The 56,431-nt window shown below is 63.9% G+C and carries 56 protein-coding genes and 2 tRNA genes (2 of these 58 running past the window's edge); 29 read left to right on the top strand and 29 right to left on the bottom strand.

Features of this window, described 5'->3' with window-relative positions; all coding sequences use genetic code 11:
- A protein-coding gene (locus AC50X5_RS04020) for an AMP-binding protein (protein WP_494974802.1) crosses the window boundary here: on the top strand, positions 1-929 show its 3' portion. Its footprint begins 760 nt before the window's first position; only the last 929 of its 1,689 coding nucleotides appear in the window; the start codon falls outside the window, past its left edge; it ends in the stop codon at positions 927-929.
- Positions 930-939: 10 nt separating this feature from the next.
- Here AC50X5_RS04020 and AC50X5_RS04015 read toward each other — a convergent pair whose 3' ends face one another.
- The gene (locus AC50X5_RS04015; protein ID WP_494974801.1) at positions 940-1,935 is read right to left on the bottom strand and encodes a DNA-3-methyladenine glycosylase family protein; all 996 of its coding nucleotides are present in this window, start codon (positions 1,933-1,935) and stop codon (positions 940-942) included.
- Between the two features lie 132 nt (positions 1,936-2,067).
- Here AC50X5_RS04015 and AC50X5_RS04010 point away from each other — a divergent pair, with 132 nt between their 5' ends.
- From AC50X5_RS04010 to AC50X5_RS04000, 3 genes are read left to right on the top strand one after another with little or no spacing between them, the layout of a single operon-like run.
- Positions 2,068-2,475, top strand: a complete 408-nt coding sequence (locus tag AC50X5_RS04010) for a VOC family protein (protein ID WP_494974800.1) — start codon at positions 2,068-2,070, stop codon at positions 2,473-2,475.
- A gap of 38 nt (positions 2,476-2,513) precedes the next feature.
- Complete coding sequence (locus tag AC50X5_RS04005; protein ID WP_494974799.1) at positions 2,514-3,899, top strand: cystathionine beta-synthase; 1,386 nt, start codon at positions 2,514-2,516, stop codon at positions 3,897-3,899.
- Between the two features lie 15 nt (positions 3,900-3,914).
- Positions 3,915-5,078, top strand: coding sequence for a cystathionine gamma-synthase (locus AC50X5_RS04000; protein WP_494974798.1), 1,164 nt, complete (start codon positions 3,915-3,917; stop codon positions 5,076-5,078).
- A 61-nt stretch (positions 5,079-5,139) separates the two neighbouring features.
- On the opposite strand, the gene AC50X5_RS03995 is transcribed toward AC50X5_RS04000, so the two are convergent.
- The 3 genes from AC50X5_RS03995 to AC50X5_RS03985 are packed head-to-tail and all read right to left on the bottom strand — an operon-like array spanning position 5,140 to position 8,503.
- Positions 5,140-6,684, bottom strand: a complete 1,545-nt coding sequence (locus tag AC50X5_RS03995) for an APC family permease (protein ID WP_494974797.1) — start codon at positions 6,682-6,684, stop codon at positions 5,140-5,142.
- Positions 6,681-7,892, bottom strand: a complete 1,212-nt coding sequence (locus AC50X5_RS03990; RefSeq protein WP_494974796.1) for a glutathionylspermidine synthase family protein — start codon at positions 7,890-7,892, stop codon at positions 6,681-6,683. Before AC50X5_RS03990 ends, AC50X5_RS03995 begins: the two co-directional genes overlap by 4 nt.
- 2 nt (positions 7,893-7,894) lie before the next feature.
- On the bottom strand, positions 7,895-8,503 hold the full coding sequence (locus AC50X5_RS03985) for a Tat pathway signal protein (protein WP_494974795.1): 609 nt from the start codon (positions 8,501-8,503) through the stop codon (positions 7,895-7,897).
- A 192-nt stretch (positions 8,504-8,695) separates the two neighbouring features.
- Between AC50X5_RS03985 and AC50X5_RS03980 the strand changes: the two genes are divergently transcribed.
- The 4 genes from AC50X5_RS03980 (at position 8,696) to AC50X5_RS03965 (ending at position 12,344) form a co-directional block, all read left to right on the top strand.
- Positions 8,696-9,349 (top strand): MOSC domain-containing protein, encoded by a 654-nt coding sequence (locus tag AC50X5_RS03980; RefSeq protein WP_494974794.1) that lies wholly within the window; start codon positions 8,696-8,698, stop codon positions 9,347-9,349.
- A gap of 397 nt (positions 9,350-9,746) precedes the next feature.
- Positions 9,747-11,951, top strand: coding sequence for a DEAD/DEAH box helicase (locus AC50X5_RS03975; RefSeq protein WP_494974793.1), 2,205 nt, complete (start codon positions 9,747-9,749; stop codon positions 11,949-11,951).
- Positions 11,952-12,136: 185 nt separating this feature from the next.
- Positions 12,137-12,208 (top strand) — tRNA-Thr (locus tag AC50X5_RS03970).
- A gap of 62 nt (positions 12,209-12,270) precedes the next feature.
- Positions 12,271-12,344 (top strand) — tRNA-Met (locus tag AC50X5_RS03965).
- A gap of 123 nt (positions 12,345-12,467) precedes the next feature.
- Here the strand turns inward: AC50X5_RS03965 and AC50X5_RS03960 are convergent.
- A complete protein-coding gene (locus AC50X5_RS03960; protein ID WP_494974792.1) occupies positions 12,468-13,127 on the bottom strand; it encodes a cyclodeaminase/cyclohydrolase family protein in 660 nt (219 codons plus the stop codon).
- A 100-nt stretch (positions 13,128-13,227) separates the two neighbouring features.
- On the opposite strand from AC50X5_RS03960, the gene yidC reads away from it, so the two are divergent.
- The gene (gene yidC / locus AC50X5_RS03955; RefSeq protein ID WP_494974791.1) at positions 13,228-14,064 is read left to right on the top strand and encodes a membrane protein insertase YidC; all 837 of its coding nucleotides are present in this window, start codon (positions 13,228-13,230) and stop codon (positions 14,062-14,064) included.
- Here yidC and AC50X5_RS03950 read toward each other — a convergent pair.
- Positions 14,055-14,849: an IclR family transcriptional regulator gene (locus AC50X5_RS03950; protein WP_494974790.1), complete on the bottom strand. Its 795-nt coding sequence runs from the start codon at positions 14,847-14,849 to the stop codon at positions 14,055-14,057. The two genes, yidC and AC50X5_RS03950, sit on opposite strands and share 10 nt — an antisense overlap.
- A 151-nt stretch (positions 14,850-15,000) precedes the next feature.
- On the opposite strand from AC50X5_RS03950, the gene AC50X5_RS03945 reads away from it, so the two are divergent.
- Positions 15,001-16,323, top strand: a complete 1,323-nt coding sequence (locus AC50X5_RS03945) for a YjiH family protein (protein WP_494974789.1) — start codon at positions 15,001-15,003, stop codon at positions 16,321-16,323.
- A 16-nt stretch (positions 16,324-16,339) separates the two neighbouring features.
- On the top strand, positions 16,340-17,005 hold the full coding sequence (locus AC50X5_RS03940) for an NAD(P)H-binding protein (RefSeq protein ID WP_494974788.1): 666 nt from the start codon (positions 16,340-16,342) through the stop codon (positions 17,003-17,005).
- Between the two features lie 49 nt (positions 17,006-17,054).
- Here AC50X5_RS03940 and AC50X5_RS03935 read toward each other — a convergent pair whose 3' ends face one another.
- Complete coding sequence (locus AC50X5_RS03935) at positions 17,055-18,305, bottom strand: ROK family protein (protein WP_494974787.1); 1,251 nt, start codon at positions 18,303-18,305, stop codon at positions 17,055-17,057.
- A gap of 233 nt (positions 18,306-18,538) precedes the next feature.
- On the opposite strand from AC50X5_RS03935, the gene AC50X5_RS03930 reads away from it, so the two are divergent.
- From AC50X5_RS03930 to AC50X5_RS03870, 13 genes are all read left to right on the top strand, one after another.
- Positions 18,539-19,837 carry an ABC transporter substrate-binding protein gene (locus tag AC50X5_RS03930; RefSeq protein WP_494974786.1) on the top strand — a complete coding sequence of 433 codons (1,299 nt, stop codon included), beginning with the start codon at positions 18,539-18,541 and terminating at the stop codon, positions 19,835-19,837.
- Complete coding sequence (locus tag AC50X5_RS03925) at positions 19,834-20,745, top strand: carbohydrate ABC transporter permease (protein WP_494974785.1); 912 nt, start codon at positions 19,834-19,836, stop codon at positions 20,743-20,745. The genes AC50X5_RS03930 and AC50X5_RS03925 overlap by 4 nt, the downstream gene beginning before the upstream one ends.
- Positions 20,745-21,632 carry a carbohydrate ABC transporter permease gene (locus AC50X5_RS03920; protein WP_494974784.1) on the top strand — a complete coding sequence of 296 codons (888 nt, stop codon included), beginning with the start codon at positions 20,745-20,747 and terminating at the stop codon, positions 21,630-21,632. Before AC50X5_RS03925 ends, AC50X5_RS03920 begins: the two co-directional genes overlap by 1 nt.
- Before the next feature lie 72 nt (positions 21,633-21,704).
- A complete protein-coding gene (locus AC50X5_RS03915) occupies positions 21,705-23,408 on the top strand; it encodes a glycoside hydrolase family 13 protein (RefSeq protein ID WP_494974783.1) in 1,704 nt (567 codons plus the stop codon).
- A 102-nt stretch (positions 23,409-23,510) separates the two neighbouring features.
- On the top strand, positions 23,511-25,229 hold the full coding sequence (locus AC50X5_RS03910; protein WP_494974782.1) for a glycoside hydrolase family 13 protein: 1,719 nt from the start codon (positions 23,511-23,513) through the stop codon (positions 25,227-25,229).
- Positions 25,230-25,386: 157 nt separating this feature from the next.
- Positions 25,387-26,250: an HpcH/HpaI aldolase/citrate lyase family protein gene (locus AC50X5_RS03905; protein WP_494974781.1), complete on the top strand. Its 864-nt coding sequence runs from the start codon at positions 25,387-25,389 to the stop codon at positions 26,248-26,250.
- A gap of 32 nt (positions 26,251-26,282) precedes the next feature.
- Positions 26,283-27,224, top strand: a complete 942-nt coding sequence (locus AC50X5_RS03900; protein WP_494974780.1) for a DUF2797 domain-containing protein — start codon at positions 26,283-26,285, stop codon at positions 27,222-27,224.
- A gap of 33 nt (positions 27,225-27,257) precedes the next feature.
- On the top strand, positions 27,258-27,482 hold the full coding sequence (locus AC50X5_RS03895) for a DUF3188 domain-containing protein (protein WP_494974779.1): 225 nt from the start codon (positions 27,258-27,260) through the stop codon (positions 27,480-27,482).
- A 40-nt stretch (positions 27,483-27,522) separates the two neighbouring features.
- The gene (locus AC50X5_RS03890) at positions 27,523-27,984 is read left to right on the top strand and encodes an FAS1-like dehydratase domain-containing protein (protein WP_494974778.1); all 462 of its coding nucleotides are present in this window, start codon (positions 27,523-27,525) and stop codon (positions 27,982-27,984) included.
- Positions 27,985-27,986: 2 nt separating this feature from the next.
- The gene (locus tag AC50X5_RS03885) at positions 27,987-28,424 is read left to right on the top strand and encodes a MaoC family dehydratase (RefSeq protein WP_494974777.1); all 438 of its coding nucleotides are present in this window, start codon (positions 27,987-27,989) and stop codon (positions 28,422-28,424) included.
- A gap of 95 nt (positions 28,425-28,519) precedes the next feature.
- Positions 28,520-29,737, top strand: a complete 1,218-nt coding sequence (locus AC50X5_RS03880; protein ID WP_494974776.1) for an MFS transporter — start codon at positions 28,520-28,522, stop codon at positions 29,735-29,737.
- A gap of 31 nt (positions 29,738-29,768) precedes the next feature.
- The gene (locus AC50X5_RS03875) at positions 29,769-30,836 is read left to right on the top strand and encodes a UDP-N-acetylmuramate dehydrogenase (protein ID WP_494974775.1); all 1,068 of its coding nucleotides are present in this window, start codon (positions 29,769-29,771) and stop codon (positions 30,834-30,836) included.
- A 73-nt stretch (positions 30,837-30,909) separates the two neighbouring features.
- Positions 30,910-31,998, top strand: coding sequence for a winged helix DNA-binding domain-containing protein (locus tag AC50X5_RS03870; RefSeq protein ID WP_494974774.1), 1,089 nt, complete (start codon positions 30,910-30,912; stop codon positions 31,996-31,998).
- Positions 31,999-32,116: 118 nt separating this feature from the next.
- Here the strand turns inward: AC50X5_RS03870 and asd are convergent, their stop codons facing one another.
- The 13 genes from asd to AC50X5_RS03805 form a co-directional block, all read right to left on the bottom strand.
- Complete coding sequence (asd, locus tag AC50X5_RS03865; RefSeq protein ID WP_494974773.1) at positions 32,117-33,247, bottom strand: aspartate-semialdehyde dehydrogenase; 1,131 nt, start codon at positions 33,245-33,247, stop codon at positions 32,117-32,119.
- Positions 33,248-33,382: 135 nt separating this feature from the next.
- On the bottom strand, positions 33,383-33,814 hold the full coding sequence (locus AC50X5_RS03860) for a hypothetical protein (RefSeq protein ID WP_494974772.1): 432 nt from the start codon (positions 33,812-33,814) through the stop codon (positions 33,383-33,385).
- A gap of 4 nt (positions 33,815-33,818) precedes the next feature.
- Complete coding sequence (locus AC50X5_RS03855; protein WP_494974771.1) at positions 33,819-34,481, bottom strand: hypothetical protein; 663 nt, start codon at positions 34,479-34,481, stop codon at positions 33,819-33,821.
- Between the two features lie 19 nt (positions 34,482-34,500).
- Entirely contained in the window at positions 34,501-35,436 is a 936-nt protein-coding gene (locus tag AC50X5_RS03850; protein ID WP_494974770.1) for a WXG100 family type VII secretion target, read from the bottom strand.
- A gap of 123 nt (positions 35,437-35,559) precedes the next feature.
- Positions 35,560-35,778 (bottom strand): NF038396 family protein, encoded by a 219-nt coding sequence (locus AC50X5_RS03845; protein WP_463934695.1) that lies wholly within the window; start codon positions 35,776-35,778, stop codon positions 35,560-35,562.
- 1 nt (position 35,779) lies between these two features.
- Positions 35,780-36,349: a dihydrofolate reductase gene (locus tag AC50X5_RS03840; RefSeq protein WP_494974769.1), complete on the bottom strand. Its 570-nt coding sequence runs from the start codon at positions 36,347-36,349 to the stop codon at positions 35,780-35,782.
- Positions 36,346-37,149 carry a thymidylate synthase gene (locus AC50X5_RS03835; protein WP_494974768.1) on the bottom strand — a complete coding sequence of 268 codons (804 nt, stop codon included), beginning with the start codon at positions 37,147-37,149 and terminating at the stop codon, positions 36,346-36,348. The genes AC50X5_RS03840 and AC50X5_RS03835 overlap by 4 nt, the downstream gene beginning before the upstream one ends.
- Before the next feature lie 9 nt (positions 37,150-37,158).
- Complete coding sequence (locus AC50X5_RS03830) at positions 37,159-37,566, bottom strand: GntR family transcriptional regulator (protein ID WP_494974767.1); 408 nt, start codon at positions 37,564-37,566, stop codon at positions 37,159-37,161.
- Positions 37,566-39,260, bottom strand: coding sequence for a hypothetical protein (locus AC50X5_RS03825; RefSeq protein WP_494974766.1), 1,695 nt, complete (start codon positions 39,258-39,260; stop codon positions 37,566-37,568). Before AC50X5_RS03825 ends, AC50X5_RS03830 begins: the two co-directional genes overlap by 1 nt.
- A gap of 99 nt (positions 39,261-39,359) precedes the next feature.
- Positions 39,360-40,328, bottom strand: coding sequence for an NUDIX hydrolase (locus tag AC50X5_RS03820; protein WP_494974765.1), 969 nt, complete (start codon positions 40,326-40,328; stop codon positions 39,360-39,362).
- 10 nt (positions 40,329-40,338) lie between these two features.
- Positions 40,339-42,588 carry an RNA degradosome polyphosphate kinase gene (locus AC50X5_RS03815; RefSeq protein ID WP_494974764.1) on the bottom strand — a complete coding sequence of 750 codons (2,250 nt, stop codon included), beginning with the start codon at positions 42,586-42,588 and terminating at the stop codon, positions 40,339-40,341.
- A 149-nt stretch (positions 42,589-42,737) separates the two neighbouring features.
- The gene (gene mshD / locus AC50X5_RS03810; RefSeq protein WP_494974763.1) at positions 42,738-43,742 is read right to left on the bottom strand and encodes a mycothiol synthase; all 1,005 of its coding nucleotides are present in this window, start codon (positions 43,740-43,742) and stop codon (positions 42,738-42,740) included.
- Between the two features lie 28 nt (positions 43,743-43,770).
- Complete coding sequence (locus AC50X5_RS03805) at positions 43,771-44,469, bottom strand: winged helix-turn-helix transcriptional regulator (protein WP_494974762.1); 699 nt, start codon at positions 44,467-44,469, stop codon at positions 43,771-43,773.
- A gap of 464 nt (positions 44,470-44,933) precedes the next feature.
- On the opposite strand from AC50X5_RS03805, the gene AC50X5_RS03800 reads away from it, so the two are divergent.
- The 5 genes from AC50X5_RS03800 to AC50X5_RS03780 all read left to right on the top strand — a co-directional run bounded on the left by AC50X5_RS03800 (position 44,934) and on the right by AC50X5_RS03780 (position 49,496).
- The gene (locus tag AC50X5_RS03800) at positions 44,934-45,668 is read left to right on the top strand and encodes a permease (protein ID WP_494975222.1); all 735 of its coding nucleotides are present in this window, start codon (positions 44,934-44,936) and stop codon (positions 45,666-45,668) included.
- A 170-nt stretch (positions 45,669-45,838) separates the two neighbouring features.
- Positions 45,839-46,444, top strand: a complete 606-nt coding sequence (locus tag AC50X5_RS03795; RefSeq protein WP_494974761.1) for a nitrobindin family protein — start codon at positions 45,839-45,841, stop codon at positions 46,442-46,444.
- 41 nt (positions 46,445-46,485) lie between these two features.
- Positions 46,486-47,568, top strand: coding sequence for a CAF17-like 4Fe-4S cluster assembly/insertion protein YgfZ (gene ygfZ, locus AC50X5_RS03790; RefSeq protein WP_494974760.1), 1,083 nt, complete (start codon positions 46,486-46,488; stop codon positions 47,566-47,568).
- Positions 47,565-47,960, top strand: a complete 396-nt coding sequence (locus AC50X5_RS03785; RefSeq protein ID WP_494974759.1) for an ankyrin repeat domain-containing protein — start codon at positions 47,565-47,567, stop codon at positions 47,958-47,960. Before ygfZ ends, AC50X5_RS03785 begins: the two co-directional genes overlap by 4 nt.
- A 45-nt stretch (positions 47,961-48,005) precedes the next feature.
- Positions 48,006-49,496 (top strand): DHA2 family efflux MFS transporter permease subunit, encoded by a 1,491-nt coding sequence (locus AC50X5_RS03780; RefSeq protein WP_494974758.1) that lies wholly within the window; start codon positions 48,006-48,008, stop codon positions 49,494-49,496.
- An 18-nt stretch (positions 49,497-49,514) separates the two neighbouring features.
- On the opposite strand, the gene AC50X5_RS03775 is transcribed toward AC50X5_RS03780, so the two are convergent.
- From AC50X5_RS03775 to AC50X5_RS03735, 9 genes are all read right to left on the bottom strand, one after another.
- Positions 49,515-50,249 (bottom strand): GNAT family N-acetyltransferase, encoded by a 735-nt coding sequence (locus AC50X5_RS03775; protein WP_494974757.1) that lies wholly within the window; start codon positions 50,247-50,249, stop codon positions 49,515-49,517.
- Positions 50,250-50,352: 103 nt separating this feature from the next.
- The gene (locus AC50X5_RS03770) at positions 50,353-51,375 is read right to left on the bottom strand and encodes an ATP-dependent 6-phosphofructokinase (protein WP_493984302.1); all 1,023 of its coding nucleotides are present in this window, start codon (positions 51,373-51,375) and stop codon (positions 50,353-50,355) included.
- Between the two features lie 98 nt (positions 51,376-51,473).
- On the bottom strand, positions 51,474-52,103 hold the full coding sequence (locus tag AC50X5_RS03765) for a response regulator (protein WP_494974756.1): 630 nt from the start codon (positions 52,101-52,103) through the stop codon (positions 51,474-51,476).
- A complete protein-coding gene (locus AC50X5_RS03760; protein ID WP_494974755.1) occupies positions 52,100-53,371 on the bottom strand; it encodes a sensor histidine kinase in 1,272 nt (423 codons plus the stop codon). Before AC50X5_RS03760 ends, AC50X5_RS03765 begins: the two co-directional genes overlap by 4 nt.
- A 14-nt stretch (positions 53,372-53,385) precedes the next feature.
- A complete protein-coding gene (locus tag AC50X5_RS03755; RefSeq protein WP_494974754.1) occupies positions 53,386-54,243 on the bottom strand; it encodes an ABC transporter permease in 858 nt (285 codons plus the stop codon).
- Positions 54,240-55,202: an ABC transporter ATP-binding protein gene (locus AC50X5_RS03750; RefSeq protein ID WP_494974753.1), complete on the bottom strand. Its 963-nt coding sequence runs from the start codon at positions 55,200-55,202 to the stop codon at positions 54,240-54,242. The genes AC50X5_RS03755 and AC50X5_RS03750 overlap by 4 nt, the downstream gene beginning before the upstream one ends.
- A gap of 167 nt (positions 55,203-55,369) precedes the next feature.
- Positions 55,370-55,630 carry a PspC domain-containing protein gene (locus AC50X5_RS03745; RefSeq protein WP_494974752.1) on the bottom strand — a complete coding sequence of 87 codons (261 nt, stop codon included), beginning with the start codon at positions 55,628-55,630 and terminating at the stop codon, positions 55,370-55,372.
- 3 nt (positions 55,631-55,633) lie between these two features.
- A complete protein-coding gene (locus AC50X5_RS03740; RefSeq protein WP_494974751.1) occupies positions 55,634-55,900 on the bottom strand; it encodes a hypothetical protein in 267 nt (88 codons plus the stop codon).
- Between the two features lies 1 nt (position 55,901).
- Positions 55,902-56,431, bottom strand: partial view of a PspC domain-containing protein gene (locus AC50X5_RS03735; protein WP_494974750.1) — the end only. Its footprint extends 985 nt past the window's final position; the window shows 530 of its 1,515 coding nt (coding positions 986-1,515); the start codon falls outside the window, past its right edge; its stop codon occupies positions 55,902-55,904.

Here is a 56,431-nt window from a genome sequence, read left to right as displayed (position 1 = left end):
GCTTCGGCATGGTGATCGGCAACCTTGCGGCCCTCAGCCACGGTGCGGCCACGATCATTCCCGGCCGCGGATTCTCGCCGGCGCTAGCTTTGGAAGCCGTCCAGGACTTCGGCGGGACCTCGCTGTACGGTGTGCCCACCATGTTCATTGCCGAGCTCGCGCTGCCGGACTTCGCCTCCTACGATCTATCCACGCTGCGGACCGGCGTGATGGCAGGCTCCCTGTGTCCCATTGAGGTGATGAACCGGGTGATTTCGGAGATGAACATGAAAGACGTGGCCATCTGTTACGGGATGACCGAGACCTCGCCGGTGTCCACCATGACCCGTGCCGACGACTCCATGGCGCAGCGCACCCAATCCGTGGGACGGACCATGCCGCACCTGGAGTCCATGATTGTGGACCCCGGCACCGGCGAGCTGCTGGAGCGCGGCCGGATAGGCGAGCTGTGCACGCGTGGCTACGCCGTGATGCAGGGGTACTGGGGCCAGGCGGAGAAAACGGCGGAAGCCATCGACGCTGATCGCTGGATGCACACCGGTGACCTCGCGCGAATGGATGAGGACGGCTACGTGGTGATTGAAGGCCGGATTAAGGACATGGTGATCCGCGGCGGCGAAAACATCTACCCGCGCGAGATCGAAGAGTTCCTCTATACCCACCCGGACATCCAGGACGTCCAGGTAATCGGCGTCCCGGATGCCAGGTACGGCGAGGAACTTATGGCCTGCGTCATCCTCAAACCCGGCGCGGAACCGCTGGAGGCCGGCAAGCTGGCGGAGTTCTGCCGCGGCCGCCTGGCCCACTACAAGATCCCGCGCTACGTGGAAATCCGCGGCAGCTTTCCCATGACGGTCTCAGGGAAGATCCGGAAGGTGCAGATGCGCGAGGAAGCAATCGCCCGGCTGGGCCTTCAAGGCGTGGGGTAGGCGTCCACGATTAGTGCCGGCGGTGATCCTGGATGGTCATCCGGGGACCAAACACGGGCTTCCGGAAGCCGCTGCTCTGAATCATCCGGACCACCCGCTGCCGCTGGCCCGCCCACGGTTCCAGGAGCTTGAGCATGCCGGCGTCATCTGTCCGGCGTCCGGTCAGGGCCGCACCCACATAGGCTGCCAGATGGTAATCGCCCACCGCGATTGAGTCCGGGCAACCGTGGGTGCGCTGCACTACCTCGGCCGCCGTCCAGATTCCGATCCCGGAAAGTGTCTGCATTTTGGCGGCAGCTTCTGCTGCGGGCAACCCGGCCAGGCGTTCAAGCGCGACGGCGGCACGTAACGCCCTCATGACGGTTGCCGACCGCTGGGGACCCACTCCTGCCTTATGCCATTCCCAGGACGGGATGCGCAGCCACTGTTCGGGAGTGGGCTGCACCAGCAGGCCGGCGGGCACAATGCCCGACCCCATACCGGCGGACGGCGCCGGCGAACCGAACCGGTACATCAGGTAGCGGTAGCCGCGCCGCGCTTCAATAACGGTGACTTTCTGCTCAAGAATGGTGGGCACGAGGGAATCAGTTATCCGACCGGTGGAGGGCAGCCGGATGGCTTTGTTCCGGCGTCGTGCTTCCCGGACCAGGTGCGGGAGGGTGGCGTGGAAGGCGGGCTCGTCGAAGGCGCGCCAGTCATCCTCAGCCCCCAGCAGCCGGGGCACCGTGACAATTGCGCACTCAGCGCCCGGACCCCATGCCTGCGCATCAACGAAAGCTTCAGTAGCCGAGCCGCCGCCCGCCCCCGTGAGGCGCAGCGTGACCGGACCTGCCGGCGTCGTAAAGGCGCTCCACACGACGTTCCCCTGCACCGAAAACGAGGGGTCGCCGGCACCACGGAACAGTGGGCCCAGAGTCTGGGCCAGGCTGTAAGGGCCGTCCGGATGCCACCGGAGGGACGCGTCCGCTGCGACGGCAAGCCGGGACGGGGCGTCTGCAATGGTCATAGGAATATGGTCCCACGGCGGACTGACAAGCATGGAAGATCAGCCCTTATCCCATAGCGCGCGGAGGGCTACACTGCCACTTGTGGCGTGGGAGCCGCGCGCCTTTCAAATTCCAGGTGGCAGGAGAATGCAATGGGTGGAGTAGTGCATTTCGAAATCCCGGCGGACGATCAGGAACGGGCCCGGAAGTTTTACCAGGACGCCCTGGGCTGGCGGATTGAGCCGATCCCAGGCATGGATTACAGCTCGGTCTACACGGTGCCTTCTGACGAGACAACAGGGATGCCCAGCAGCCCCGGGGGCATCAACGGGGGCATGATGGCGCGGACCAGCGATTTGAGCACCCCGGTGATCACCGTGGACGTGGAGGACATCAATGCCACGCTGCAGACGGTGGAACAGAACGGGGGAGCGGTGGTGCAGCCCAGGCAGGAAATTCCCGGTATGGGTTTTTATGCCTACTTCAAGGACAGCGAAGGCAACGTCATGGGGCTGTGGGAGAACCTTCCGGCGGACGACGGCGGGCAGCAGGCACTGTAGACCAGCCAGGCATACGGGGAAGCGGTAACTTTGTAGCTATGAAGTACGCCCAGTCCGTTTTGGACCTCATCGGCAATACCCCCTTGGTCAAGCTCAACCACGTCACCGATGGCATCAAAGCCACGGTCCTGGTCAAGCTTGAGTACCTCAACCCCGGCGGATCCATCAAGGACCGCATCGCGGCCAAAATGGTCGAAGATGCCGAACGGGATGGCAAGCTCCAGCCCGGCGGCACCATTGTGGAGCCCACCTCCGGGAACACCGGCGTCGGCCTGGCATTGGTGGCCCAGCAGAAGGGCTACAAGTGCATCTTTGTGGTGCCGGACAAGGTAGGCGAGGACAAACGAGCCGTCCTGCAGGCCTACGGCGCGGAAGTCGTAGTGACGCCCACGTCCGTGGCGCCGGACAGCCCGCAAAGCTACTACGGCGTGTCCGACCGGCTGGTCACCGAGATCCCAGGTGCCTACAAGCCTGACCAGTTCTCCAACCCGGCCGCCCCGGGCAGCCACTATGAAAGCACGGGTCCGGAGATCTGGCGCGACACGGACGGTACGGTCACGCACTGCGTGATCGGCGCCGGTACCGGCGGCACCATCACGGGCACCGGACGGTTCCTCAAGGAGGTCTCCGCAGGCCGTCCGGAGTCCGACGGCGGACGGGTCAGGATCATCGGGGCAGATCCGGAAGGTTCGGTGTACTCGGGCGGCACCGGCCGGCCGTATTTCGTTGAAGGTGTCGGCGAGGACATGTGGCCGGGCAATTACGACAAGACGGTTCCGGACCAGGTCATTGCGGTTTCCGACGCCGATTCCTTTGAGATGACCCGCCGCCTGGCCCGCGAAGAAGGACTGCTGGTGGGCGGATCCTCGGGAATGGCTGTGGTGGCCGCGCTGAAGGTGGCCCGCGATCTGCCTGAAAGTGCCGTCGTCGTGGTCATTTTGCCCGACTCCGGCCGTGGGTACCTGGCCAAGATCTTCAACGACCAGTGGATGCGTTCCTACGGGTTCCTCTCCGGCGGTGAGGAAAATTCGGTGGGCGAGGTCATCAAGTCCAAGACCGGGGAACTCCCGGACCTGGTCCACATCCACCCCAACGAGTCCGTCCGCGACGTCATCAACATCATGAACGAGTTCGGTGTCAGCCACATCCCGGTACTGTCGCAGGAGCCGCCCGTGGTGATGGGCGAGGTTCTTGGCGCCGTGGACGAGCGGACCCTGACCTCCAAGCTGTTCCGCGGCGAGGCCAAACTCACGGACAAGATTTCCGAACACATGGGGCCCCGGCTTCCTGTCATCGGTTCGTTGGAGACCATCTCCGCGGCCAGGGAACTGCTCTCCGACGTGGATACCGTGATGGTCACCTTCGTGGGCGCCCCGGTGGGCATCCTGACCCGCCACGACCTGCTGGCCTACCTCAGTAACTGACCCCAAAGGAGCACCATGTCCTTCTCTGAAAACCACGGTTTCAACACCCGCGCCGTCCACGCCGGCCAGGCCTTCGAACCCCGCACCGGTGCAGTGGTTCCGCCGCTGCATTTCAGCTCCACGTATGCGCAGGACGGTATTGGCGGACTCCGGGACGGTTACGAATACGGTCGCGGCGGCAACCCCACCCGTGACGCCCTGCAGGAACAGCTGGCAGCACTGGAACGTGGCACTCACGCTTTCTCGTTCAGCTCGGGCCTCGCCGCGGAGGACTCCCTGATCCGCGCGCTGACCCGGCCGGGGGACCACATTGTGCTGGGCAACGATGCCTACGGCGGCACGTACCGGCTGATCAGCCGGGTTCTGGGCGAGTGGGGAATCGGCAATACCCCGGTGGACATGGCGAACCTGGACGCCGTCCGCGACGCCGTTGCCGCGAACAAGACCCGTTTCGTGTGGGTGGAGACGCCCTCCAACCCGCTGATGAAAATCACCGATATCGCAGCACTCGCAGAGGTGGCGCACGACGCCGGGGCCCTCCTGGTGGTGGATAACACCTTTGCATCCCCCTACCTGCAGACCCCGCTCGCCCTGGGTGCCGACGTCGTGGTTCACTCCACTACCAAATACATCGGCGGGCATTCGGACGTGGTGGGTGGCGCTGTTGTGGTCAAGGACGCCGAGCTGGCAGAGAAGATCGGCTTTGTGCAGTTCGCCGTGGGGGCCGTCTCGGGCCCGATGGACGCTTTCCTCACCACGCGTGGTTTGAAGACACTCGGCGTGCGGATGGATCGGCACAGCGAGAACGGGCAGGCTGTAGCGCAATGGCTGCTGGAACGGCCCGAGGTGGAGGCCGTACTGTACCCGGGACTGCCGTCGCACCCGGGCTATGAGCTCGCGAAGAAGCAGATGAAGAGCTTTGGCGGCATGGTGTCCGTGCAGTTCAAGGGCGGCGAGGCGGCCGCCCGCAAGGTGGCCGAATCCACGTCCGTGTTCACCCTGGCCGAATCCCTGGGCGGCATCGAATCACTGATGAACTACCCCTCCGAGATGACCCACGCGTCTGTCAAAGGCACCGAACTGGCGGTTCCCGTGAACCTCCTCCGGCTCTCCTGCGGCATCGAGGACGTGGAGGACCTGATCGCGGACCTGGAGCACGCCTTCACGTTCATCCAGTAGCCCGCCAGCCCAACTGGGTAGCAGTTGTTGCCCTTAACAGGCCTGTAAAGGGCTACAACTGCTACGTAGTTGGGGAAGGGCTGCTCTTCCTGTTCGCGTTAATGAAGTAGTCCCGGGTTGAGGGCAGGAAGCGGCAGACGACGGCGAGGACCACGCCGAGTGCCAGCAGCACCACGCCGCTCATGAACGCCCCGCCGACGCCGAGGATCTGGGTGTCGCCGTAGGCCGGGTCCCACATCTGCACGGCAGAGATGAAGAACGCTGCAGTCAGGAGCAGGGCACCCGCCAGCGGCAGGATGCCGCGGAACCACAGGTTCCTGGCCGACTGGCGGAGCGTGTTCCGGAAGAACCAGAAACAGGCGAATCCTGTCAGCGCGTAGTAGAAGGCGATGAAGAGGCTGATGGCGCTGATCGAGTCCGAGAGCAGGTTCTCGCTGACGAGGCTCATGACCACGTAATAGGCCACGGCGGCGATGCCCATCACCCGCGTGGAGAAGCCGGGGGTCATGTTGCGGGCATGGACCTGGCCAAACCTGGGCGGCAGTGCGCCGTGGACACCCATGGACAAGGTGCCGCGGGCAGTGGGGAGGATGGTGGTCTGGGTGGAGGACAGGACGGACGCCAGCACGGCGACGATGATCAGCCAGCCCCAGGGCCCCAGGACCACATCCTTCATGGCCAGGAACACGTCGTCCTGGTTGGCCTCGTTGCCCAGTCCGAGGCCCTCGGTGCCCACGGACGCGTACATCATCACCAGGACGGCAACCGAGACGTAGATGGCAACCAACACAAAGGCTGAGATGATGGCGCCCCGGCCTGGGGTGGTGGCCGGATTCTCCGTCTCCTCATTGACCGCCAGGCACGTGTCCCAGCCCCAGTAAATGAAGAGTGCCAGCAGCATGCCGTGGACCACCGCGCCTGGATCGGCAAAGGCGCCTACTGGGTTGAACCATTCGAAAGTGAAGGGCTCGTAACTCGCAGCTCCACCCACGGCGTTCCCTGCCGCGCTGCCTGCAATCCCCATGATGATGGCCACCGCAAAGATGCCCAGGGCGATGTACTGCACGTAGGTCAGTACCCTCTGCACCTGTTCGCCCAGCCTGATGCCCCGGTAGTTGACCATGGTCATGAAGGCGATGAAAAGAACACCGGTTGCCGTCACTACCAGCTTGTTCTCCGCCAGGGAGCCGTCACCGATCAAGAGCCACAGGTATTGCCCCGCAACCTGTGCCAGGTTGGCCAGTACCACGATCCCGGCCAGCGCCACTCCCCAGCCGCCCAGCCAACCGGCCCACGGACCGAAGGCGCGGCGGGACCACGTGAAAGTGGTGCCGCAGTCCGGGATGGTGCTGTTCAGTTCACGGAACGCGTAGGCAATGAACAGGACCGGAATAAAGCCGAGCAACAGGATCAGGGGAGTGTAGCTGCCGTTAACCGCAACGATGAACCCCAGCGTGGCGGCCAGGGAATACACCGGCGCAGTAGAGGCCAGGCCCAGCATCACCGAGTCTCCGAGGTCCAGAATGCCCGCGTGCAATCCCTTGGCCGGAACACCGGTTCCCGACGGGCCCGGGGTGCCTCCCGACGTCGTGATCTCTGTGCTCATAGTGCGATACCTTCCTTGCTGGATGCGGCGTCCGGGGGAAGGGGAGCCGGGGCGTCAATGGTGTTGGGCACGAACCTGCAGAAGTAGTCAGTGATGGGACCGTCCGATTCGCGGATACCGCATCCCACGGACTCGCCGTCCACTACCCAGAGGCCCAGTACGGGACGGTTGCCATCGAAATCGGGCAGCGGATGGAACTGCTGATAGCACCAGCCTTCACGGCCGTAATCGCCCGGCTGCTCAAGGCTGATTCCGTCCGCATGAATCTTGATGTTGTCCCCTTCGCGTCCGTGGAGCGGCTTGGCCACCCATTCCTTGAGCGGTCCCGGCTCGTTCAGGTAGGCCGGCAGCAGGTTGGGGTGGTTGGGGTAGAGGTGCCAGAGTGCGGCCAGGAGCGCTTTGTTGGACAGCAGCATCTTCCAGGCCGGCTCCACCCAACGGGGGTTGTGTGCGCGTTCCAGCAGGCGCTGCCCGAACGGCTCCTTCATCATCAGCTCCCACGGGTATAGCTTGAAGATGGTGCTGATCATGAAGTTGTCCAGGTCCACAAAGCGGTTCAGGTTGGGGTCCCAGCCGATGTCGGACATGTTGATGCCGATGGTGGTCCAGCCCGCCTGGCTGGCAACGTCGCGCATGTAGGCGGCTGTCATCCAGTCCTCGCCTGATTCCTCCAGCTCGGAGTGCGCCACATGGAGCGTGCTCATGCCTGTGCGGTACTGCATCTTCTTCCACTGCCGGATCAAGGCCTCATGGATGCCGTTCCATTGATCCTTCTCCGGATAAACGTCCTGCAACCAGAACCATTGGGCCACGGCAGCTTCGATAAGGCCAGTGGGGGTGTCAGCGTTGTATTCGAGCATCTTGGCAGGACCGCCCTGCCCGTCATAGATGAAGTCGAAGCGCCCGTAGATATCCATGTCGCCGGCTTGCAACGATTCGGAGGCGAGCTCAAGCGCCTGCGGGCCGATGCCGATGTCTCCCATAGCACCTGTAGCCAGGAATCTGGCTGCTTCGAGGCACATCCTGTGCATTTCCTCGGCGGTTTCCTCGAGGGCTTCCACTTCATCCATGGTGAATTCGTAGTACGCGGCCTCATGCCAGTACTCGATTTTCCCGCCGCCGGGCATGGTGGTGGTTGAGAAGACCAGGCCCTGCTCCTGGATCTTCTCTTTCCAGTCCGGCCTGGGCGCCGACACTAACCGTTTCACGCCTAGCCCCCCGTGCTTCCGCCCTTGGAGCTGCTGCCGAAGCCACCCCTGCTGACTGTTCCGCCCTTGGTGCTGTACCCGGTGGACGCCTTGGCGCCGGGTGGCACGGTCCTTGTGAAGTCGGGAGCGGTGGAGCGGTTCTGGCCGATGGCGGGAACACCGGAGCCGCGTGAGTAGAAGTACCAGGCGTAGAGGGCGCCGCTGCGTCCGGCGGAGCTGTTGCACTGGGTGTCCTCCACGCGCTCGCCCGTTTCATCATTGAAGCAGACCTGGGCGTACTCCGGCTCCTGGTTGCTTGCCACTACGGCGGCGAGGGTGCCGGCCAGCAGTGCAGTGACACCCAAGGCAACCACCACCGTCCGCCGTTGGGAACGTTTCCTGACGTGCTCTCTTTCACCCAGGTTCCCATCGGATCGCGGTATGTAAGGGCTCGCGCCGGGGAGTGGCTGGTTTAGAAGTTCCGGGCGAAGCTCGGGTTGGGGGACCTGCCACGGTGGCGGCTTCGAGCCGCCGGTGCTGCCGGTGTTACCGCCACCAGTGCCGCCGTCGCCTTCGCCGCCGCCGCTGCTTCCCGGCGTCGGATCTTTCTCCGGATCATTGCTCGGAGCCATGGCGTCCCCCTGAGTAGTCCACGTGTTTGGGCACAAATCCGTACCACGGTGTGCAATTCTCAGCCCAGCGTAGCCGGTGGCCGCAGCGCCAGCGAGCCGGAACGGGTGCAGAACTGCCCATGGCGGAAAGCTTCTTTTCCAGCCTCCCCGCCAGGAGTGCCGGGGCTGGGGCCGGGAACCTACACTGGAGCAATGAAAACCGCATCAGTACTGGCCGTCTGCCGCGTGCGTCAGCTCCTTCCCGATCCGGGCAGCGTGGGCGTCACCGCCATTGACAAGCGGCCCGTCGAGGGCCCGGTGAAGGTACACAAGCTGGGCCTGCACGGCGACGTCCAGGCAAACCGGATCCACCACGGTGGTGAGGACCAGGCGGTTTACGCGTATTCACAGGCCGACGCAGACTACTGGGCCGCGGAGCTCAACCGCGACCTCCCGCCCGGGATCTTTGGTGAAAACCTCCGAGTCTCCGGAATTGAGGCAACCGGGGCCGTTATCGGGGAACGCTGGAAAATTGGTTCCGGCGTCGAACTTGAAGTCACGTCGCCGCGGACACCATGTGCCACTTTCCAGCGCCGGTTGGGCGAACCCCAGTGGGTAAAGCGATTCACGGAGGAAGGCAGGGTTGGCGCCTACCTGAGAGTGGTTCACACAGGGACCATCCAGGCGGGAGACCATATCCACCGGACCTTCGTACCGAAACATGGCATCACCATTGGCCAGTGGTTCAGTGAAGCGGACCTGGAAATCGTCGAGGCCCTCCGTGATGCCGAGGCGGACGGCGAAATCCGGCTTCAGCCAGAGTTCCACGACCGGTTTGCGGCTATGGAACGCCGGCTCGGCCGGTAGCTGCCGCAAGATCTCCGGCCAAGGGGGGGCGTGTGGGCAAGCTCACCGCCGCCGATTTTCCTTGCCCGGGGTGCGTGCATTACACTGGAAATATCCCCCACTCCGGAAATCCCTTATTCCTGCCCAATTTTTGAGGCAGGACTGGCAAGTGTTGGGGCCCGCTATTGCGATGCGGGCATTTTCATAGGGAGAGCCGGCTAAAGAAAACGCTGTACAGACTGCTGGGATAGCAGCCAAGAGATGCAGCGGGAAGTCCTGCCACGGGATTGCGAAAGCGCCGGACTTCTATGTGACCGGCCGGTCAAGGATTGCCCGGCAACCCAAACGGCACATGTACTGCGGCTCCGCTCACCTCGGGTAGTGCCGCCTGGCCCCCTATGGATGAGGAAATTTCCCTATGCCCGAAAATCAAAACGACTCCGCCGAAACCGAAAACATCGTGATCGGCGTCGAGACTCCCACGAATGACACAGCCACCGAAGCAGCGGCTCCTGCCGCTGTAGAGGCTCCGGTTGCTGAAGAGGCCCCGGCCGAAGCAGCCGCTCCGGCTGCCGAAGAGGCTCCCGCCGCTGTAGAGGCTCCGGTGGCTGAAGAAGCCCCCAAGGCTGAGGAAGCGCCCGAAGAGGATGTAATCCGCTTCGCAGACCTCGGCATTGACGGCCGGGTTCTGGCAGCCCTGCAGGACGTCGGCTACGAGAAGCCGTCACCTATCCAGGCAGCAACCATCCCGTTGCTGCTCGAAGGCCGCGACGTCGTGGGCCTCGCCCAGACCGGCACCGGTAAGACTGCAGCATTCGCAGTACCGGCATTGTCCCGCCTGGCCGAGCTCCACGACCTCAACGGTCCGTCACGCAAGACGCAGGCACTGGTCCTGGCTCCTACCCGTGAGCTGGCGCTCCAGGTTGCAGAGGCTTTCACCTCCTACGCCAAGCACATCGATGACTTCACCGTCCTTCCCGTCTACGGCGGGTCCGCCTACGGCCCTCAGCTGGCCGGACTTCGCCGCGGCGCCCAGGTTGTTGTGGGCACCCCCGGCCGCGTGATCGACCACATTTCCAAGGGTTCCCTGGACCTGTCCGAACTCCAGTACCTGGTGCTGGATGAGGCTGACGAAATGCTCCGCATGGGCTTCGCCGAAGATGTGGAACAGATCTTCCAGCAGACGCCGTCTGACCGTCAGGTGGCGCTGTTCTCCGCTACCATGCCGAGCCAGATCCGCCGGATGTCCAAGCAGTACCTGAACAATCCTGCCGAGATCTCCGTTAAGTCCAAGACCACCACCGGCGCCAACACCCGTCAGCGGTACCTGCAGGTCATGGGCCCGCACAAGCTCGACGCCTTGACCCGCATCCTCGAGGTTGAAGAGTTCGACGGCGTCATTGCCTTCGTGCGCACCAAGATGGCCACCGAGGACCTGGCTGACAAGCTGAAGTCCCGCGGCTTCCAGGCCGCCGCGATCAACGGTGACATCCCGCAGCAGCAGCGCGAGCGCACTGTTGAGGCGCTGAAGGAAGGCCGCATCGATATCCTCGTGGCCACCGACGTCGCCGCCCGTGGCCTTGACGTGGAGCGCATCAGCCACGTCATCAACTACGACATCCCCCACGACACCGAGTCCTATGTGCACCGCATTGGCCGCACCGGCCGTGCAGGCCGTTCGGGTGACGCGATTTTGTTCATGACTCCTCGCGAGAAGTACCTGCTGCGTTCGATCGAGAAGGCAACCCGCCAGCCGGTCGAGCAGATGCACCTGCCTACTGCGGAGACGGTAAACACGCTGCGTCTGGGCAAGTTCGCGGAGAAGATCACGGAAACCCTCGCTTCCGAGGATGTCTCCGCGTTCCGTGACCTCATTGCTTCCTACGAGGAAGAGCACAACGTTCCGGCTTCGGAGATCGCTGCAGCCCTTGCCGTGATGGCGCAGGGCGGCCAGCCGCTCCTGGTCAAGGAGCTGCCTGCCGCTCCCGAGTTCCAGAAGCGCGACCGCTCCAAGGATGGCTTCGGTTCACGTGGCCCCACCCGCACGCTCACCGAGGGCAACGCCACCTACCGGATCGCCGTCGGACGTCGTCAGCGCGTTATGCCGGGTTCCATCGTTGGTGCCATTGCCAACGAAGGCGGCATCTCCTCCGCCCAGATCGGCGGTATCGACATCCGCTCGGACCACTCCCTGGTGGAACTGCCGGCGAACCTGAGCCCGGATCAGCTGCGCGCCCTGTCCCGTACCCGGATCGGCGGTGAGCTGATCCACCTCGAGCTGGACAACGGCCGTAAGCCTTCCGGCGGCGGGGAGCGTAGCAGTTACCAGGGCAACCGCGGCGGCGACCGTGGTGGTTACTCCGGTGGCGGCGACCGCGGTGGCAACTTCAAGGGCGGCGGCGGATTCAAGAAGGATTTCCGCAAGACCGACGGCGAGCGTTCCTCTGCTGACCGTGGCGGGCGCTCCTACAGCGATCGTTCCGAGCGCAGTGTCGGCGGCGACAACGCCGGCCGTGGTGCAGCCGGTGACTCCCGCTCGGCCGGTCATGGTGACGGCGCCCGCAAGCCCCGCGGCGGCAGTGAAGGCGGCCACCGCGACTTCAACCGCAAGGGCAAGTGGTAACCGTCAGCTAGCCTGACGACTACGCGCTCCCTTTGGAAGGGCCCTGTACGGAATATTCCGTACAGGGCCCTTCTGCGTACCCGTGGCTTCCATCACCGTTGTGGACCATAAGCACAGCATCAGGCTGACCTGCCCTTATGCCGATTTGTTGGTGCCGGAATCTTCGGGTAGAGTATTTACTCGTTGCCCCCCTAGCTCAGTGGTAGAGCGCGTTCTTGGTAAGAACGAGGTCACCGGATCGATTCCGGTGGGGGGCTCTGAATGGGAGCCTGTGTCAGGGCGGTTTTTGACCGGCTTGGTGCAGGTTTTTCTCATTCGTGGCGGTGTAGCTCAGTTGGTTAGAGCGCACGACTCATAATCGTGAGGTCGGGAGATCGAGCCTCCCCACCGCTACAGATAAGACCCCCGGAATCCGCGAGGATTCCGGGGGTCTTTCGTTTCTCGGGAGAGTCGTGGCCGGCACGGTTTCCTTTCCCTCTTTTGGCGTTTAGCCCCAGGTCACATGTTGTGTGCCGCTTAGAGGGCGTCGGTGGGAGCGGCCCGGTGATCTATCTCGGCTGTGAGCCTGTCGATCCGGTCCAGTGCGTCGTTAAGCCGCTCAACCGTCTCCCACAAGGCAGGGTGCTCGTGACGAACCTGCTCCAACGTTTCGCCCGCCGAGGTCAGGGTGGACAGATCGTAGCTGACGTTGGTGCGGGCACCTGTCAGTGCAGCCCTTAGTGCCCCAAAAGCGACGACTACATCGGCGATCAGCGCAGGGTTGCCGTTGACAGCCAGCCATTGCAGGTCCGGTATGGCGTCAATAGCGTGTTCGCCGAGCACGGCCGAGGCTTTGGCCGCTTCCACGGAAGCTTTGTGTATTGCGTCGTCGCGCTCGGTTCCGGGTTCGAGGCGGAAAGCGGCACCGAACGCCTTGGACGCTGAAGCGTCGTCGTCGGCCAGCCGGAGAGCGGATTCCCGGAGGGACCTGGCCCTGGCGTGGACGTTGTCCAGTTCACCGCGTTGGTGTTCATCAGCTCTGGTGTACCCTGCCACCATTGACGTCAGTGACGCGGCTATGGCAAGCATCAACCCGGCTCCGGCCCCTCCACCGGGTGAACCCACCGATTCCGCTAAAGCCCGGGTCCAGTCCTCAACGGTGGAACTCTGGGTAGTCACTGCCTCCGAATCAGCCATGACACCAGTTTGCCCTAAAGGTGTGCCGTCCCGGGGACGGCGTGACAAGCAGCCGGTTTCACCGTAGCTTTGCGGCATCCGGCGAACAGGGGGATAGCGTATGGATTTCTTGGAGACAATCATGTTTCCGTTCCAGTGGGTGGTCTCAGCCATCATGGTGGGCTTTCACCAGGGCTTCAGTGCGTTGGGCCTGCCTGCGGCGAACGGCTGGACCTGGACACTTTCGATCGTCGGCCTGGTGCTGGTGATCCGGGCCGCCCTGATCCCCGTGTTCGTCAGGCAGGTCAAAGCGCAACGCCAGATGCGGCTCCTCCAGCCTGACCTGATGAAGCTCCAGGACAAGTACAAAGGTAAGACTGATCCGCTGTCCCGCCAGGCCATGGCTCAGGAGCAGATGGCGCAGTACAAGAGGCACGGTACCAACCCGCTCTCCGCGTGCCTGCCCATGCTGATCCAGGTGCCGTTCTTCTTTGCGCTGTTCCAGGTCCTTTCCGGAATCAGCACCAGCGCCAGGGCGGGGGAGGGCATTGGCGCCATGAGCCACGGCCAGGTGGAGCAGTTCAACCAGTCCGGCATCTTTGGCGCACCGCTGACTGCGTCCCTGCTCCAAGGTGGCGGCGGTGACCCGGTCGCGGTCACAGTGCTGACCATCGTGATGATCCTGGTCATGACGGGGGCACAGTTCGTCGCGCAGAAGCAGATCATGGCCAGGAACGTCCAGGAGGAGGCAAGCGAGAGCCCATTCATGCGCCAGCAGAAGGTGATGCTCTACGTCCTGCCCGTGGTGTTTGGCGCCGGCGGCATCATCTTCCCCATTGGTGTCCTGATTTACTGGAGCGTCACCAACATTTGGACCATGGTGCAGCAGTTCTTCATCATTGGCCGGAGCCAGCCAGGCCAAGGCCCTGGTGCAGTTCAGGCGCACCCCTACACTTGAGGATCCCATCCCAGCCTGCGGCTCAATTCGCGCGTTGCAAGGCTGAGGGCCGCCAGGATGCTGTCCTGCAGTACGGACTTCCCCGCGGGCGCGGTGGGCGTTACCTGGACACTGTAGGCGTGCGTGACGGCGATGGCTGCCACGGTCCGTCCGGTCCTGTCCCGGACTGGTTTCGCGATCGAAGCCAGCCCTTCAGTCACCTCACCGAATTCGCGGGCGAAGCCCTGCCGCCGTGTTGCGTTCAGTTGCAGCTTGAGTTCCGCGAACGTAGCGGGTCCCCGGCCGGTTCGTTGTACGAAAGCGAAATTCGGCGGAAACAGTGCGCGCAGTTGATCATTTCCCAGGTTTGCCAGGATCACCCGACCGGATGCTGTCAGATGGGCCGGCAGGCGCACGTCCTTTGCGGTGACGAGTGGAGCCCGCAACGGTGCCGGTTGCTCGTGGATGTACAGCGTCTCATGGCCGTGCAGGACCGCCAGGTGCGCTGTTTCGCCGAGTTTGAGGACCAGCCGTTCGAGGATGGGCCGTCCGTACCTTGCCAGCGGTGCCTGGATGGCGAAGGCCTGGCCGATCTCCAAGGCCGCTACCCCCAGGGCGTAGGCCTGTTCTTCGGGAAGGTGCGTGACGTAGCCCAGCGATTGCATGCCCCGGAGCAGGCGAAACGTTGATGATCGTGGTGCGTCCACGGCCCCGGCGATCCGGGCAGCTGAAACCGGTGTTGCCTGCGTGGCGAGGTAGCTCAGGATGCGCAGTGAACGCAGGGAATTGTCCGTTTCGCCGCCCACCGCGCCTCCTGTGACTTGAATCTCATATCTGAGACTGCATCCGCCGGATTTCCATTGTCCCCTTTATCGGTTCGCGGTGTGATTGATCCAGTCGATGAAACCGCCGCACTCCACCTTTGGAACGCAGCAGAAATGTCAGGAGAAAGAACCCATGGCCATCACCTCCGAGGCGCCGCGCACGGCCTCGCGCCACATGTGGAAGCTGTTTGTCTATAGCGGGATCGGCGCATTTATGTTCTTCGTCCCGATCACCATCGCGGGCAAGAACACCATCATGCTGGACCACATCGTCACGTTCCTCCAGTCGAGCATCGGGCCGGTGTTGCCTTTCTACGCATTGGCCGTGATTGTGGCCGGCGCCGTGTATCCCTTCGTCACGGGCACGTGGAAGAAGTCCCCCGTAGAAATGGTCTTTTCGCTGCTCAAAGTGGTTGGCATGGGCGTCGGCTTCATGATGGTGTTTCGGATAGGCCCGGCGTGGTTGTTCGAGCCGGGTATGGGGCCCTTCCTTTTCGAGAAGCTGGTGATCCCGGTGGGCCTTCTGGTGCCCATCGGGGCCGTTTTCCTGGCCTTGCTGGTCAGCTACGGTCTCCTTGAGTTCATCGGAGTACTGGTGCAGCGGGTCATGCGTCCCATCTGGCGCACTCCCGGGCGCTCGGCCATCGACGCCGTCGCCTCTTTCGTGGGCAGCTATTCCCTAGGCCTGCTCATCACAAACCGGGTCTACAAAGAGGGCAAGTACACCGCCCGGGAATCGGCCATTATCGCCACGGGGTTCTCCACTGTTTCCGCGACCTTCATGGTCATTGTGGCCAAGACGCTGGACCTCATGGACCAGTGGACCGCCTATTTCTGGGTCACCTTCCTGGTGACGTTTGTGGTCACTGCCATAACGGTCCGCATCTGGCCCTTGAGCAGCATTCCGGACGACTACCACCCCGAAGCCACCCCCCAGCCGGAGGAAGAGATCACCGGGCGGCGACTCTCCGTCGCCTGGCGCGAAGCCCGGGAAACGGTCGCGTCAGCGCCTTCCCTGGCCGTCAACGTCTGGATCAATGTCCGTGACGGCGTGCTGATGACCATGGCCATCCTGCCGTCGATCCTGTCCATCGGCCTCCTGGGCCTGGTCCTGGCTACTTATACCCCGGTCTTTGACTGGCTGGGGTACGTCTTCTATCCCTTCACCTGGGCCCTCCAGTTGCCCGAACCCATGCTCGTGGCAAAGGCCAGCGCAGTGGGCGTTGCTGAAATGTTCCTGCCGGCACTCCTTGCCGCGGAAGCTGTTCCGGTAGTGAAGTTCGTAGTGGGCGTCGTCTCCGTCTCCGGCATCATCTTCTTCTCAGCCCTGGTGCCCTGCATCATGGCGACGGATATCCCGATTTCGATCTGGAAGATGGTGGTCATCTGGTTCCAGCGGGTTGTCCTCACCTTGATACTGGTAACTCCCATCGCATTCCTTCTCTTCCCTTCCTAAGGGGCACAATGGGTCCATGACTCGTATAGCCATCATCGGCGGCCACGGCAAGGTGGCCCTCAAATTGTCAGGACTCCTCACGGCGCAGGGCCACAGCGTCACGTCGTTTATCCGCAACCCGGATCACAGCGCCGACGTCGCGGAAACCGGTGCCACGCCGTCGTACCTTGACGTTGAACTTTCAACGACGGCGGAACTGGCTACGGTACTCAACGGCCACGACGCCGTGGTGTGGTCAGCCGGGGCCGGGGGAGGCAGCCCCGAGCGCACCTACGCGGTGGACCGGGACGCCGCTATCCGATCGATGGATGCGGCGGCGGAAGCCGGCGTGCAGCGCTACATCATGGTGTCCTATCTGGGTGCCGGACGGAATCACGGCGTACCGGCGGACCACGGCTTTTTCGCCTACGCAGAGGCAAAGGCCGCTGCCGACGAATACCTCCGCGGCACCAGTCTGGACTGGACCATCCTTGGCCCCGGTTCCCTGACGGACGGCCCCGGTACAGGGAACATTGAGATCGATCCCGGGCCGGAGGGTGGGAGCGAGACCTCCCGCGTGAACGTGGCGCTCGTCGCCGCAGCGGTGCTGGCCTTGCCGGAGACCGCGCAGCGGACCATCGCTTTCCGGGATGGGGACACGCCGGTGCCGGACGCACTCCAGAAAGGCACTGCGCGCGCCTAGCCGGGCCCCGAGGCCGGGTGGCTGTGTCAGTTGGAGCTGCCCACGATGATCATGCCGGAGAAGACGGGACCCCAGGACGTGCTGCCTGACCGGACAGCGAGGCCGGGTAGAAGTCCAGGGCATGATCTTCGACGTAGTCCAAGGCATGCCGGATTGCACCGATTGAGACGATTCCGTCGCCCAGGGCAGAAGTCTCCACCCGCGGGGGAGTGAACGTGAATTCCGGCAATCGTTTCTCGATGGCCGGAATCAGCGCACGGGCGGACTCTGCCACGCCGCCTGCGAGCACCACCAGTTCCGGGTTGACCAGGGTGCTCAATGAACCGATCGCCCGGGCCATGCGGGTCGCGAGGCGGTCCAGGATGCCTTTGGCGATGCGGTCGTCTTCGGCGGCGGCTGCAAAAACCATCTCTGCCGTGAGGTTGGCCGGATGACCGCCGCACAGGTTGTTGAGTTGGCTTTTTGCGCCGTGGCCGGCGGCTAGGGCTTCCTGCGCCCAGAGCACTGCGTAGTGGGCAATGCCATGGGTATCTCCCACACCGTCGACATTGTCGAGGTAGCCCAGCTCGCCGAAGCCGCCCAATTGACCGTGGAGCAGGCGGCCGGATTCCAGTATCCCGGCACCCAGGCGGTCGCCGGCAAGCATAACAACAAGATTGTCGACGCCGACGGCGGTACCACACCAGCGCTCGGCCAAGGCAGCGAGATTGGCGTCGTTCTCCAGGAGCACGTGCCAGCCGTGCCGCTCGGAGACCAGCCGCTTGACGTCGAAGGACTTCCAGAATTCCTGCGCCCGAAGGACTTCGCCGCTACGGCTGACCGGAGCGGCGACTCCCACGGACACCGCAAGCACGGAATCGGCCGGGACGCCGGCTTTCATCAGGGCGTCGGCGGTGATCCGGTCCAGGATGTCCGCCCTTTCGGCGGCAGGAACGTTGTAGCTTCGGAACGGCGTGGTGACTCTGGCCAAGGGCGTTCCCGCAACGTCTGCCACGATTGCTGTGATTTTGTTGGCCCCGATATCGATGCCAAGGACGCTGGCTGCCCGGTCATTGAACGTGAACCTGCGGGCGGGCCTGCCCTTTACATAGTCGCCCGCGCCGCGCTGGTTCTCCAGTTCCAGGAGCCAGCCGAGCTGCACCAACTCATCGCAGATCGAGATGACAGTGGCCCGGGAAAGTCCCGTCCCGGCCATGAGATCCGTGCCGGTCATGACGCCGGTCCCGCGCATGGCCGTGAGGATCGCCCTTGCGTTGACCCTGCGTACCAGTTGGGTTGATGGTGCAGTCTCGCTGATCATCCGGCTCCCCGATCGTGTGCCGTCCATCGGAGTGATAGGGCGGTCTCAATAAATTTAGTGCATAAATTTACATTGCGACACATCCGCCGCATTCGCTTGACCTGTGGCGTGGATCACCGGATACTAGCGATAGGACATAAATTTATCTCCTATCTAAACTTTTCAGATCATGTGCCGGCTGTCCGGCTGAGTAATGCGGCCATCGGGGTCCGCTCAACGAAAGGACCACCAGAGTGTCCGTGAAACTGACGCGCAGCAAACGCACGGCAGGACTGGGCCTCTGCCTGGCTCTCCTCGCCGGCCTCCTCACGGGGTGTGCGGGGGATGCCGGCAAGGAGACCATCCGATTCACCTTCAGCAAGCGTGAAGCCATCGGCTTTATGTCCCAGGTGGTCAACGACTACAACGCATCCCAGGATGACGTGGAGGTAGTGATTGACACTTCCGGGGTGGACGTAGTCTCCGCCAGTTTCGTACGTGGCAATCCGCCGGACCTCATGCTGGCGAACTACAACTACGAGGTGGCGAGGCTCGTGCAACGATGCGCACTGACGGACCTCTCAGGCACCGAAGCAGCCAAACGCTCACGCAGCGACCTGCAGCCACTGCTTGACCAGTACGGCGTTTGTGAAGGAACCATGCCGGCGCTGCCATATTCGGTCATGGCGTCCTCCGTCATCTACAACAAGAAAATCTTCGCCGATCATGGGCTTGAGATTCCGCAGACGTGGTCCGAGCTCCAGCACGTGGTCGGCACCCTCGAGCGGGCCGGCGTAACGCCGTTCTACGCCACCTTCAAAGATGCCTGGACAGTGAACCAGGGGTGGTTCGACTATTCAGTGGGCGGCTCCCTCGATGTCCTGGACTTCTATTCCAAGCTCGCCGCAGAGGGAAAGGACGTTGGGCCCGGCTCGGCAGTGTCCTTCGAAAAGAACTTCTCCGGTCCGGTTGCGAAGATGCTGGAGCTCTCCAACCATGTCAACCCGGATGCCGCCAGCCGTGGCTACAGTGATGGCAACCTGGCTTTCGCCCAAGGCAAAGCGGCTATGTACCTGCAGGGCCCATGGGCATTCACCGAGATCGCCAAAACGGCGCCCGACCTCGAGCTCGGCACCTTCCCGCTGCCGTTGACCGAAAACCCGGAGGACCTGAAAGTAAGGGTCAACATGGACCTCGTGGCCATGATCCCGGCGGAAGGAAGGAACCAGGAAGCTGCCCGCACATTCCTTGAGCACCTCTTCCAGCCGGAGATCATCGAGGCCTACAACGCCTCACAACTCGGTTTCACTCCCACGGAGGATGCGGCGCCGGTGACGGACCCTCGCATCCAGGGAATGGCAGGTTTCTACGACGCCGGCCAGATTTACCAGGGTCCGGGCATCCTGATCCCCCGGACCATTCCTACTGAGAACTACACCCAGGCCATGATCCTTGGCTCCGAGCCGGACTCCGTGCTGCGCACGATGGATGCGGACTGGGCCCGCCTCGCGTTCCGCCAACCGGCCCCGTCAACTGAGGAGTCTGAAAAATGAGCACCACCAGGACCTTTGCCGCCGGCGCAGACCGCCGGAAAAATCAGGGCCGACGGCGCGTCGAACCGATCTACTACCTTTTTCTCCTGCCCAGCCTGGTGCTCTTCACTTTGGCGATCACCATCCCGGCAATCATCGGAATTTTCTTCAGCTTCACTGATTCGATCGGCATCGGCGAGTGGAAGTTCATCGGCTTCGTCAACTACATCGCGGCCTTCAGCGATCCTGCCATCCTGCAGAGCTACCTGTTCACCTTCGGTTTTTCTTTGGTAACAGTTCTGGTGGTAAACGTGATTGCCTTCCTGCTGGCTGTTGGACTGACGTCCCGCATTCGGATGAAGGTAGGGCTGCGCGGGATCTTTGTCATCCCCATGGTGGTCTCAGGCATCATCATCGCCTATGTCTTCAACTTCCTGTTCTCCAACTCTCTGCCGGCCCTGGGCTCGGCACTGGGCATCCCGTTTTTGGAAACCAGCCTCCTGGCCAACCCGGACCTCGCCTGGATTGCCATCGTGACCGTCACGGCGTGGCAGGCAATTCCCGGCACGTTGCTCATCTACATCGCAGGGTTGCTCGCCGTCCCCGGGGACGTGTATGAGGCCGCAGACCTTGACGGTGCAAGCAAGCTGCAGCAGCTCATCAGGATCACGCTCCCGCTTGTCGCCGGGTACCTCGTGATTAATGTAATCCTCGGCTTCAAGAACTTCCTCAATGCCTACGACATCATCGTTGGCCTCACCAACGGCGGCCCCGGCACGGCCACCAGAAGCGTGGCGATGACCATCATCACCGGCTTCAACAGCGGCGACTACGCCTACCAGATGGCTAATGCGACGATCTTCTTCGTCGTCGCCATCCTCATCGCCATTCTTCAGCTTTCGCTGACGCGCGGAAGGAACGCACTCTGATGTCCACCACAACAGCACTTCCCACCGAGCTCCCCGCCGCCCAGGCAGGCCGCACCGGCGCCCCCGTCGAACGCGGCGGCTGGTCCGGCACCATCATCCTGCTCCTCTGTGCGGTCACTGTTTTGCTGCCGCTGTTCGTCACCGTCTCCATGGCCTTCAAGACACCGGCCCAGGTAGTGGACGGCAACGCCTTCTCGCTGCCCATGCCCGTCAGCGTCGAAGGCTTTGTCCAGGCTTGGCAGCTCACCAAGTTCCCTGTGGGTCTCCTGATGTCCCTGCTGGTCACAGCGGGAACTGTCGCAGCCACTATTCTCCTTGCCGCTTTCGCCTCCTACGCAATCATTCGCAACTGGGACCGCCGTCTGTTCCGCTGGTCGTTCTTCTACCTTCTTGCGGCGATGTTCATCCCGTTCCCCGTGGTGGCGCTTCCGCAGCTCCAGCTCACCGGACGCTTCGGTTTGGACAACCCGGGCGGTGTCATCCTGCTCGCCACGATGTTCCAGCTCAGCTTCAGCGTGCTGCTTTTTACCGCCTTCCTGCGCTCCATCCCCATGGAGCTTGAGGAAAGCGCGCGTATTGACGGCGCCACCACCTGGCAGACCTTCTGGAAGCTGATCTTCCCCCTGCTGGCTCCTATGAGCGCCACGGTGGGCATTTTCGCCTTCCTTTACGCCTGGAATGACTTCATGATGCCCTCGCTGATCATTTCCGATCCGGCCCTGCAGACGCTTCCGGTGCGGCAGAAGCTGTTCCAGGAGCAGTTCAGCAACAACTATCACGTGTCTTTCGCCTCGTACCTGATGGCCATGGCGCCAGCGATCATTGCTTACCTGTTTGCGCAGCGCTGGGTGATGGAAGGCGTAACCCAGGGCGCGGTCAAGGGCTAAGCCGTGCCTGGCCCAGCCGTCGAATCCGCACGTTCCAGCCGTTGGTCCCCATAACCTGAAAGAGGTCCTTTGTTGTCTTCCTTTGCCCGCACGTCCCAGCCGGAACACGGCGACGGCACCGTCGCCGTTGAGGCGAACTGGTGGCGCCAGGCTGCCGTCTATCAGATCTACCCGCGCAGCTTTGCCGACGCCAACGGCGACGGCACGGGGGACCTCGAAGGGATCACGGCCAAGGTGCCGTACCTGAAGGACCTCGGAGTCGATGCCGTCTGGCTGAGCCCGTTCTACCCTTCTGCCTTGGCCGACGGCGGTTATGACGTGGACGACTACCGCGCTGTGGATCCGAAGATCGGCACGCTGGAGGAGTTTGACCAGATGGTCGCGGCACTGCACATTGCAGGCATCAAGGTGATCGTGGACATCGTCCCGAACCACTCGTCCAACCGGCACGCCTGGTTCCAGGAAGCCCTTGCGTCCCGGAAAGGATCTCCGGCACGGGAGCGCTACATTTTCCGTGACGGCCTGGGGGCCAACGGCGAACTGCCGCCCGCGGACTGGCAGGCGGCCTTCGGCGGGCTTGCCTGGGAACCCGCCGGGGACGGGCAGTGGTACCTGCACACGTTCGCCAAGGAGCAGCCCGATTTCAACTGGGACAACCGCGAGGTGCGCGACGACTTCCTCGAGACCCTGCGGTTCTGGTCGGACCGCGGGGTGGACGGCTTCCGCGTGGATGTCGCCAACCTGCTCATGAAGGACCTTCCCGAGAGCCTGCCCAGCCGGGCGGAACTGGAAGGCATGGACCGGGATTCGGGAACCCACCCGCTGATGGACCGCGATGAGGTGCATGAGGTTTACGCCGAGTGGCGCGCCGTGTTCAACGAATACAACCCGCCCCGGACCGCAGTGGCCGAGGCCTGGGTGGATTCGCCGGTGCGCCGTGCGAAATATGCGGCGCCTGACAGCCTGGGCCAGGCCTTCAACTTCGACCTGCTGACGGCGGACTTCGACGCCGGGCAGTTCCACCGGATCGTCACGGACAACCTCGCCCAGTCCGCCGGCACCGGCTCGTCCTCCACCTGGGTGCTCTCCAACCACGACGTCACCCGGCACGCCACGCGTTACGGGCTGGCGCCGCTTAACGGACGGAAGGGGGTGAAGCAAGGCATCGAGTGGATGCTTGGGGGCGCGCCTGCCGATGGCGTTGACCTGGAGCTGGGCCTCGAACGCGCGCGTGCCGCGACCCTTTTCCTGCTTGCCCTGCCGGGCAGCACCTACCTGTACCAGGGCGAAGAGCTTGGATTGCACGAAGTCGGGGACATTCCGCCAGGAGAGCGGCAGGACCCGGCGTACCACCGTTCGGTGAACCAGCCGGAATGGACGTATGACGGCCTGGGCCGGGATGGGTGCCGAGTGCCCTTGCCGTGGACGGCTTCCGGGCCGTCGTTCGGGTTCGGTCCCGGAGGCGCCCACCTGCCGCAGCCTGATTGGTTCGGCAGGGTCTCTGCCGAAGTCCAGGATGCCAACCCCGCCTCTACCCTGAATCTCTACCGGGAGGCGCTGCGCTTGCGTCACTCCCTGCAGGGCGGCGAAAGCCTTGAATGGTCACGAATCTCCGACGGCGATGTGCTCGCCTTTGCCCGCCCCGGGGGGTGGTTGAACGTCACCAACTTCGGCGACACCCCCACAACGCTGCCCGACGGCGAGCTGCTCCTGTCGAGCGCGCCCGTCGAGGACGGGCTCCTGCCGGGCTCGGCCACTGCCTGGCTCCGGGTGTAAGCACTGTCCGATGCCACCGGCCAGGGGAGGTGTTGACCTTCCAAAAACGGGCATAACATACTTGATGAAGATATAATTTAGGTTCTAAATAAAAGGAGTAGCGTGAGCACCACAGCCGAAGCACAGGCAACGGAGGTTGACCGCATGTCAGACCCCAACTGGTGGCGTCAGGCCGCCGTCTACCAGATCTATCCGCGGAGTTTCGCCGATTCCAACGCAGATGGTCTGGGGGACCTCAAAGGCATTACCGCGAAGGTCCCTTACCTGAAAACCCTGGGTATCGATGCCGTGTGGCTGAGCCCGTTCTACCCCTCGGCGCTCGCTGACGGTGGGTACGACGTTGACGATTACCGCAACGTCGACCCCAAGCTGGGCACCCTGGTGGACTTCGATGACATGGCAACAGCCCTGCACGGCGCCGGTATCAAGCTGATTGCGGACATCGTCCCTAACCACTCCTCGAACCGCCACGAATGGTTCAAGGAAGCGCTGGCCTCTCCGAAGGGCTCGGCGGCACGGGACCACTACATCTTCCGCGACGGCCTGGGGCAGAAAGGCGAGTTGCCGCCGTCGGACTGGGACTCGGTCTTTGGCGGCCCCGCCTGGGAGCGCATCACCGAGCCGGACGGCACGCCCGGCCAGTGGTACATGCACATCTTCGCCAAGGAGCAGCCGGACTTTAACTGGGACAACCCGGAAGTCCGCGAAGACTTTTTGAAGACTTTGCGCTTCTGGTCGGACCGCGGCGTGGACGGCTTCCGCATCGATGTTGCCCACGCACTGACCAAGAACCTCGAAGGAACCCTGCCCACCAAGGCAGACCTTGAGGCCAGGAGCCACGGAACGGATGGCTTTGTTGACGGCTCGCATCCCTATTGGGACCGCGACGAGGTCCACGAGATCTACGCTGAATGGCGCAAGCTCTTCAACGAGTACACCCCGCCGCGAACCGCCGTCGCCGAAGCCTGGGTGCACGCAGACCGCCGCGCCCGCTACGCCAGCCCCGAGGGCTTGGGCCAGGCTTTCAACTTCGACCTCCTGCAGGCCGACTTCGACGCCGCCCAGTTCCGGAAGGTCATTACCAAGAACCTGGCCGAAGCAGCGTCGTCCGGGGCATCCTCCACCTGGGTGTTCTCCAATCACGACGTCGTCCGGCACGCCACGCGCTACGGACTGCCGGCAGCGGCAACTGCGGCTGAGAGCGAAATCATGGCCGGCCAGGCCGGCAAGCGGTGGCTGCTGGACGGCGGCCGGCAGGAGGACGTCGACGTCGAACTCGGCCTGCGCCGTGCCCGCGCCGCCTCCCTCCTGATGCTGGCCCTGCCGGGCTCCGCCTACCTGTACCAGGGCGAGGAGCTGGGGCTGCAGGAAGTGGGCAGCGAAATTCCGGACTCTGAACGCCAGGACCCTGCCTTTTTCCGCAACAAGGGAGTAGACATCGGGCGCGACGGCTGCCGGGTTCCGCTGCCGTGGACTGCTGATGGCACCTCCTTCGGATTTGGCGACGGCGGATCGCACCTGCCGCAGCCGGAATGGTTCAGCCACTACGCGGTCCAGGAGCAGGACGGTGTGGAAGGTTCCACGCTGGAGCTCTACCGCTCCGCCCTGAAGCTGCGTCGCGAACTTCAATCTGCCGAAACCCTGCAGTGGCTGGAAAACCCCGCACCGGGAGTCCTGCACTTCACCCGCCCCAATGGCTGGCAGACGGTAACAAACTTCGGGGACACCGCCGTCGAGCTTCCCGAAGGAACGGTGCTGATCAGCAGCTCCGCGTTGGAGGATGGCAGGCTCCCCGGCAACTGCACCGTTTGGCTTCGCTGACAGCCGGATTGTGGCCGGAGCCGGCGAGGCAGCCTTTGTTTCCCCTGGAGGCTGCCCGCTGGTCACAATCGGTAAATAGTGACTTTTGTACTTATTGGTCTCTTCGGAACAGCTGCTGGCTTACGCTTTGTCCAGTGCGGAAAGATACGGTAGTAGCATGACGTCTATTTCCACGGCCGCAACCACCCGGCTTGATCGCACCATCCCCGCTGATATCGCCCGTTCCTGGCTTCTGGTTAATGCCATGAAGACTGAGCTTTTCGACCAGTCGGCGGTCTCGCGAGCGGATTCGATCATTCTGGACATCGAGGATGCCGTGGACCCGTCGCAGAAGGATGAGGCCCGGAACAACGTCATCGACTGGCTCACTGCCGGCGGCAAGGCGTGGGTCCGGATCAATGACGCCACCAGCCCTTTCTGGGCTGACGACCTGGCCGGCCTGCGCGGCACGCCCGGCCTGCTTGGCGTGATGCTGGCCAAGACCGAATCCGCGGACCAGGTCACCGAAAGCTTTCACCGCATGGACGGGAAAACGCCCGTCATCGCCCTCGTGGAATCCGCGCTGGGCATCGAGGAAGCCAACAACATCGCCAAGGCGCAGGGCGTGTTCCGCTTGGCGTTCGGGTCAGGCGACTTCCGCCGCGACACCGGTATGGCCGCCACGCCGGAGGCCATGGCCTACCCGCGCGCCAAGCTGGTTGTTGCCAGCCGGGTGGGCAACCTGCCCGGTCCGATCGACGGCCCCACTGTAGGAACGAACCACCCGATCCTCCGCGAACAGACCGGCGTCACTGTCATGATGGGCATGACGGGCAAGCTTTGCCTCGCCATCGACCAGACCAGCGTGATCAACGAGGTCATCAGCCCCACGCCTTCGGACGTCGCGTGGGCCACCGACTTCATGGCGGACTTCGAAGCCAACGGCCGCGTTATCCGCGACGGCTCGGACCTGCCGCGCCTGGGCCGTGCCGAGAAGATCATGAAGCTTGCCGTAGCGTTTGGCGTTCAGCCCGCGCTGTAGCGCCCATCTTCTGGAGAAGTGCCGAGGACCCCGTGACCGATACCCGTTATCTGGTCCACGGGGTCTTTTGGGATGGTCCGCCCTCCCAAACGCCGGAGCACGACGGCGGCACTCCGGCTTTGCGGATCCAGTCGCCCGCCGGGGTCCTCAGCAGCGTCAGCCTTGAGCCGGGTTCCCGGCTCGGGTTCAGGACTGCGGTCCGGGGCAGGTTTTGCCTGGGGCATCACAAGGTGTTCTCTGCCTCGAGCCGTGAGCATGTCCTCTGTCCGGGTAACTCGCCGGCCGTTAAAGGTAAACAGTGCGAGCGGTGTTTCGCCATGGACGACTCCCGCCTCATTCACGACTTCCACCGTGGCGGCCAGGTTCCGGACGGACTGCGCAGCTACCTGATGCAGGAGCACTGGCTGTATGTCGCCACTTTTGCGGACGGCACCAGCAAGGTAGGTACCGCCTCGAACCTGAGGAAATGGAACCGACTGGCCGAACAGGGTGCCGTGGTGGCCAGGTACGTCGCACGCGCGCAGGACGGCGGCGTGGTGCGGGTGCTGGAGGACCTGGTCACGCAGGAGGCCGGGCTGACCCAGCAGGTGCGCTCGGCAGCCAAGGCGGAAGCCCTGACAGCCCCGAGGCCAGGCGGTGAGCTGGACTTCCTCAACCAGCGCCACGCTTCCACCGTTCGCGCCATGCTGCACCAGGCCGCCGTCGTCGATTTTGAGCTGGTGGACGAGCTTTGGGTGCGTCCGGCGCAGGCGGCACTGCTGTGCGGAGCGGGGGAGCGGCATACCTATCCACAACCGCTGGATGCCGGACAGCATGGCTTCCGCATAGTGGCGCTCTGCGGAGCGAATGCGCTGGCAACCCTGGACGGCAGCGAGGCATGGTTTGTAGTGAATCTTGGCCAGTTGGCAGGTACTGTCTTCCAGCTGGGAGACTTCACCTCCGAGGTGCCTGTTGTCCAGGAACCGTTGTTCTAAGGCCGTGCCGCGAAGTCTCGGTAGACTGGCACGGTGCTGAACGAATTCTGGGCCACCGCGCCCAAGTCCTACAAAATCCTGGTCTTCACGGCAATGGGGCTGATCGCCGGCGGTATCATCGTGAACCTTGCAGGCAACACCAGCGGCAATTCCGCCCTAGCCACGGCTTCCCTGCCGCTGATCGGGCTGGGACTTCTCCTGCACATCATTGGGATAGTTGTCCGCGGCCAGGCCATCCGGAAGAACCTGCGCCGGTAACCTTCGGGCAAGCCGGAAGCCTGCAGCTAGGCTTGAGACCATGAGTATAAATCCGGACCTGCAGGGCCGCAGCTACCCTGCCGCAGAGGTGTACCACGTCGGACGCGAAAAAATCCGCGAATTCGCCTCAGCCGTCAAAGCCACCAATCCAGCACATTTCGACGTCGACGCGGCCATCGCGCTGGGCCATCGCGACCTCGTTGCGCCGCCCACCTTCGCCATCATCGTGGCGCAGCGCGCGGATGCGCAACTGATCGCGGATCCGGCATCCGGAATCGACTTTTCGCGTGTGGTCCACGCAGACCAGCGCTTCACCCACCACCGGCCCATCGTCGCCGGCGACCAGCTGGTAGCCGAGCTCCACGTGGACGGGGTCCGTCCCATGGGCGGCGGCGCCATGATTACCACCCGCGCCGAGATTCTTGCGCTGGCAGAAGACGGCAACCGCGAGAAGGTCGCCACCACCACCTCATCACTTCTGGTCCGAGGAGAGGGGCAGTAGCCATGAGCCCAAAGATCACCGAACTCAGCGTCGGCCAGGACATCGGCAGCCGCACTATCGATGTCACCCGCCAGGACCTGGTCAAGTACGCCGGTGCCTCCGGAGACTTCAACCCCATCCACTGGAACGAGGCATTCGCTACCTCGGTAGGCCTGCCCGGCGTCATCGCGCACGGTATGTTCACCATGGGTTCTGCCGTGCAGCTGGTCAGCGACTGGGCAGGCGACCCCGCCGCCGTCGTGGATTACCAGACGCGATTCAGCAAGCCCGTTCCCGTGGCAGACACCACGGGAACTCCCGACGCCGGCACGCAGATAGAGGTCAGCGGTACTGTAGGAGCACTCGATCCTGAGGCCGGCACGGCACGCATCGACCTGACCGCAACTGCCGGTGGCGTGAAGGTGCTGATGAAGGCCCAGGCCGTCGTCAGGCTGTCCTGACCAGGAAGCCAGCGCGCCAGCCTGGGGCCGGCGGGCCTGCCATCTCAGGGTCAACGGCCGCCGCTGACAGGCAGCTCTCACTCTGGCGCACCGGAGTGGTTATTGCCTACGCGGCCAGCGGCCTCGCCTTCTCCTCCTGGGTCTCACGGCTTCCCGCCATCAGGGACAGCCTTGACCTGACCCCGGCCAACATCGGACTTCTGTTGCTGTGCCTGTCGCTGGGCTCGTTTGTCTCGGTATCAGCATCCGGCCTGATCGTGCTGCACTTCGGATCCAAGGGGACTGTCCGCATCGGCAGCATGATGGTGGGCTCTGGCCTGGTACTTGCCGGTCTCGGAACCACTGTCCTGGCGCATCCGGTGCCCGTCGCGGCAGGCCTGGCCATCATCGGGCTGGGAACAGGCAGCTGGAACACGGCCTCCAATGTGGAGGGCGCCGCCGTCGAACGCGCCCTTGGCCGGCACATCATGCCCCGGCTGCACGGTGCCTTCAGCCTGGGAACAGTCGCCGGTTCCGGGCTGGGTGCCTGGGCAGCGTGGGCGGGCCTTCCCGTCTTGTGGCACCTGGCCGCTGCCGGTGCCGCCGTCGCCCTCTCAGTTTCCACGGCGTCGGCCTGGTTCCGTGCGGACATCGAACCGGTCCCGCCGGAACGCGTATATCCGCCGGACACTTTGGAAGATCCGCAGACCGGCCCTGTCCCCATCCTCCCGCGGGCAGAATCCGCCGCGGACATGCCGCTGGACAACAAGCGCATGATCGCCCAGGCCTGGCATGACAAACGGACCCTCCTGATCGGCGTGATGGTGCTGGGGCTGGCGCTGGCCGAGGGAGCCGCGGCAGACTGGGTGGCTCTTGCCCTGTCCGACAGCTACCACCAGTCCGATGCTGCCGGAGCCATGGGCTACGGATTGTTCGTGACATTCATGACCGTCGGGCGCTTCGCCGGCACCCATCTGCTGGACCGCTATGGCCGCGTCCCGGTGATGCGGGCCTGCGCCACCCTGGCAGTGGCCGGCCTGGCACTCTTCGTCTTCGCCCCCGCCCCTTGGGTGGCTTTTGTTGCCCTGGCACTGTGGGGGTTGGGTTCCTCGCTTGGCTTCCCGGTGGGCATGTCGGCCGCCGCCGACGATCCGGCCAAGGCTGCCGCCCGCGTCTCGGTGGTCTCCACCATCGGATACGGCGCATTCCTGTGCGGTCCGCCACTGCTCGGACTGTTAGCCGAACACGTCGGCATCCTGCACTCGCTGCTGGCCGTCCTGGCCATGCTGGTGGTCAGCTTCCTGTTGTCACCGGTGGCACGCAAGACAAGCTGACCCCGGGCCGTCCACGGGCTAGGCTGGTGGGGTGAGCCAGACACTGCTTTCCCAGATCACCACCGCCGCCGTCGGGGGCCCCGCCGCCACTTACATCGAGGCACGCACGGAGGCGGAAATCATCGAAGCCGTCCGTTCTGTGGATGAAGCCGGCGGCGAGCTGTTGATTATCGCCGGGGGGTCCAACCTGTTGATTTCCGACGACGGATTCCCCGGTACCGTGCTTCGAGTCGCCACCCAGGGGTTCACGGTTAATGCGGAGGATTCGTGCGGCGGCGTTGCGGTGGTGGTCCAGGCCGGCCATGACTGGGAGTCCCTGGTGAAGCATGCCGTGCTGCATGCGTGGTCCGGTCTGGAAGCACTGTCCGGCATCCCCGGCTCCACCGGTGCCACTCCTGTGCAGAACGTGGGAGCCTACGGCTCGGATGTCTCCCAGACCATCGCTGCCGTCCGGACATGGGACCGTGAGCAGAACGCCGTCAGAACCTTCACGAATTCTGAGCTGAAGTTTGGATACCGCACTTCCTTGCTGAAGCAGTCCACAGTCAACGGCTCGCCACGGTTCGTGGTGCTTACTGTGGAGTTCCAGCTGCCTCTTGGTCGCATGAGCGCGCCCATCCGGTACGCCGAGCTGGCCCGCTCCCTGGGCGTCGAGCCAGGCAAGCGGGCGTACGCCACCGACGTCCGGCGCGAGGTACTGCGGCTACGCGCTTCCAAGGGCATGGTGCTGGACTCCTCGGACCGGGATACTTACTCCACCGGTTCCTTCTTCACTAACCCTGTAGTGCCCATTGCTGTTGCCGATGAACTGCCCGAAGGTGCCCCGCGCTACCCGTCCGGGTCAGACGGAATGGTTAAGCTCTCAGCTGCGTGGCTGATTGAGCACGCGGGATTTGCCAAGGGATACGGCCTGGACCCGGACAGCGCATCCGGCGGGCGGGCGTCATTGTCCACCAAGCACACGCTCGCCATCACCAACCGGGGTTCCGCTACCGCCAAGGACATGCTCGCAGTGGCCCGCGAGGTCCGGGACGGTGTTCGTGACGCCTTCGGGATTGAACTGCACCCCGAACCGCTGCTGATTGGCCTGGAACTCTAGCTCCGTGGGGCGTGCCCTCACCCGACGGCGGCGCCTCCCGGGAGGCGTCCCCGGCAGCTCCTAGGATGAGGGCATGGCTAAGAATGCGGTGGATCAGCTCAACGGCAAGGTCATGGGCAGACTCAGGCTCATCAGCCAGGGCATGCTTGGATCCGGCTTCAGCAGTGTTCCCGATGCCGTCCGGTGGATGACCGCAATGCAGGCACAGGACCTTGCTGCAGCCATGTGGGCCGTAGGCTGCCGGGTTCCCGGGTCACGGCTCAGCGACGTCCGGACGGCGATCGACGCCGGCACCATTGTCAGGTCATGGCCTATGCGTGGAACGCTCCACCTGGTGGCACCGGAAGACCTCCGCTGGATGCTGGACCTGACTGCCGAGCGGCTGCTTCGCTCGGTGGTGTCACGGCACCGCGAACTTGGCATCACCTGGCCGGATGTTGAAAAGTGCCGTGATATTGCGCTCGAACTGATTGCGGCCGGCGGCCCTGCCAGCCGGGCAGCGTTGTTCACGGCGTTCGAAGCGGCCGGCCAGTCAACTCGAGGCCAGCGAGGCATCCACATTCTGGGAACCCTGTGCCGCCACGCCTGGCTGGTGCTTGGCCCGCTGGCAGGCAACCAGCAAAAATTTGCGGCCTTCGACGACTGGATTCCGGTATCCCGCAGACTGGAACGGACCGAGGCCCTGGCCGAATGGGTGTTTCGTTACTTCAGCAGCCACGGCCCGGCAACCATCCGTGACTTCGCCTGGTGGACGCAACTGCCCTTGACCGAAGTGCGGGCGGCCTTCGAATCCGTGCGTGACCAGCTGGCACGCCTGGAACTCGAAGGCACCGAATACTGGATGTCACCCCGTGTTGCTGCATTGCTGGAGGAAGGCGTCCCCGGCCAGCGTTCAGTCCTGCTGTTGCCCGGATTCGATGAATTTGTTCTCGGCTACCAGGACCGGAGCCTGGTCCTGGCATCCGAGCATGCCGGCAAGATTGTGCCCGGCAACAACGGGGTGTTTAAGAAGACGCTCGTTGCCGGGGGAGAGGTCATTGGCACGTGGGCGCTTCAAGGCACGGGCACGAGTGCCGGCGTCGTGCCTGAGCCTTTTGACGGGTGCAAGCCGCCGGTCTTCAGCAAGGCGGCGCGGCAATACCTGGACTTCCTCGCCGGCTGACCGGTCCACAGGCCACGCTGCCTCGAGTAAAGCGGCTGTGCCCCGCAATACCGGTGCCGGGCAGCAACGCTATTGCGGGGCAGGACCGCTGACGCCGGCCGGGCCCCCGTGCGGGTGCCTAGAGGTTGCCGGTGGCGATGTTGAGCATGCGGCGCAGCGGCTCGGCGGCGCCCCAGAGGAGCTGGTCGCCTACCGTGAAAGCGCTGATGTAGTCAGGACCCATTTCCATCTTGCGGATCCGGCCAACCGGAATGTCCAAAGTACCGGACGCTGCGACGGGAGTCAGTCCGGCCATGGAATCTTCCTTGGTGTTCGGAATAACCTTGGCCCAGTCGTTGTCGTTGGCCACGAGATTCTCGATCTCGGAGACGGACAGGTCCTCACGGAGCTTCAGCGTCAGCGCCTGGGAGTGCGAGCGCATGGCACCGATCCGGATGCAGAGGCCGTCCATGATGACCTGGTTTTCGGCCGAGGTGCCCAGGATCTTGTTGGTTTCCACACCGGCTTTCCACTCTTCCTTGGACTGGCCGTTGCCCAGGTCCGCATCGATCCACGGGATCAGCGAGCCGGCCAGCGGCACCCCGAACTGGGTGGCATCGATGGCAGTGCGCTGGTGGGCCAGGACCTTGCGGTCGATGTCCAAAATGGCCGACGCGGGATCGTCCAGTTCGGTGCTGACCTCGGCGTTCAGTGTGCCGAACTGGCTGAGGAGCTCGCGCATGTGCCGGGCGCCACCGCCGGAGGCCGCCTGGTACGTCATGGAGGTACCCCACTCCACCAGGTTGTTCTTGAAGAGTCCACCAAGGCCCATCAGCATGCAGGAAACGGTGCAGTTGCCACCGATGAAGTCCCTGGTGCCGTTGACGAGGCCTTTGTCAATGACGTCGCGGTTGATCGGGTCCAGCACGATGATCGAATCGTTGTTCATGCGCAAGGTGGAGGCGGCATCGATCCACAGGCCGTCCCAGCCGCGGCTGCGCAACTCGGCGTGCACCCGCTTGGTGTAGTCGCCGCCCTGTGCGGTGACAATAATGGGCAGCTTAGCCAGGGTGTCGACGTCGAACGCGTCCTCGAGCTTGCCGGCGCCTTCAGCAAAGGAAGGCGCGGCACCTCCGGCGTTGGAGGTGGAGAAAAACACCGGGTTGATGTTGGCGAAGTCGCCCTCGTCCTGCATGCGCTGCATGAGGACGGAACCGACCATGCCGCGCCATCCGACCAGGCCGACGGAAGGGGTAGCTGCTGTAGTCATCCGCCCAGTTTAGTCGCCCCGTCGGGCACCGCGCAGTCGGTTACGTCACTCATTCGGCTGAGGGGTCATAACGGCGAATGCCGGCCCTGTAGAGGCCGGCCTCGTATCCGCCAGCCCTGTAACAGTCGAACAAGACTAGTCGAATTGCCGGGACGTGGGATCCGGAATTCCACGTTCCCGGCGGATGCGCTTGGCCCGCGCCGCGATAGCGGCCAGACGCCCGGCGTAAACTGCGCCGCCCAAGCCCACAACGGTCAGGGCCAATGCGCCCCATAGCGGTTCTTCACCGCTGGCGGTGGGGCCGGTGACGAGCAGCAGCGAAAACGCGGCGAGGGCCGCGAAGAACACGGCCATGACCGTAAAGCCGCCGGCCGTACGCACGGTGGGGTGCGAGCTCGCCGTGAGGACTCCGATCTCGTCCCGGGCGTAGCTGTGCAGGCCGCCGTCAACCGTGCGGCAGAGGACGCGCTTTTCGCCACGCGCCACTGCCTGGTCATGGTAGGTACGGACGTCGTTGTCGTGGTTGGTTGGGTGGGCGCCGTTGTTGCCCGGAATCCGGTTCTGCAATTTTTTAATCCTGTCGAATGAGCCGGATCTGGTCCAGCACCTGGTCGTCGGAGAGGCCGGTGAGCTCCTCGATGGGTTTCGCAGGAGTGTCCAAGGCTCCGTGCCCTACGGTCCATGTATCGCCGGTGCGCTTGATCAGCAGTTGCTGACGCGCGGGATCTTCCAGAAGCCGCACCGTGGCCCCGCCGGCGGGGTGGTCCTCCAGGTGCTTGCGGACAATGAAGAAGTTGGCCTCGGCGGGGCTGACATCGGGGCGCTGCGCCATGGCAAACCAGCTCAGGTAAGCCCGGGGTTGTAGCAGGATCCGGTACTCCGGGGACTCGACAGAGAGCACGTTGTCCACCGAATCGGCAGTCAGGAGATTGAGCTGCACCCGTTTGGTGGCTTCGGTCAGGGCTGCTGTGACTGCGGCAACCGGCCCCGAAACGGACAGTTCCCCTCCTTCGGCCACTGTTGCCTCGCCACGCGCCACCAGCGATGACGCTCCGGCGGAGAGCAGGCCGGCATCTTCACGTTCCTGCCCCAGCCTGAGGGCTTCGGCGGACGCTATGGAGGCCGGACCCGGGCGGAGGTTCAGGAGCACCAGAAGTTCGGCGAAGCCAAATCCCAGGGAGTCCGGATATACCTGCCCGGGGGCCTGCGGCACGGAAGTAGTCGATTCAGTCACTGGAGTTTCTCCTCAGTTCTCAGAAGCCAAAAAAGTCGCCGACAGCATCCGCGCCGTCGCTCAGTGCATCACCAACGGCTTCCGCTCCGTCGGCGATCTTATCGCCCACGTAGTTCACCGAATCATGGATGACTGGGACATTGTCATAAAGTGCCAGCGCGCCGCTGGCCACCATGCAGACAGTACCGGCGGGCGGCGGCAGGAAGGACCCGGCACCCAGCAGGGCCTTCGTGGTGGAATAGGCGGCCGAACCGTAATCGCCGTCACGGACCGCATTGTAGGCGTCCAGACTGTCCAGGCCCACGCCGAGGACACCCAGTCCCTTGCCGGCGGCGTCCAGGTACTTGAAGGCCTTGGTGGTGTCGTCGAGGCTCAGGACCTCGTGCAGTTTGCCCTCGAACAGGTTGTTGGACATGTTGAAGAACTTGCTGAACTCGTTCGAGTTCTGGAACGCCCGCCAGGCTGCGGGATCCAGGAAGTCACCCACACGCGACTTGTGGAGCATGGCACCAATGTCGAACAGTCCCGCCCGCAGGTTGGGGAACGCTTTCGTGAGGGCGTAAATGTCCCAGCCATTGCGGAACGGCGAATCGGGGTCGGCCAGCCAATCCGGGCCTACCGGATTGTTGCCGGATCCGCCGGAGCCGTTTCCGGTCCCGCCCGGGCCGTTGCCGGACCCGCCGAGGTTGCTGGCCCTGTCCTGTTCGTCGGCGTTCTTAAGGAGCAGCTTTGATTCCTGCTTGAGCCGGGTGGCGGCCTTTTGCAGGAGCATCCGGTGGTTCTTGTTCCACTCGGACTGGAAGCGCTCCGCATCGGCGCCTTTCCAGGCTCGGGTGTTGTTGATCTGACTGCTCAACTGCGTTGACTGCTGGAGCAGCAGATCAGCGGACTTGCCGAACTGTTGAGCAAGTGTCCGTAATTGGGCGACGTCCGCGCCCCACAATTCTCCAGCCAATAGCCTGCCCCGTAAGTTTTGGCGCGGATGATGCGCGCAATCCGTTGTGATTCTGCCTCAGAGTACCCGGCACGGGCATCTGTCGCGATGGGTACACCTGCCCATCGCACAAAGCCGGAAGAATTACTCTGTGCGGCCTTCCTGCAGCAACGCGGCTTTCCGCGCCCGCAGGGCGAAGAAGGCGCCGAACGCAAACACCTGGGTGACCACGACGAGAACGATGATGCCCACCATCTTGTTGCCGCCCAGGATAGTGGTCAGGCCGACGATGGCCGACAGCAGGGCAAGCAGGGGCAGCAGCATGTAGCCCAGGAAGAAGAGGGTCTCTGGTTTCTTGAGCATGTCAGCTTTCGGTCCTGGTCCAGTGGGTGAATTTGTAGCGGGTGCCGTTCGCGCCGGTGAGCCAGCCTTCGGCCGGTTCGGTGGCAACCGGAGACCAGCCGGCGTCGAGCTCCGGGGCGTAAGTGTCGCCGTCGGCGTCGACGTCGATGGTGGTCACCACGGCAGTATCGGCCAGGGGCATGGCCTGGCCGAAAACCTCGCCACCGCCAAGGATCCAGACCGTCCCGTTACCTTCCGCGAAGCGGGACTCGATCAGCGCCTCATCGAGGGAACCGACCACGACGGCGCCGTCGGACTCGGGAACCGTGGCCCAGTCCGGATTGCGGGTAATCACAATGTTGGTCCGGTTGGGCAGGGGCCGGTACTTTTCCGGGAAGGACAGCCATGTTTTGCGGCCCATCACGACCGGATGCCCTTGGGTGAGCCGGGTGAAGTGCCTAAGGTCCTCCGGGAGGTGCCAGGGCATGTCGCCCTCCCTGCCGATGACTCCGGCGGGGGTCTGCGCCCACACCATCGCGACGCCGGTGATGCTGCCGGCCAGGTTCTCCGTGAAATCGGGTGTGGTGTTCATACCGCGATCGGCGCCTTGATCGTGGGATGGTGCTGGTAGTTGACCACGCTGAAATCGTCCAGGGTGTAGTCGAAGATGGAGCCCGGTTTGCGGGTGATCTCCAATTGGGGGTACTCGTACGGGTCACGTTCCAGCTGTTTGAGCACCTGGTCCACATGATTGTCGTAGATGTGGACGTCGCCGCCGGTCCACACGAACTCGCCCGGCTCCAGGCCGGCCTGCTGTGCCACCATGCGGGTGAGCAGTGCGTACGAGGCAATGTTGAACGGTACGCCGAGGAACATGTCTGCGGAGCGCTGGTACAGCTGGCAGGACAGTTTTCCGTCAGCTACATAAAACTGGAAGAACGCATGGCATGGCGGCAGCGCCATGTCCTTGAGCTCAGAGACGTTCCAGGCCGAGACAATGTGCCGGCGGGAGTCCGGATTAGCCTTAAGGTTCTCCACCAGTTCCGCGATCTGGTCGATGTGTCCGCCGTCCGGGGTGGGCCAACTGCGCCACTGCACACCATAAACAGGGCCGAGCTCACCCTGGGCATCAGCCCACTCGTTCCAGATCGTCACGCCCTGATCCTGCATCCACTTCACATTGGAGTCACCGCGCAGGAACCACAGGAGTTCTACCGCCACGGACTTGAAGTGGACCCGCTTGGTGGTGATGAGCGGGAAGCTCTGCGCCAGGTCGAACCTCAGCTGCCGGCCAAAGACACTGGTGGTTCCGGTGCCGGTCCGGTCCGACTTGTGCATGCCGTTGGCCAGCACATCGCGCAACAGATCTTCATACGGAGTTGGGATAGTCACGGCTAAAGTCTACGGCTTTCCGGCCGTGCGCGTCCGGCGCAACTGGCTGCGGAGCAGATCGAGGAGAAGCTCGTCGCTCAGGCGTGCCTCGAGGCCCGCAGAGACCAAAAGGTCGACGGCGTCAGTTACCTTGGACGGCACCGTGACACCGGGCTTGCTGCCGCTCCCGCCCGCGGTTGGGGCAACCACAGTTCCGGCCCGTCGGCGCGACTGGATCTGCCCGGCCGCCTCCAGCTCCTTGTAGGCCCGGGCTACGGTTCCGCTGGCTAAGCCCAGGTCCGCCGCCAGAGCGCGTACAGTGGGCAACCGACTGCCCGTGGCCAGCGCTCCGGTGGCGATCAGCGCGCTGATCTGTGAGCGGATCTGCTCATACGGCGGAGTCGCGGAGGTGAGGTCAACAGACAGCAGGGGATCCATCAGCGGTACTGCACCACTTCGACGGGGGAGTCCTGATGGCCGGGAACGAAGGACCGTACAGGGATCAGCACCAGGACAACCGCCGCTGCACACAGGACTGCGCCGGCGATCATGGCCGGATCCCATTTCAGGTACGCGTCGGTTGGTGCCAAGGGGTTGCCCAGGCCGAAGAACCAGCGCCAGGCGAAACTTTGGCTCGACACCAGAAGTCCGCCCTGAGCCAAAAGGAACGCGGCGACGGTGCGTACCAGCCGGTAAATGCTGATGCCCCGTAATGCCGTATCGAGTCCAGCAACGCTCCCGCCACAGTTCTGCCGGTGCCGGATAAGCAACAGCGGCGCAAGTGCCAGAACCATGACCACGGCAGTGGCGATGGCCGGAGCAACCCAACGGTATTCCGGCCCGTACAGCATCCCGCCGGCGGTGAAGTCACCGTGAATGGTGACTGCCAGGACCGTCAGGAAGACGGCCGCAGCCACAACAGCCACCGTGAAAAGCGCCGGGCTGACCGGCTGGCGGGGCAAGGCCTTTTCGGTGCCGGGCCGGCCGTAGTTTCGCTGGAGCAGGAGTTCACCGGCTGCGATAGTGAGCAGGACTGCCCCTGCCATAACGGCGACCACGATGGCTGGCTGCGTCAGGACAAATGCGCCGAACGGCAAAACCAGAAGAAGCAGGGCTGCCCCGACTCCGGCCAAAGCCAGGGCGGCGCCCATGGAAACGATCAGTCTGGTTGCCGGCTGGGCCGCCTCCCGGGGCGCGGCGAGTGAACGGTCCGGACCGGAAGCTGCCAGCGAGGTGAGCCGGGGTGGCCGCCACCCCCACATCACGAGCAGGATGACCAGCGAAACGATGCCCCAATAGTTGACCCAGACGCTGGGCCGGGGCAGGGCAGGATCCGGGAGGGCGGCATAACTGCCGGCGATGGCAAGCAACCCGCCAGCAACAGTTGCCACGGTGCGCAGCAGCCGGTTCATGGCGATGGTCCGCAGGAGGTCGTTATCGGCAGGATCGAGGGCCTCCAACTGCCGGCGCCGTGCAATGAGCGCCAGGACCGCCCATGTGCCCAGCGCCAGGACAGCGAGGGCGCCGCCGAGGCAAGCGGCCAGCAGGTAACCCGGGATCCGCCCATCCCTGCCGGCGTCCCGATACATAGGACCGGATGAAGGATTCGCGTTCTGGTCGGGGGATATTTCTGTGGGCGGGATGGCTCCATAGCCGGGAAGGGTGGCCGTGTAGCAGATAGCTATGGCAGCGGCCACAAAGATTCCGGCGGTGGTCCAGGCAAGGCTGCGCGGCAGGAAGTCGGCGATGCGCCTGACGGAAAGGGGGGCTGTCCGGTGGGTCTTCAACGGTTCCGGATACGTGACTTGACCAACGGCATGGATTGCCAGCACGGTCAGGATTGGCCAGGCAAGAGCGGTGAGTATCTCGGAAGTGCTCGTAGGTGTGTGGCTGTCGTACGGCGTGCTGCGGACGATGCCGGCGTTCACCGCGCCCTGCAGCGAGCTGCCCATCCAGCCCATGATGCCGATCCAAAACGCGTGCTGCGAGATGGATTCCATTGTGGCCCTGCCGCCAGGCGCGACAATCACCCATCGCAGCAGGACGTACACGCCAATTGCCATGGCAAGGGGCCACAACAGCATCAACGGAGGCACGCCGGCAAAGGTGACTCCAAGTTCCGGAAAGCCCACATTTCCCCCAACGCCCGTACCAGAATTTGTATCAATGTATCAAGTATTTGATACAAAACAGCGGCGGTCAAGGGATCAGCCCCCGGGAAGGGAGAGGACTCAGTCGTCGAACGGTTTGAACTGCTCCACGGAAACGATCCGCTCTTTCTTTCCCATGGCTATGTGGCAGATGATCATCTCACCCGGAGCAAGGTAGGGATCCGAGTGCGGAAGAAGCGACCGGAGCCGTGGCGGCATGTGTTCGCCCAACTGGCTCAGCACTGTAGGCAACGCCGGTCTGTGGGTGCAGAGGACCACCGGCCGCTGCTTGTCGAATAACCACTCAACGACCGCTGCCGTCTTTTTCGGGTTGCGGGCGTGCCTGTGCTCGGTGAGCGCCTCAATCCGTTTGATCTTCGCATCCACCGCCTTGGCATAGGGCGCCACGGTGGCGATGCAGCGGACCCATGGGCTGGTGACCACGCGCAGGGGCCGCCACGCCTGAAGCAGGCGTTTGACGGCCTGCGCCTGGCGGACGCCGGTGGCAGCGAGAGGACGTTCGCCTTCTGCCCTGGTCCAGGAAGAACGCGGCTTGGCTTTGGCGTGCCGGAGGATGATGAGCGGCCAGGTGAGCAGCTCCCCGCGTTCATGGGCTGCTGCGAGATACTGAAGAGGCCCGACGTCGGACGGATTGGACAGCATGGCGGCGGCCGTCTCCGGTGAACACCATTTCACGGCATCCACTTCCTTGCCGTCGGGGCGCAGCAGCGTCCCTTCAACCCGGACAGCCCAGTAGTGGACCACCTTGATGCCCGATGCCACCCGGTAACGGATGGAGGGCAGGGGGATGCCCAGTGGCGCTCGCAGCCCGATTTCCTCTTCTATTTCCCTGACGGCGCATTCGGGAACGGTCTCGCCCGGGTCCAGCTTGCCCTTTGGCCAGGACCAGTCGTCATAGCGCGGCCGGTGGATCAACAGCACCTCAAGCCGGTCCTTGACGATGCGCCACGGAACGGCGCCGGCGGCGGTGACTGCCACCGGTTCGTCCGTGAGTTCGGCCTGGTCTGTAATCGGTTTGTCGCTGACCAAGTGCACAGTCCTAGCGCCGGGTCAGGGACCGCTGGCGTGAACGGGACCGCAGAAGCCAGGACTGGATGTCCGCCAGCGGGGTCCCGTCCTCGGCAAGGTGATGCCTTGACCAGTTGCCCCCGCTGTCCAGGTGCCAGCTGGACGTGGCCGGGTCAACGTACCGCTCCAGGAGGTCATGCACATAGGTGATGTCCTCGGCGTTGGTCAGCTGGACCAGGGCCTCCACGCGACGGTCAAGGTTCCGGTGCATCATGTCCGCCGAGCCGATGTACACCACAGGATCGCCGGCATTGGCGAAGGCAAATACCCGCGAGTGCTCGAGGAACCTGCCCAGGACGGAGCGGACCGTGATGTTGTCACTCAGTCCGGGCACGCCCGGGCGAAGGGAACAGATGCCGCGGACTACAACATCAACGCGCACGCCGGCCTGGGAGGCACGGTAGAGAGAGTCGATGATGGCTTCATCGACCATCGAATTAACCTTGATCTGCACCCGCGCCGGCAGGCCGGCGCGGGCATTCCTGATCTCGGTTTCTATTCGGTCAATCAAGCCGGAACGGACGGAGCGCGGCGCCACGAGCAGCCGCTTGAAGGTGGACTTGGGCGCGTAGCCTGACAGCTGGTTGAACAGCTTGGAGAGGTCTTCGCCAACCTGTTCGTTCGCAGTCAGGAGCCCGAGGTCCTCGTAATAGCGTGCTGTCCGCGGGTGGTAGTTACCAGTACCGATGTGGCAGTAGCGACGGAGGCCGTCAACTTCCTGCCGGACCACCAGTGAAAGTTTGCAGTGGGTTTTGAGGCCCACAATTCCATACACCACGTGGACGCCGGCCTGTTCCAGCTTGCGGGCCCAGGAAATGTTGGCCTGTTCATCAAAGCGGGCTTTGATTTCCACCAGTGCCAGGACCTGCTTACCGGCTTCCGCGGCGTCGATCAGGGCATCGACAATGGGGGAGTCGCCGGAAGTGCGGTACAGCGTCTGCTTAATGGCCTGGACCTTGGGATCGGCTGCCGCCTGCTCCAGGAAGGCCTGGACCGAAGTGGAGAACGAATCGTAAGGGTGGTGCAGCAGGATGTCCCGGCGGCGCATCGCTGCGAAGACGTTGGCTGCCTTGGATGTCTCGGATTCGTTGAGATAGCGGGAGGTGTGGGGAACCTGCTTAGGGTAGTGCAGGTCCGCGCGGTCGATTCCGGCGATAACCGACAACCCGCGCAGGTCCAGGGGCGCCGGAACCGAGTAGACCTCTGACTGTTCAACGCCGAGCTCCCGGATCAGCAGGGCCAGGATGTTCGGGTTAATGTCGTGGGTGACTTCGAGGCGGACGGGCGGGCCGAACCGGCGGCGCAGCAGTTCCTTTTCCAGCGCCTGCAGCAGGTTCTCGGCGTCGTCCTCTTCCACCTCGACATCCTCGTTGCGGGTAACCCGGAAGATGTGGTGCTCCAGGACTTCCATGCCCGCGAACAGCTTGTCCAGGTGGACGGCAATGACTTCTTCGAGGGCAATAAACCGGGCCACCCGGCCGGCCACAGCTCCGGCTCGCGGACCATCGATGGAGATGAGCCGGGGCAGCTGGTCCGGGACCTTGAGGCGGGCGAAGAGTTCTTTGTCGCTCACCGGGTTGCGGACCACCACGGCGAGGTTCAGGGAGAGCCCGGAAATATACGGGAACGGGTGTGCGGGATCAACGGCCAGCGGCGTCAGGATGGGGAAGACTTTCTCCGCAAACATCTCGCTCAGCTGCTGCTTGGCCGCGTCATCAAGTTCATCCCAGTGCATCAGGTGGATGTGCTCGTAGGCCAGTGCGGGACGGATCTGTTCGGCGAAAACCTGCGCATGGCGCTGCTGCAGGCGGTGTGCTTCCTCGCTGATCTTCTCGAGGACTTCCACCGGGCTCAGGCCGGCCGGCGACGGGACGGCCAGGCCGGTAGCGATGCGGCGTTTGAGCCCGGCCACCCGGACCATGAAGAACTCGTCGAGGTTGGACGCAAAGATGGAGAGGAAACTCACCCGCTCCAGCAGGTGGAGCTTGGGGTCTTCGGCAAGCTCCAACACGCGGGCATTGAAGGACAGCCAGCTCAGCTCCCGGTCCAGGAACCGGTCCGGGCGGATGTCGCCGTCGGGTTCGAGGTTCGGGGCGAATTCCGGGATATCGATCCGGTCCTGGGTGGCACGTGACGCGGGGACTTCGGAGGAACCAAAGCGCGCGCGGGCAGGAGGTGCTGCGACCTCCCTCATCGCTGCATCGGCAGTATCAGGTTGCATGGTGTCTCCTTTTGGTGGCACGGGCTGGTGCGGACCGGCAGCCGGCGCGAGTCTACTTCAACCTTACAATCATTCGCTCCGCCCAAGGCCCTGGTATCCGGCAAGCCATGACGCATTCCGGGGGTAAATGATTAACCTTTGGCAAACGCTTACTGACGCTCCGCCAACCGCCCATAGAGGACATCCATATCCCAGCGTGTGAAACCCAGCTTGCGGTACAACGAAACGGCCGCGGCATTGTCCGCATCGACGTACAGCATGATTGCCTGGAGTTTCCGTTGCTGGAGATATTTGATGCCCGCGATGGTCAGGGCCTTGCCCAGGCCCAGTCCCTGGGCCGCCGGGGCGACTCCGACGACGTACACCTCGCCGATCGGCGGGTGACCGCCGTGGGCCGGATGGATCTTGGTCCAGTGGAATCCGACCAACGTGTCGGAGGAGTCCTCGGCAAGGAGGAAGCCTGCCGGGTCGAACCAGTCCTCAGCCATCCGGGCTTCCAGGTCTGCAAGGGTCATGGAACCCTGCTCCGGATGGTGCGCGAAGGCCGCGCTGTTGGCGGTCAACCAGGCATCTTCATCCTGTCCGGGCACGAAGCTGCGCAGTGTCACCCCGTCCGGGAGGCCGACGTCGGGCAGTCCCGCAGTGCCGTCCGTCAGCCTCATCTTCCATAATTCCCGGACCGGGCCGAAGCCATAACGGGTGGCCAATTCAGCCGCTGCCACATGGCTGCCGTGGGCCCATGCCTGCAGGCCGGACAGCCCCCTGGTCTTTTGCAGTTCGCCGATCAGGCGGCCTGCTGCCCCCATATTCCGGTAATTGGGATGAATGGCCACCTCCAGCGTCCCGGTCCCGTCCGGCTCTTCAACCACGACCGCGGTACCGGCAAGATCAGAGCCGCCCGCCGGATGAACGTCCGGGCCGGCGGAACTGCTGGCGCGGGAGCTGTCCTCAGGTGCGTACAGCAGCAAGGAGCTGACGCCGGCAGAACCGGCTGCCTCGGTACTGAGCGTGATGACTGTCTGCTCGGACAGCGGAGGATTGCCGTCGGATTCCTGAACGGCTGCCAGGAGGCCGCGGACGTCGTGAAGCAGCGGAGCATCCAGCCCGCCTTTAATGGTCAGGACTGGCCAGGATTCCGGATGTGCGGGACTCATAGGCCAAGGCTATACGCACGCCGGCAGATCAGGCCTCGGTGAGTTCGTCTTCCTGGTGCCGCACCAGCGTCAGCCGGTAGCCGACATTCCTGACAGTGCTGATCAGGTTTTCGTGGTCTGCACCCAGCTTGGCCCGCAGGCGCCGCACGTGGACGTCGACTGTGCGGGTGCCGCCGTAGTAGTCGTAGCCCCATACTTCAGTGAGCAGCTGCTGGCGGGTGAAGACCCGCCCGGGGTGCTGGGCCAGGTACTTGAGGAGCTCGAATTCCTTGAAGGTCAGGTTCAGCGGCGTGCCGTTGACCCGGGCGGTGTAGCTGGCTTCATCGATGACGACGCCGGCGGCACGGATTTCGGAGGGGGTGTTCTCTGCTTCCGGTACGGCACGGGCTATCGACAGGCGGATCCGGGCCTCAACCTCTGCAGGGCCTGCCGAATCGAGCACGATGTCGTCCACGGCCCAGGCGGAGGAGACAGCGGCCATACCGCCTTCGGTGAGGATCAGGACCAGGGGAGCGCTGAGGCCGGTGGCCTTCAGCAGCTGGGTCAGCGAGCGTGCTCCTACCAGATCCTTGCGGGCATCGAGCAGGACGATGTCGCAGGGATCGGTTTCCAGGAGTGCCGTGGGCTCGGCGGCAAGAATATGGACCCGGTGGTTCAGCAGCTCAAGGGCAGGCAGGATATCAACCGAAGAGCCGGTGCTGTTCGTCAGTAACAGGATGTGCGACATTATTCCTCCAAGGGCCGTCCGCGCATCATTGAGCGTCTGAACCGGGTTTTCACCGGCCGGTACTGGCAGCCTGCACAGGATTGCGGTTTGGGTGATCGAAAGTTGCTGCGACGTTTCCACCGCAACCGTTCACCGTCAGGCACCTGCACAGAATGCTTAGCTGAAGAACGAGTATACCCAGCAAGGTGCCCTGAATCACTGCAGCAGGCCGCTCGGCAGGCTGGTTTAGGACATATGCAGGTCACATAGGGCAGGATTGGAGGGACAGGGCCCGAACTCCCTTGCGGGGCGCAATTGCATGCAAACTACAGTCAGCGAAGTACAGCCAGGATGGGAATGCAGCGAAAGTGAGTCCAGAAGTGAAAGCGGACGCCGGCAGTTACGATTCCGCCGGAGATGACGGCCCTTCCGGAGGGAACAGGCATCACGGCCAAGGTCCCGACGATGATGTACGCGGGATATCCGTGCAACCGTGGTTGATCGGGCTTGCCGGACTGTTGTGCCTGGGCGCCATCCTTGCCGGCGTCTACACCTCACCGCAAGTCCTCCTGGGTGTAGCTGTGGCGGCTGCCCTGGTGACGGGCTACGGCTGGCCGCACTTCCTCGAAGTACCTGCGCGGAAAACCCTGGCAGCCGTGATCGCGCTGCCGGGTGTCGGCTCCGCCTGGGCTGCCCATACTCTTCCCGCCCCCGGCTACCTGGACGCCACCCCGGCCTTTATGGCCATGGGTTTCATCGCCGTCTTTGTTGTGCAGCTGCTGCGCGGGACGGGGCAGGCCAAGCGCCTGGAATCCACATTGGGAAGCTGCGCCGGAGTGCTGCTCTCCTGCCTGGGAGCCGGCTGGATCGCCGGGGCACGGTTCAACGGGGTCCGGGAGATGCTGGCCATTGCTGCCGTCAGTGCCGCCGTCGCACTCCTCGTATGCCTGATCCGCTGGCCGGACAGGATTGTGGCGCCGCTGGGCATTGCCGTGGCCGGGCTGTCCGGCCCGCTGGCCGGGCTGGTGTTTTCAGATATCGCCGTGCTGCCCGCTGCAATATTCGGCGTGGTAGTAGGCGCCGTCCTGGTCAGTTTCCGCAGATTGGCCACCCTGCATACCGGTCCGATCAGCATTCCGGCGGGGCTCAGTGTAGGGATTGCGCCTGTCCTGGCAGTGGGCTCCCTGGCCTACTTCATAGACAAACTTCTTATCTACTAACGCGTTAGGATGTCAGCATGTCTGTTCTCGCATTCGAAATTTTCTTCCTTGTCCTGCTTGGCATCGCCAGCATCGCCATGGCCTGGTTCGCCGGTTACGTCGTTTACCGCCTCTTCAAAGGCCAAAAGTAACGCCTGCGCGCGTCCCTGACTTCGCTAGAGGTAATTGCTGTGCCTATTGAGATTCCTACGGACCTGACCCCTGAACTGGTCCCGCTTTCCTGGCTCATCGGTGAGTGGGAAGGCAGCGGGCGGCTTGGCCGCGGCGATGAGGATTCCGAACATTTCGTCCAGAGAGTCTCCTTCACCCACAACGGCCAGCCATACCTTCAGTACCGCGCGGAGAGCTGGCTGACGGATGAAGAGGGCACCATCCTGCGTCCGTTGTCCGTGGAGATCGGCTTCTGGGCACTGGAGCGCAAGCAGCTGGACGCGGACGTCGGCCCGGGCCTTACTCCAGCGGACATCGTTCCGGCACTGAAGAGCGCGGACGAGGTGGAAGCACTCCGCAATGCGGAGGGCGGTTTCGACATCTCCGTCTCCATCACCCACCCGGGCGGCATCACCGAGCTGTACTACGGCCAGATCAAGGGCCCGCAGATCCAGCTCGCCACAGACATGGTGATGCGGGGCAGCCACTCCAAGGAGTACTCAGCGGCCACCCGGATTTTCGGCCTGGTGGATGGCAACCTGCTGTGGCGCTGGGATGCAGGAATAGAAGAAGGCAAAGGCCTGGAAGCACACGCTTCCGCCTTCCTTAAACGCGTTGCCGGCTGATCTTGGGAATACTGCCGGCAGGACAGGACGTTCTTTCGGTTATGAACTCTAAAAGCCCTCTGTTGCTGCGCCCCGGCGCCGTCGAAGCCGCCGGCCTGGACACCGGAGTGGCCTCCCACTATGGTGAGCCCCTCCGGGAGCAGCGCGCACTGGCTAATGGCAGCGCCGTCGTCGACCTTTCCCACCGCGGGGTGGTTACGGTCAGTGGTCCGGACCGCCTCAGCTGGCTGAACACACTGTCCTCACAGCAGCTCACCCAGCTGCCCCCGGGACAGTCCACCGAACTGCTGTTGCTCAGTGTGCAGGGCAGGATCGAATATGACGCCAGGGTAGTGGACGACGGCGGGACCACCTGGCTGCTGGTCGAGGCCGCCGAGGCTGCACCGCTGGCTGAGTGGTTGAACCGGATGAAGTTCATGCTCCGGGTTGAGATTGCGGACCTCTCCGGGGACTGGGCAGTGGTTGGTTCAACGCGTCCCGTGGAGGAATGGTCGGGCCTGACGGTCTGGCAGGACCCATGGCCCAATGTCACCACCGGCGGCTATTCGTACTCGATCATCAGCGAAGACCAGCACCCCGGCCGTGAACGTCCCTGGTTCGAGTACCTCGTTCCCGCGGCGGAGCTGGAAACCACTGTGGGGAACCGCCAGTTGGCGGGCGCCTGGGCAGCGGAAGCGCTGCGGATCGCCGCATGGCGCCCACGCTGGGGTGCCGAAACCGATGATCGCACCATTCCCCACGAACTGGACCTGCTCCGTACCGCCGTGCATCTCTCCAAGGGCTGCTACAAGGGCCAGGAGACTATCGCCCGCGTGCACAACCTGGGCCATCCACCGCGGCGCCTGGTGTTCCTGCAACTGGACGGTTCCCAGCACACCCTTCCGGCAGCCGGCAGCGAGGTCATGGCCGGCGGCCGCAAGGTTGGCACGGTCACGTCCGTCAGCCAGCATTACGAGATGGGCCCGGTCGCATTGGCTGTTGTTAAGCGTTCCGTTGCCCCGGATGAAACACTGACTGTCATGGACGGCGACGAACCCTACACCGCCGCCCAGGAAGTAATCGTTGCCCCCGACGCCGGCCAGGTAGTCGGGCGCCAGACAGGATTCCTGAGGGGGACCCGATGACCGATTCCCAGCCTGCCCCGGACGCAGACGCCGTCGACCTTGCCCATACGCTCTTCGACAGCGCCCGCGCCGGTGACGCTGCACTCCTTGCCCGCTACCTCGAAGCCGGCGCGCCAGCCACGCTGACCAACGCCGCCGGTGACTCCCTGCTGATGCTTGCGGCCTATCACGGACATGCGGATACGGTTCAGCTGCTCCTGGGCCACGGTGCTGACGCTAACGCCATCAATGACCGTGGCCAGACCTCCTTGGCCGGGGCCGCCTTCAAGGGTTACACCGACGTCGCCCGGGTGCTTCTTGGAGCCGGTGCTGATCCGGATGCCGGAACACCCTCGGCCCGCGCCGCTGCCGGGATGTTTGATCGCAAGGACATCCTGGAGTTGCTGGGCTAGTCAGGTTACATCCGGCGCCGGCCGGCATTGGAGGGGGAGTTGGTTGTGGAAGAAGTGAACAGGCCGTGGGCTGCGCTGTGGGCCCTGGTGATCGGGTTTTTTATGATCCTGATCGACATCAACATTGTCTCGGTGGCCAATCCCCGCATCATGGAAAGCCTTCAGGCAGACATCAACGCGGTGATCTGGGTGACCAGCGCCTACCTTCTGGCGTACGCCGTGCCGCTGCTGGTTACCGGCCGCCTGGGCGACAGGTTCGGACCCAAGAACCTGTACTTGGGCGGGCTGGTGCTGTTCACCCTGGCCTCACTCTGGTGCGGCCTCTCCACCGATATCGGCATGCTGATCGTGGCCCGCGTTTTCCAGGGCCTGGGTGCAGCGCTGATGACACCGCAGACCATGGCCGTCATTACGCGCATCTTCCCGCCGGACCGCCGGGGCGCAGCCATGGGGCTCTGGGGTGCCACAGCAGGCGTGGCCACCCTGGTGGGGCCCATCCTGGGTGGAGTCCTGGTGGACAGCCTGGGCTGGGAATGGATCTTCTTCATCAACGTGCCCATTGGGATCGTGGGCTTCGTCCTGGCCTGGCGCTTTGTCCCGTCGCTGTCCACGCATCCCCACCGGTTCGACATCCCCGGCGTGGTGCTCAGCGCCGTCGGGCTCTTCCTGCTGGTGTTCGGCATCCAGGAAGGGGAGTCCTACAACTGGGGCACCATCGCCGGACCCGTCACTGTGTGGTCCCTGATCATTACGGGCATAGCGGTTCTGACCGCCTTCGTCGCCTGGCAGAAGTACGGCAGGGGTGAGCCGCTGCTGCCCCTGGGGCTCTTCAGGGACCGGAACTTCTCGCTCGCGAACATCGGCATCACAGCCGTAGGATTCGCCGTCACCTCCTTCAGCCTGCCGCTGATTTTTTACTACCAGATGGTACGCGGACTGACGCCCACCCAGTCCGCATTGCTGATGGTGCCGATGGCCCTCATCATGGCCGGGCTGGCGCCCGTCGTTGGGCGCTACCTGGACCGCGTGAACCCCAAGTTCATCAACTGCGCGGGGCTGGTCCTGATGGCCGTCGCGCTTGCCTGGAACTCCTTGTTGATGAGGCCGGACACCCCCATCCTGATGTTCCTGTTGCCCAGCGTGGTCCTCGGCTTTGCGAACCTGGGCATCTGGGCGCCGCTGGGCACTACAGCTACGCGCAACCTGCCGCCACGGCAGGCCGGAGCGGGCTCCGGCGTCTACAACACCACCCGGCAGGTCGGTTCCGTGCTGGGCAGCGCAGCCATCGCGGTGCTGATCCAGGCGCGCCTGGCCGCCGAGCTGCCGGCAGCGGCAGGCGCGGCGTCGGAATTTTCCGGGCAGTTGCCCGAGGCCCTGCATACAGGATTTTCGACGGCGATGGGCCAGTCCATCATGCTGCCGGCCGCCGTGGTGCTCCTGGGCGCGGCCGTGGTGCTGTTCTACGAAAAGCCAAAGGCCGCCATCAATTGGGACAAGCCGGAGCTGAGCGGTGCCCAGTCCGCTCAGCAGGGCTGACCGGGTTCCTCCGGGCCACTACCTTTTCGAAGCCGGGCTGCCCAGCAGCACGGTTGTATGGATGCCGCCCGTGACGAATCCCAGACTTCGGGCTATAGCCAGCGAACCTGTGTTGCTGACTTCGGCCCGCCACTGCAGGGTAAGCCCCGAGGCCAAAGCCTCATGGGAAGCGATGGAAACAGCCAGGGAACCCAGGCCGCGGCGCCGCCAATCGGGGGCCACCAGCACGCCCAGCTGCGCCAGCAGGCCCTCCCATTCGGCGTAACCGGCGCTGGCAATGGGCACCTGGCGGCCATCGTCGTCGTGGATCACTGTGTAATGGTGGGCCAGCTCCGCCAAACCAACTTCATTGACGTCGTCCGGCGGGCACCGCGACTCCAGTTCAATTGCGTCCCGGTCCGCATGCGAGACAGTCAGCTCCTCCGACGGCTGCTGAAGCGGCAGGTCGTCTGCGAAGAAGAGCGCAGTTGCACCCAGGCCGTGCCCGCCATGGCCGCGGGCGAGCGTCATCAGGGTGACATGCTGTGCCAGGTCTTCGTCCGGAATCGTCGCAGCAGCCTCCACCGCCCATGCCGGGCCCACCAGGGCAGACGCGCCAAAAAGCCGGACAAACTGGACGCTGGAGGCCGAATCATCAACCCGGACAATGCGTTCGCCGCTGCTGAGCGCTTCACCAAAGGTGTGGTCAGCCAGGCCAAGATGCCGGGCCCAGGCGAGTTGGATGATCTCTGCGCTGCCGTGGTCCAAAGTCATGGTCCCAGCCTACCCACGGCCCGGGCCCGGCTTTAGCGCCGGCTTAGCGCCGGCCAAGGAACCGCCTGGTGCCCGGCGCGAGCCGTCGTTCACTGCAGAAGGCCTAGCCGAAGAGGACAGCGGCTTCGTCATACCGGTGTTGTGGCACGCTTTTGAGCTTGCCCAGCGCCTGTTCGAAGCCGACATGGGCAATGTCCGTGCCATTGAGCGAGACCATAGTGCCCCAGCGCTCCTCCACCACGGAGTCCACCGCGGCCATGCCCAGCCGGGTGGCAAGGACACGGTCGAACGCGGAAGGCACGCCGCCGCGCTGGATGTGGCCAAGGATGGTGGCACGGGTTTCAATTCCCGTGCGGGCCTCGATCTCCGGCGCCAACTGGTCCGCGATGCCACCAAGACGGGGACGGCCGAAGGTGTCCAGGCCACGCTCCGAGTGCGGAGTCTCCATGGTCGCCGTCACGAAACCCTCAGCGACTACCACCAGCGGCGCGCGTCCGCGGTCGTGGGCTTCCTGCACCCATTCGCAGATCTGTTCAATGCTGGTGCTGTTTTCCGGGATGAGGATGGCGTGGGCACCCGCGGCCATGCCGGCGTGCAGGGCAATCCAGCCAACATGCCGGCCCATGACCTCTGCGATCATGCAGCGGTGGTGGGATTCACCCGTGGTGCGGAGCCGGTCGATGGCCTCGGTGGCGATCTGGACGGCCGTATCGAAGCCGAAGGTGTAGTCCGTCGCGTCAAGGTCGTTGTCCACAGTCTTGGGCACGCCGACGATCTTCAGCCCGACGTCCGTGAGCCGCTTGGCCGCGGCCAGGGTTCCTTCACCGCCGATGGCGATGATGGCGTCAATGCCCATGCGGTCCATATGGGCCTTAATGGTTTCAGGGCCGCCACCGTTTTCGAACGGGTTGGTGCGGGAGGTGCCAAGGATGGTTCCGCCCTGCTTGGCGATGCCGCGCACCATGGTACGGGGAATGTCGATGACGTCACCTTCGACGACGCCGCGCCAGCCATCGAGGAAGCCCACGAATTCGTGGCCCTGGATGATGCCTTTAAGTACGGCGCCGCGAATGACAGCATTCAGCCCGGGGCAATCGCCGCCGCTGGTGAGGATTCCAATTTTCATTATCTCTGGCTCAATCCTGGTTGGAAGGAATACAGGCAGAGCGCCACGCTGAGCTCACATAGAGTCTAGTGGGGAGTGTGCGGTACGACACAAACCGGTTACAAAAGGCCGCGCTGCATGGCGATGACTACTGCCCGCGTCCGGTCATCGACGTCGAGCTTGTTGAAGACGCGTAGGAGATGCGTCTTGACCGTGGCCTCAGCGATGTGAAGCCGGGCAGCGGCCTCAGCGTTGCTCAATCCGTCTGCGACACAACGGAGGACCTCTACTTCCCGGGCCGTAAGCTGTGGCCGGTCCGGCGTCCGCATCCGGGAGACCAGGCGTGCTGCTACCGGCGGTGCCAGCACTGTCTCGCCGCGGGCAGCGGCGAAGACGGCGTCGATGATCACGTCCCCTGGCGAGTCTTTCAGAAGATAGCCCACCGCCCCCGACTCCACTGCACGGACTATGTCCGTGTCGCCGTCGTACGTGGTAAGGATGAGCACTCTTGTGTCCGGGAAGCGCTCACGTATCTGTTCTGTGGCGCCGGCGCCGTCCAGCACGGGCATGCGCAGGTCCATCAGCACCACGTCCGGGCGGTGTTCCACAACGGCGGCCAGGGCTTCCTGGCCGTTGGACGCGTCCGCGATGACCTCGATCCCGGCCGCAGTGCCCAGCAGGGTGGCCAGGCCGCCACGGACCACAGGATGGTCATCGGCCAAAAGTACGCGGATGGGCCGTGGGCTCATGGGGCACTTTCCTTTTGGAGGTCCGGTCCGGTGCGGTCCGGGGCGGCAACAGATACAGGAACGACGGCGGTGAGCTCAGTACCGGCGGCGGATGACTGCACCTGCAGCCTGCCGCCGATTTCAGCCAGCCTGGCGGACATTGACTTCAGGCCGAACCCCGGGTGGGAGGCAGCGGTGTCGAAGCCGCGGCCGTTGTCGCGGACGATCAAGCGGAGCTCCTGCGGCCCTGCTGTTGTCCCCGGTGCCGGACCGGCACGGACTTCCAGCCACGCCCGGGAGGCGCCGGAGTGTTTGCGGATATTGTTCAGGGCCTCTTGGGCGGTCCTGAGCAAGGACACCTGCTCAGTGGAGGAGAGCGGCGGCAGGGTGACAGGTACATCCACGGCCAGGTGGAGGTCCTCCAAGTGCAGGCTTTGCGGCAGGCGCTTCAAAGCTGCCAGCAAGTCACCGCCCTGGACGTCCGTGGCCACACCGGAAGCCACAAGGGAGCGTGCTTCGGCAAGGTTTTCCCGGGCGGTCCTTGATATCGCGGCCAGGCTGTCCATAATCTCAGACGGCCCTTTCCTCCGCTGCTGGGCCTGCGCAGCTTCCGAGAGCATGGCGATAGAGGTGAAGCCCTGGGCCAGGGTGTCGTGAATTTCCCGGGCCATGCGTTCGCGTTCCAGCAGGGCTCCGCGGGCCTGCTCAGCGGCGTTGAGGTCGGTACGCGCGGCTTTAAGTTCCGCCAACAGCTCAGCGCGCTGCTCGCTTTGCTCGATGACCTTGGAGATCCAGACTCCGATCATGCAGCTCACTGCGAAGGATATGACCAGCTGGGCGGTGATGCTGTAGACGGCCGTGCCGCCCAGGCCATAACGGCTGACCTGTCCGGCCGCTACTCCCAGGCAGAGCACGGCGGTGGCAACTACTCCCTGACGCTGCGAGGCCGTGAACATCCAAACCTGCGGGAAGGCCACAAACAGCAGGGCTCCGGCACCGTCGTGGACGAAGGACAGGAACACCACCACGGTGACCAGCACAGCAACGTAGAAAGCCGGCCGGTGGGTCCGAAGGTCCCGGGTCCGGGTCAGGAACGGATACACCACCCCAAGCAGTCCCAGGGCACCCACAACCAGCGGTGTTGCAGGCTGCGGCGGCTGGCCCAGGACCGCCAGATAAGCCAGGCTGGCCAGGACGGAGTAGAACCCTGTATGCCACCAGATCATGGAAGTGGTCCACACGGAACGCGCGGGAAGCAACCGCTCCGTCCGGCCCCCGAGGTTGCTCATGAGAGCACCTTAACTTATTTCTGCGGAGGCCATTTGAACGCCAGCCGGGCCAGCACTGCTCCAGCCACGGCCCAAATGCCCAGCACCAGGAAAGTCATGGGCAGGTCGTATCCGCCGCCGGGCTCTGCCGTTTCAAATCCGGCGGGCAGGAAAACCGACCTGAAGGCACTGGCGCTCCAGCGGAGCGGGAAAAAGTTCGTCACTGACTGCAGCCACTCCGGAAGTTGCGAGAACGGGAAGTAAACGCCAGAGGTGAAGGACAGGAGCAGGACCGGAAGCACCGCCAGCGTCGAGGCGCTCTGGGCTGACTTTGGCAGCGCAGTGAAAGCAATGGCCACGGTGGCCCACGCCGCCGTCGAGAGCACCATCAGCGCACCCACCAGTAACCAGGCGCCGGCATCGGCGGGCAAAGACACGTCGAAGAGGAAGCGTGCGGCAAGGAGGAGCAGCACCGTTTGCGCGCAGATCAGATATAGAGTCTGGCCCGTCTTGCCCAGGAAATAGGAGGCAGCGGGCAGCGGGGTCCCGGCGAGGCGCTTGACCGTTCCGTTGAAGCGCTCGGTGGCGACGTAGGTGCTGAGGTTCTGGAAGCCGCTGAGGATGGTGCTCAGGGCGAGCATCCCGGGGAGGTAGTAGTGTGCCGGGGTGACTCCGCCTTCGCCGTTCGGGCCTGCTCCGAGGCTGGGCTCGTCTCCGAACACTGTTCCAAAGAGGGACAACATCAGGATCGGGAAGAACAGCACCAGGACCAGTGAAAGCACATCCCGGTTAAAAAGCTTGATTTCCAGAGCTGCGCGGTGCATGCCCAGGCCCAGTACGGACGGTCGCCACTGCCGGGCGGCGGGGGATTCAACTGCGGGCAGAGCGGTCATAACAGGACTCCTTCGGAGGGTTTTGCTGCGGCAGCGCCGCCGGGACCGGAAGCTGCCGCGGGATGGGGCCCTGCTTGCTCCGCGGCGCCGATGAGCTGAAGGTAGACTTCCTCAAGGCTTGGCCGCACAACGGCCAGTTCCGGTAACTCGCGAGATCCGCCAGCGGATAGTTGGTTCACCAGGGCAGCGGGCCGTTCGGTGATCTGCTCGTGGAACCCGGCCGCGTCCCGCCACCGCACGCGTGGCACCCGGAGGGCAGGGCCGCCGATCTCATCCGGCGCGCCTTCGGCAATAAGCTGTCCTCGGTTGATCACGCCGATCCGGTCCGCCAGTTGCTCCGCTTCATCCAGGTAATGGGTGGTCAGGACGATGGTGGTGCCGCCACTGCCCAGAGTTCGAATGAGATCCCAGAATTGTCTCCGGGCTGCCGGATCAAATCCGGTGGTGGGTTCATCCAGGAACAGAACCTCCGGCTGCCCGACAATTCCGAGGGCGACGTCGAGCCTGCGGCGCTGGCCGCCCGAGAGAGTGGAGATGCGCGCACCTTCCTTGCCGCCCAGTCCCACTGCTTCAATGACCTCGGCAACCGGACGGGGCGCCGGAAAGCAACGGGCCAGGGAGCCCAGAGCTTCATGGACGCGGAGTTCTCCGGCGTCGGAAGCCTCCTGGAGGACGATGCCGATGCGTGCCCTGAAGGCCGGCGGTGCCTTCCAGGGGTTTGTTCCCAGGACGCGGACTTCGCCGCGGTCCGGGCGCCGGTGCCCTTCGAAGATCTCGATGGTGGTGGATTTCCCGGCGCCATTCGGGCCGAGGAGGGCGTATGTTTCCCCTGACCGGATGGTCAGTTGGAGCTGGTCCACGGCGGCGAACGTTCCACCGTTGGGCTGCTTGTAGTTTTTGCTGAGGTTCCGGACTGTGATGGCGTCAGTACCCGGGCGCGAGTCCGCTGGAAGGTTCATGCCTACAGCGTGGCATGGGGCCGTGCCTGCCCGGCAGGCCCAACCGGTTGAACCTGGAGTCCACCAAACGGTTGACCCCACCACGAACGGGAACAGCTCGATAGCAGTGCCGGAACAGCAGAAGGCCACCGCTCCAAACGGGGGCGGTGGCCTTCAGAGCGACGTGGTCAAGGGCGGTCAATCGACCGTTTGTCCAGGAAGGATTCCAGGAGGATCCTGTTGGTTCTCGAATCCGGCAGGACCAGCCAGGCTGCCAGGTAGAAGATAATCGCCGGGCCTGGCAGCAGGCTGAACAGCAGGAAGGCGATCCGTACGTAAGCCACTTCGACGTTGAGCTTGGCGGCGATTCCGCCCAGCACGCCTCCGAGCCAACGTTGGGGTCCACGGTTCAGGCCGAGACCCCTGACGATGCTGAAAAACTTGTCCATGGATCAAGACTTCCCTGTTGAGGTGCCATTGTCACGCTTTCGGGCCGAAATGATGCCGCCGATCACCAGGGCGGCTCCGGCGCCGATCATCAGGCCCACCAGGACATACGTTCCGTTCAGGGTGACCAGGCCAAGCTGTGAGATGACGATGAGGACCGCCAGGGCGACGATAATCAGCCCCCACACAATTGTTCCGACGCGGGCGCGGGGAGTGCCGCCGTCGTGATTCCCGGGGACCCCGGCAGCGGGATCCGGTTCGACTGTAGACATGTCAGTTTCCTTCCTGGATGGTCACGTTGCTGAAAGTGCCATCAATGGTGACCACCAGGGCTGAGCCTGGAAGTTCAGAGTTATAGCTGCTTTCCCGGGTGGAGATTCCGCCACGGTCGCCGCCACGTTCCTGGATGTTTCCCATCGTCATGTCGGCGCTGATCCGCACCGGCACGTCGTCAGGGATGACCACGGTGAAATCGCTGGCCGTGATGTCCAGGGGAACTTCGACATCGGCACTCAGTGGGGCGTCAAGGTCCAGGCCGTTGAGATCGATGGTTCCCCGGGCCCCCGTAATGTCGTAGCCCTGCCTGGCTTCCTGAACGGTCGCGGGGGTCCAGATCACGCCGTTAGCAGCGAAGCGGTTGTTGTGGTGGGAGACATTGAATGCGGCGCTCACCAGGAGGGCGATGACGGCGAGGAAGCCCAGCAGCCCGGAGGTTCGGCCCCGGGCTCCGGACAGGACAATCCCGATACCCAGCACAGCGGCCGCTGCAGCCAGAACCACCGCGGTTACTCCATGGGGTGATC

It is taken from the genome of Pseudarthrobacter sp. MDT1-40-2 (genome assembly GCF_059383595.1).
The sequence above is the reverse complement of the archived record's forward strand: the minus strand, read 5'-3'. Positions and strand labels throughout refer to the sequence as shown.

Excerpts from the sequence above, each read along its gene's own strand:
- AC50X5_RS03885 (WP_494974777.1), top strand. The coding sequence starts at position 27,987 with ATGAGCCCAAAGATCACCGAACTCAGCGTCGGCCAGGACATCGGCAGC.
- AC50X5_RS03740 (WP_494974751.1), bottom strand. The coding sequence starts at position 55,900 with ATGTCTACAGTCGAACCGGATCCCGCTGCCGGGGTCCCCGGGAATCAC.
- AC50X5_RS03960 (WP_494974792.1), bottom strand. The coding sequence starts at position 13,127 with ATGGCTGATTCGGAGGCAGTGACTACCCAGAGTTCCACCGTTGAGGAC.
- AC50X5_RS03765 (WP_494974756.1), bottom strand. The coding sequence starts at position 52,103 with ATGAGCCCACGGCCCATCCGCGTACTTTTGGCCGATGACCATCCTGTG.
- AC50X5_RS03905 (WP_494974781.1), top strand. The coding sequence starts at position 25,387 with ATGACGTCTATTTCCACGGCCGCAACCACCCGGCTTGATCGCACCATC.
- yidC (WP_494974791.1), top strand. The coding sequence starts at position 13,228 with ATGGATTTCTTGGAGACAATCATGTTTCCGTTCCAGTGGGTGGTCTCA.
- AC50X5_RS03985 (WP_494974795.1), bottom strand. The coding sequence starts at position 8,503 with ATGGCTCCGAGCAATGATCCGGAGAAAGATCCGACGCCGGGAAGCAGC.
- AC50X5_RS04015 (WP_494974801.1), bottom strand. The coding sequence starts at position 1,935 with ATGACCATTGCAGACGCCCCGTCCCGGCTTGCCGTCGCAGCGGACGCG.
- AC50X5_RS03745 (WP_494974752.1), bottom strand. The coding sequence starts at position 55,630 with ATGGACAAGTTTTTCAGCATCGTCAGGGGTCTCGGCCTGAACCGTGGA.
- AC50X5_RS03805 (WP_494974762.1), bottom strand. The coding sequence starts at position 44,469 with ATGTCGCACATCCTGTTACTGACGAACAGCACCGGCTCTTCGGTTGAT.
- AC50X5_RS03980 (WP_494974794.1), top strand. The coding sequence starts at position 8,696 with ATGAAAACCGCATCAGTACTGGCCGTCTGCCGCGTGCGTCAGCTCCTT.
- AC50X5_RS03840 (WP_494974769.1), bottom strand. The coding sequence starts at position 36,349 with ATGAACACCACACCCGATTTCACGGAGAACCTGGCCGGCAGCATCACC.
- AC50X5_RS03995 (WP_494974797.1), bottom strand. The coding sequence starts at position 6,684 with ATGAGCACAGAGATCACGACGTCGGGAGGCACCCCGGGCCCGTCGGGA.
- AC50X5_RS03935 (WP_494974787.1), bottom strand. The coding sequence starts at position 18,305 with ATGATCAGCGAGACTGCACCATCAACCCAACTGGTACGCAGGGTCAAC.
- AC50X5_RS04000 (WP_494974798.1), top strand. The coding sequence starts at position 3,915 with ATGTCCTTCTCTGAAAACCACGGTTTCAACACCCGCGCCGTCCACGCC.
- AC50X5_RS03775 (WP_494974757.1), bottom strand. The coding sequence starts at position 50,249 with ATGACTTTGGACCACGGCAGCGCAGAGATCATCCAACTCGCCTGGGCC.
- ygfZ (WP_494974760.1), top strand. The coding sequence starts at position 46,486 with ATGAACTCTAAAAGCCCTCTGTTGCTGCGCCCCGGCGCCGTCGAAGCC.
- AC50X5_RS04010 (WP_494974800.1), top strand. The coding sequence starts at position 2,068 with ATGGGTGGAGTAGTGCATTTCGAAATCCCGGCGGACGATCAGGAACGG.
- AC50X5_RS03945 (WP_494974789.1), top strand. The coding sequence starts at position 15,001 with ATGGCCATCACCTCCGAGGCGCCGCGCACGGCCTCGCGCCACATGTGG.
- AC50X5_RS03755 (WP_494974754.1), bottom strand. The coding sequence starts at position 54,243 with ATGACCGCTCTGCCCGCAGTTGAATCCCCCGCCGCCCGGCAGTGGCGA.
- asd (WP_494974773.1), bottom strand. The coding sequence starts at position 33,247 with ATGACTACAGCAGCTACCCCTTCCGTCGGCCTGGTCGGATGGCGCGGC.
- AC50X5_RS03975 (WP_494974793.1), top strand. The coding sequence starts at position 9,747 with ATGCCCGAAAATCAAAACGACTCCGCCGAAACCGAAAACATCGTGATC.
- AC50X5_RS03770 (WP_493984302.1), bottom strand. The coding sequence starts at position 51,375 with ATGAAAATTGGAATCCTCACCAGCGGCGGCGATTGCCCCGGGCTGAAT.
- AC50X5_RS03750 (WP_494974753.1), bottom strand. The coding sequence starts at position 55,202 with ATGAACCTTCCAGCGGACTCGCGCCCGGGTACTGACGCCATCACAGTC.
- mshD (WP_494974763.1), bottom strand. The coding sequence starts at position 43,742 with ATGAGTCCCGCACATCCGGAATCCTGGCCAGTCCTGACCATTAAAGGC.
- AC50X5_RS03815 (WP_494974764.1), bottom strand. The coding sequence starts at position 42,588 with ATGCAACCTGATACTGCCGATGCAGCGATGAGGGAGGTCGCAGCACCT.
- AC50X5_RS03870 (WP_494974774.1), top strand. The coding sequence starts at position 30,910 with ATGGCTAAGAATGCGGTGGATCAGCTCAACGGCAAGGTCATGGGCAGA.
- AC50X5_RS03760 (WP_494974755.1), bottom strand. The coding sequence starts at position 53,371 with ATGAGCAACCTCGGGGGCCGGACGGAGCGGTTGCTTCCCGCGCGTTCC.
- AC50X5_RS03845 (WP_463934695.1), bottom strand. The coding sequence starts at position 35,778 with ATGCTCAAGAAACCAGAGACCCTCTTCTTCCTGGGCTACATGCTGCTG.
- AC50X5_RS03830 (WP_494974767.1), bottom strand. The coding sequence starts at position 37,566 with ATGGATCCCCTGCTGTCTGTTGACCTCACCTCCGCGACTCCGCCGTAT.
- AC50X5_RS03940 (WP_494974788.1), top strand. The coding sequence starts at position 16,340 with ATGACTCGTATAGCCATCATCGGCGGCCACGGCAAGGTGGCCCTCAAA.
- AC50X5_RS03890 (WP_494974778.1), top strand. The coding sequence starts at position 27,523 with ATGAGTATAAATCCGGACCTGCAGGGCCGCAGCTACCCTGCCGCAGAG.
- AC50X5_RS04005 (WP_494974799.1), top strand. The coding sequence starts at position 2,514 with ATGAAGTACGCCCAGTCCGTTTTGGACCTCATCGGCAATACCCCCTTG.
- AC50X5_RS03920 (WP_494974784.1), top strand. The coding sequence starts at position 20,745 with ATGTCCACCACAACAGCACTTCCCACCGAGCTCCCCGCCGCCCAGGCA.
- AC50X5_RS03785 (WP_494974759.1), top strand. The coding sequence starts at position 47,565 with ATGACCGATTCCCAGCCTGCCCCGGACGCAGACGCCGTCGACCTTGCC.
- AC50X5_RS03925 (WP_494974785.1), top strand. The coding sequence starts at position 19,834 with ATGAGCACCACCAGGACCTTTGCCGCCGGCGCAGACCGCCGGAAAAAT.